At 41.1% G+C, this 57,671-nt stretch carries 46 protein-coding genes (1 of these 46 running past the window's edge); 6 read left to right on the forward strand and 40 right to left on the reverse strand.

Going from position 1 to position 57,671, the window contains the following annotated elements; translation table 11 throughout:
- Positions 1 to 148: 148 nt before the first annotated feature.
- From LKD48_RS08575 to LKD48_RS08630, 12 genes are all read right to left on the reverse strand, one after another.
- Positions 149 to 2,032 (reverse strand): DUF5696 domain-containing protein, encoded by a 1,884-nt coding sequence (locus LKD48_RS08575; RefSeq protein WP_308731774.1) that lies wholly within the window; start codon positions 2,030 to 2,032, stop codon positions 149 to 151.
- A 105-nt stretch (positions 2,033 to 2,137) separates the two neighbouring features.
- Positions 2,138 to 2,932, reverse strand: a complete 795-nt coding sequence (gene proC, locus LKD48_RS08580; protein ID WP_118612775.1) for a pyrroline-5-carboxylate reductase — start codon at positions 2,930 to 2,932, stop codon at positions 2,138 to 2,140.
- A 27-nt stretch (positions 2,933 to 2,959) separates the two neighbouring features.
- The gene (hypD, locus tag LKD48_RS08585; protein WP_308731775.1) at positions 2,960 to 5,335 is read right to left on the reverse strand and encodes a trans-4-hydroxy-L-proline dehydratase; all 2,376 of its coding nucleotides are present in this window, start codon (positions 5,333 to 5,335) and stop codon (positions 2,960 to 2,962) included.
- Positions 5,336 to 5,363: 28 nt separating this feature from the next.
- Positions 5,364 to 6,272 (reverse strand): trans-4-hydroxy-L-proline dehydratase activase, encoded by a 909-nt coding sequence (locus LKD48_RS08590; protein ID WP_308731776.1) that lies wholly within the window; start codon positions 6,270 to 6,272, stop codon positions 5,364 to 5,366.
- Between the two features lie 75 nt (positions 6,273 to 6,347).
- Positions 6,348 to 7,697: an MATE family efflux transporter gene (locus LKD48_RS08595; RefSeq protein ID WP_308731777.1), complete on the reverse strand. Its 1,350-nt coding sequence runs from the start codon at positions 7,695 to 7,697 to the stop codon at positions 6,348 to 6,350.
- A 731-nt stretch (positions 7,698 to 8,428) separates the two neighbouring features.
- Positions 8,429 to 9,874 (reverse strand): M56 family metallopeptidase, encoded by a 1,446-nt coding sequence (locus tag LKD48_RS08600; RefSeq protein WP_308731778.1) that lies wholly within the window; start codon positions 9,872 to 9,874, stop codon positions 8,429 to 8,431.
- Positions 9,858 to 10,238 (reverse strand): BlaI/MecI/CopY family transcriptional regulator, encoded by a 381-nt coding sequence (locus LKD48_RS08605; protein WP_118614165.1) that lies wholly within the window; start codon positions 10,236 to 10,238, stop codon positions 9,858 to 9,860. The genes LKD48_RS08600 and LKD48_RS08605 overlap by 17 nt, the downstream gene beginning before the upstream one ends.
- Positions 10,239 to 10,404: 166 nt before the next feature.
- A complete protein-coding gene (locus LKD48_RS08610) occupies positions 10,405 to 12,588 on the reverse strand; it encodes an alpha-galactosidase (RefSeq protein WP_308731779.1) in 2,184 nt (727 codons plus the stop codon).
- A 159-nt stretch (positions 12,589 to 12,747) separates the two neighbouring features.
- The gene (locus LKD48_RS08615; RefSeq protein WP_308731780.1) at positions 12,748 to 14,097 is read right to left on the reverse strand and encodes a CCA tRNA nucleotidyltransferase; all 1,350 of its coding nucleotides are present in this window, start codon (positions 14,095 to 14,097) and stop codon (positions 12,748 to 12,750) included.
- Between the two features lie 18 nt (positions 14,098 to 14,115).
- Positions 14,116 to 15,723, reverse strand: coding sequence for a glycoside hydrolase family 43 protein (locus LKD48_RS08620; RefSeq protein ID WP_308731781.1), 1,608 nt, complete (start codon positions 15,721 to 15,723; stop codon positions 14,116 to 14,118).
- A gap of 221 nt (positions 15,724 to 15,944) precedes the next feature.
- Positions 15,945 to 17,576 carry a glycoside hydrolase family 43 protein gene (locus tag LKD48_RS08625; RefSeq protein ID WP_308731782.1) on the reverse strand — a complete coding sequence of 544 codons (1,632 nt, stop codon included), beginning with the start codon at positions 17,574 to 17,576 and terminating at the stop codon, positions 15,945 to 15,947.
- Positions 17,577 to 17,651: 75 nt separating this feature from the next.
- On the reverse strand, positions 17,652 to 20,060 hold the full coding sequence (locus LKD48_RS08630; protein ID WP_227102422.1) for a beta-glucosidase: 2,409 nt from the start codon (positions 20,058 to 20,060) through the stop codon (positions 17,652 to 17,654).
- 260 nt (positions 20,061 to 20,320) lie between these two features.
- Here LKD48_RS08630 and LKD48_RS08635 point away from each other — a divergent pair, with 260 nt between their 5' ends.
- Positions 20,321 to 21,574, forward strand: coding sequence for a M28 family metallopeptidase (locus LKD48_RS08635; RefSeq protein WP_227102423.1), 1,254 nt, complete (start codon positions 20,321 to 20,323; stop codon positions 21,572 to 21,574).
- Positions 21,575 to 21,624: 50 nt separating this feature from the next.
- Here LKD48_RS08635 and LKD48_RS08640 read toward each other — a convergent pair whose 3' ends face one another.
- The 5 genes from LKD48_RS08640 to LKD48_RS08660 form a co-directional block, all read right to left on the reverse strand.
- Complete coding sequence (locus LKD48_RS08640) at positions 21,625 to 23,118, reverse strand: sulfatase-like hydrolase/transferase (protein ID WP_227102424.1); 1,494 nt, start codon at positions 23,116 to 23,118, stop codon at positions 21,625 to 21,627.
- A 40-nt stretch (positions 23,119 to 23,158) separates the two neighbouring features.
- Positions 23,159 to 24,286 carry an anaerobic sulfatase maturase gene (locus tag LKD48_RS08645; protein ID WP_308731783.1) on the reverse strand — a complete coding sequence of 376 codons (1,128 nt, stop codon included), beginning with the start codon at positions 24,284 to 24,286 and terminating at the stop codon, positions 23,159 to 23,161.
- A gap of 62 nt (positions 24,287 to 24,348) precedes the next feature.
- Positions 24,349 to 26,634 carry a xanthine dehydrogenase family protein molybdopterin-binding subunit gene (locus LKD48_RS08650; protein ID WP_308731784.1) on the reverse strand — a complete coding sequence of 762 codons (2,286 nt, stop codon included), beginning with the start codon at positions 26,632 to 26,634 and terminating at the stop codon, positions 24,349 to 24,351.
- A 44-nt stretch (positions 26,635 to 26,678) separates the two neighbouring features.
- Positions 26,679 to 27,158 carry a (2Fe-2S)-binding protein gene (locus LKD48_RS08655; RefSeq protein ID WP_308731785.1) on the reverse strand — a complete coding sequence of 160 codons (480 nt, stop codon included), beginning with the start codon at positions 27,156 to 27,158 and terminating at the stop codon, positions 26,679 to 26,681.
- A 30-nt stretch (positions 27,159 to 27,188) separates the two neighbouring features.
- Complete coding sequence (locus tag LKD48_RS08660; protein ID WP_308731786.1) at positions 27,189 to 27,980, reverse strand: FAD binding domain-containing protein; 792 nt, start codon at positions 27,978 to 27,980, stop codon at positions 27,189 to 27,191.
- 203 nt (positions 27,981 to 28,183) lie between these two features.
- Between LKD48_RS08660 and LKD48_RS08665 the strand changes: the two genes are divergently transcribed.
- The gene (locus LKD48_RS08665) at positions 28,184 to 28,756 is read left to right on the forward strand and encodes a nucleotidyltransferase family protein (RefSeq protein WP_308731805.1); all 573 of its coding nucleotides are present in this window, start codon (positions 28,184 to 28,186) and stop codon (positions 28,754 to 28,756) included.
- Positions 28,757 to 28,763: 7 nt separating this feature from the next.
- Here LKD48_RS08665 and LKD48_RS08670 read toward each other — a convergent pair whose 3' ends face one another.
- The 9 genes from LKD48_RS08670 to LKD48_RS08710 all read right to left on the reverse strand — a co-directional run bounded on the left by LKD48_RS08670 (position 28,764) and on the right by LKD48_RS08710 (position 37,647).
- Positions 28,764 to 30,122 (reverse strand): uracil-xanthine permease family protein, encoded by a 1,359-nt coding sequence (locus LKD48_RS08670; RefSeq protein WP_118614173.1) that lies wholly within the window; start codon positions 30,120 to 30,122, stop codon positions 28,764 to 28,766.
- Between the two features lie 181 nt (positions 30,123 to 30,303).
- Positions 30,304 to 30,954 carry a potassium channel family protein gene (locus tag LKD48_RS08675; protein WP_118614155.1) on the reverse strand — a complete coding sequence of 217 codons (651 nt, stop codon included), beginning with the start codon at positions 30,952 to 30,954 and terminating at the stop codon, positions 30,304 to 30,306.
- A gap of 42 nt (positions 30,955 to 30,996) precedes the next feature.
- Positions 30,997 to 32,370 carry a TrkH family potassium uptake protein gene (locus tag LKD48_RS08680; RefSeq protein ID WP_262536961.1) on the reverse strand — a complete coding sequence of 458 codons (1,374 nt, stop codon included), beginning with the start codon at positions 32,368 to 32,370 and terminating at the stop codon, positions 30,997 to 30,999.
- Positions 32,371 to 32,509: 139 nt separating this feature from the next.
- Positions 32,510 to 32,941, reverse strand: coding sequence for a hypothetical protein (locus LKD48_RS08685; protein ID WP_308731787.1), 432 nt, complete (start codon positions 32,939 to 32,941; stop codon positions 32,510 to 32,512).
- Positions 32,942 to 33,166: 225 nt separating this feature from the next.
- Positions 33,167 to 34,264 (reverse strand): sugar kinase, encoded by a 1,098-nt coding sequence (locus tag LKD48_RS08690; protein ID WP_118614149.1) that lies wholly within the window; start codon positions 34,262 to 34,264, stop codon positions 33,167 to 33,169.
- Positions 34,265 to 34,353: 89 nt separating this feature from the next.
- The gene (locus tag LKD48_RS08695) at positions 34,354 to 34,989 is read right to left on the reverse strand and encodes a bifunctional 4-hydroxy-2-oxoglutarate aldolase/2-dehydro-3-deoxy-phosphogluconate aldolase (protein ID WP_066561366.1); all 636 of its coding nucleotides are present in this window, start codon (positions 34,987 to 34,989) and stop codon (positions 34,354 to 34,356) included.
- A 196-nt stretch (positions 34,990 to 35,185) separates the two neighbouring features.
- Positions 35,186 to 36,052 (reverse strand): YitT family protein, encoded by an 867-nt coding sequence (locus tag LKD48_RS08700; protein WP_308731788.1) that lies wholly within the window; start codon positions 36,050 to 36,052, stop codon positions 35,186 to 35,188.
- A gap of 28 nt (positions 36,053 to 36,080) precedes the next feature.
- Positions 36,081 to 36,680: a bifunctional phosphoserine phosphatase/homoserine phosphotransferase ThrH gene (gene thrH / locus LKD48_RS08705; RefSeq protein ID WP_308731789.1), complete on the reverse strand. Its 600-nt coding sequence runs from the start codon at positions 36,678 to 36,680 to the stop codon at positions 36,081 to 36,083.
- A gap of 34 nt (positions 36,681 to 36,714) precedes the next feature.
- The gene (locus tag LKD48_RS08710; RefSeq protein ID WP_308731790.1) at positions 36,715 to 37,647 is read right to left on the reverse strand and encodes a carbohydrate kinase family protein; all 933 of its coding nucleotides are present in this window, start codon (positions 37,645 to 37,647) and stop codon (positions 36,715 to 36,717) included.
- Positions 37,648 to 37,838: 191 nt separating this feature from the next.
- On the opposite strand from LKD48_RS08710, the gene LKD48_RS08715 reads away from it, so the two are divergent.
- The 4 genes from LKD48_RS08715 (at position 37,839) to rfbD (ending at position 43,292) form a co-directional block, all read left to right on the forward strand.
- On the forward strand, positions 37,839 to 39,848 hold the full coding sequence (locus LKD48_RS08715) for a glycoside hydrolase family 31 protein (protein WP_308731791.1): 2,010 nt from the start codon (positions 37,839 to 37,841) through the stop codon (positions 39,846 to 39,848).
- An 18-nt stretch (positions 39,849 to 39,866) separates the two neighbouring features.
- Entirely contained in the window at positions 39,867 to 41,099 is a 1,233-nt protein-coding gene (locus LKD48_RS08720; RefSeq protein ID WP_308731792.1) for a MerR family transcriptional regulator, read from the forward strand.
- Between the two features lie 220 nt (positions 41,100 to 41,319).
- Complete coding sequence (rfbB, locus tag LKD48_RS08725; RefSeq protein ID WP_118614139.1) at positions 41,320 to 42,339, forward strand: dTDP-glucose 4,6-dehydratase; 1,020 nt, start codon at positions 41,320 to 41,322, stop codon at positions 42,337 to 42,339.
- Between the two features lie 11 nt (positions 42,340 to 42,350).
- A complete protein-coding gene (rfbD, locus tag LKD48_RS08730; protein ID WP_308731793.1) occupies positions 42,351 to 43,292 on the forward strand; it encodes a dTDP-4-dehydrorhamnose reductase in 942 nt (313 codons plus the stop codon).
- Positions 43,293 to 43,354: 62 nt separating this feature from the next.
- Here rfbD and LKD48_RS08735 read toward each other — a convergent pair whose 3' ends face one another.
- From LKD48_RS08735 to LKD48_RS08800, 14 genes are all read right to left on the reverse strand, one after another.
- On the reverse strand, positions 43,355 to 44,134 hold the full coding sequence (locus LKD48_RS08735; protein ID WP_118614135.1) for an HAD family hydrolase: 780 nt from the start codon (positions 44,132 to 44,134) through the stop codon (positions 43,355 to 43,357).
- A 79-nt stretch (positions 44,135 to 44,213) separates the two neighbouring features.
- Positions 44,214 to 45,245 (reverse strand): LacI family DNA-binding transcriptional regulator, encoded by a 1,032-nt coding sequence (locus LKD48_RS08740; RefSeq protein ID WP_308731794.1) that lies wholly within the window; start codon positions 45,243 to 45,245, stop codon positions 44,214 to 44,216.
- Between the two features lie 96 nt (positions 45,246 to 45,341).
- Positions 45,342 to 46,427, reverse strand: a complete 1,086-nt coding sequence (locus tag LKD48_RS08745) for a glycoside hydrolase family 130 protein (protein ID WP_308731795.1) — start codon at positions 46,425 to 46,427, stop codon at positions 45,342 to 45,344.
- A 23-nt stretch (positions 46,428 to 46,450) separates the two neighbouring features.
- Entirely contained in the window at positions 46,451 to 47,275 is an 825-nt protein-coding gene (locus tag LKD48_RS08750; protein ID WP_118614129.1) for a carbohydrate ABC transporter permease, read from the reverse strand.
- Between the two features lie 13 nt (positions 47,276 to 47,288).
- Positions 47,289 to 48,188 carry a carbohydrate ABC transporter permease gene (locus LKD48_RS08755; RefSeq protein ID WP_118614127.1) on the reverse strand — a complete coding sequence of 300 codons (900 nt, stop codon included), beginning with the start codon at positions 48,186 to 48,188 and terminating at the stop codon, positions 47,289 to 47,291.
- 99 nt (positions 48,189 to 48,287) lie between these two features.
- The gene (locus LKD48_RS08760; protein ID WP_308731796.1) at positions 48,288 to 49,655 is read right to left on the reverse strand and encodes an ABC transporter substrate-binding protein; all 1,368 of its coding nucleotides are present in this window, start codon (positions 49,653 to 49,655) and stop codon (positions 48,288 to 48,290) included.
- 48 nt (positions 49,656 to 49,703) lie between these two features.
- Positions 49,704 to 50,666, reverse strand: coding sequence for a DUF1861 family protein (locus tag LKD48_RS08765; RefSeq protein WP_308731797.1), 963 nt, complete (start codon positions 50,664 to 50,666; stop codon positions 49,704 to 49,706).
- A 173-nt stretch (positions 50,667 to 50,839) separates the two neighbouring features.
- A complete protein-coding gene (locus LKD48_RS08770) occupies positions 50,840 to 51,652 on the reverse strand; it encodes an SDR family oxidoreductase (RefSeq protein WP_308731798.1) in 813 nt (270 codons plus the stop codon).
- 17 nt (positions 51,653 to 51,669) lie between these two features.
- Entirely contained in the window at positions 51,670 to 52,539 is an 870-nt protein-coding gene (locus tag LKD48_RS08775) for an EamA family transporter (protein ID WP_118614121.1), read from the reverse strand.
- Between the two features lie 362 nt (positions 52,540 to 52,901).
- A complete protein-coding gene (locus LKD48_RS08780; protein WP_308731799.1) occupies positions 52,902 to 55,874 on the reverse strand; it encodes a transporter substrate-binding domain-containing protein in 2,973 nt (990 codons plus the stop codon).
- A 137-nt stretch (positions 55,875 to 56,011) separates the two neighbouring features.
- Entirely contained in the window at positions 56,012 to 56,242 is a 231-nt protein-coding gene (locus LKD48_RS08785) for a cysteine-rich KTR domain-containing protein (RefSeq protein ID WP_118614117.1), read from the reverse strand.
- A 1-nt stretch (position 56,243) separates the two neighbouring features.
- Entirely contained in the window at positions 56,244 to 56,807 is a 564-nt protein-coding gene (locus LKD48_RS08790) for a carcinine hydrolase/isopenicillin-N N-acyltransferase family protein (protein ID WP_308731806.1), read from the reverse strand.
- Positions 56,808 to 56,825: 18 nt separating this feature from the next.
- Entirely contained in the window at positions 56,826 to 57,617 is a 792-nt protein-coding gene (locus LKD48_RS08795) for an ABC transporter permease subunit (protein ID WP_118614113.1), read from the reverse strand.
- Positions 57,618 to 57,671, reverse strand: partial view of an ABC transporter ATP-binding protein gene (locus LKD48_RS08800; RefSeq protein WP_118614111.1) — the final stretch only. Its footprint extends 780 nt past the window's final position; the window shows 54 of its 834 coding nt (coding positions 781-834); its start codon lies off the right edge, out of view — the gene reads right to left on this strand; it ends in the stop codon at positions 57,618 to 57,620.

A 57,671-nucleotide genomic window follows, 5' to 3' on the forward strand; every position in this document is an offset into this window, starting at 1 on the left:
GCCATATAAAATTGCTATTCTGTCTGAATGCAAGCATTCACAGAAAGCAATTTTGCATGGCTCTGAATAGTTACCATAATACCATGATTTTCTGTCAAATTCAATATTCACACGTCATTCACCTTCGGGATTTGCTGTAAGTATTGGCTTATCCGTTAACTGTAATTTTATACGTTCCCTTTGAGAAATCGACTTCTACGCATGTACCATCTGCGAATGTACTCTGCTGGCGAAGACCTGTTTTGTCGAGAATACGGTGGCTGACTAACTCACTATAGGCTACGTGTTCATGAAGTGATGCTACCTGCTCGCAGCGTTTCTTTTGCTCTTCTTCTGTGAAATCGCTGCCTGCTCCAAATGCACCGTCTGTTCCATTGTAAGCACCATTTCTGTCAAAATATGGTGCGCCTCCGTTAATAAGTGCATAGAGCATGTAATCTTCATTTTCATGTTTTTCCATCATCCACGGAATGATTACGCAGTCATGATATACAAGATTAAATAATGGCACTGGGATTCCCTGTTTTGGTTCTTCTGGACGGCGCATCATAAAATCATATGGCGCATAGTGGCAGAAAACAAGATTAGCGACTGACCAGTCTGCTACCTCCTCGGAACTTGACAGAATATTTTGTGACAACAAATATGCAAAGCAGCGGCTTCTAAATTCCAGACATTCCTTTCTTGTCATTTTGTGATGCGGCTCAAAGCATTCATCTGGCTCGTTGCATGTAAATACATCAAGATAAGCGCAGTCAAGCTTTATATCATGAGCTGCCAATTCCAAGAAATTTCTCTTTACATAATAAGGTGCCTGTGTTGCACAAAGATATGTCTGATTGCCGCCCGCCCAGTTTGCATGAGAAGGAATGGAGCCATCTTCAAGATGAATGGCTGATGATTCATCATAAGTACTGGCACGGAAATAATAATCACGATACTGATCATGGGTTCCAAAAACATAACCGCAGTCATGAATTGTATCACAAAGCTCCTTCATGCCTTCCCAGCCGCCTGCTTCAATACATGCCGGAAGATAATCTGGATGCTCGTTGTCATATCCTGGATCTCCCCAGCCATCTAAATGAAGATAAAGCTTCTTAATTCCAAGCTTTTCATAGCAGTGACGAATCTGCTTAGTACGCACTGCAAAAGGTGTTAAATGATTGTTTTTCTCAGGCGCTTCTGGATCAAAAAAGCGGGACTCTGGCTGAACACGTGTCTTAATACCTGCATGAACAAACATGCTTCCTACTAATTTCTCGACATCTGCGCGCGCTGCCTTTTCACGAAGAGTGTGAAAGGTTCCCTGTTCCTTTGTATAATTTCTATAAAACTTACACATGGTATTGTAATCACAGTCTTTTTCAAAATGATACAATAAGGTTCTGCGATAGCGCATTGAACCAAGTGATTTATAAAGTACCATACCCACACTTGTCTGTGCTTCGCCTGATTCATGAGCAGCACGGTAGCCTGCATCCTCTGGCTGCTCACATATTGCAATATAGCCGTTTCTATCTTTAATCTGGGAAAACCATGGCATATATGAGCCTTCCGTACACATACGGCCATCAAATGGCACTTTTCCCAGCGTTGTTTCCCAGCCATTTGGAATAAGTAAACCTTGTCCCCAGTTTAAGAGCGTATACCAATCTTCACTATCACACATAAAATCCATTGCACCCGGCCACACAACTTCATCCATGCCAGATGCCGGCTCTGTGATCGGAATCCACTCAAAATGAACATCACCTGTCGATAATTCAATCCAGATATATGTCTCAAAACAAAGCTCTGGCACTTGCTCAAAATTTTCATAATGGCTCACAAGTCCGAAACCTATTCCTGTATCATATCTTTTATGTGAGACGTTTTTAGCCTCTGAAAAAAGCACATCTTTTCCATTATACTTAAAATAAGGCTGATAATTATGCTGCCAAGTCCATTTCGTGCCATCTGCGTAAATATCGCAGTGCAGCGTCTCCTCATGAAAATCAAGTTTTATTATGTTATCTTTTATTGTAATCATAAATTCTCCCCTATCTAATCTCAAATATAGTTTTTGTGACAACAAGGCAGATGCCGTTTTGCACCTGCCTTGCATTTTTTGAATTTAAAACAATTTAGATATTTCTTACATTCCCTTTGCTGCATCCACACATGCGTCCATGGCCTCGATCACAGCACTTCTAAGACCTTCCTTTTCTAATACACGGACTGCTTTAATTGTAGTTCCTGCCGGTGAGCATACCATATCCTTTAACTCACCCGGATGTTTTCCAGTCTCTAAAACCATCTTTGCGCTGCCCATAACTGCCTGTGCAGCAAATTTATAAGCCTGCGCACGCGGCATGCCCTGCTCTACTGCTGCGTCTGCCATAGCTTCAATAAACATAAATACATATGCCGGAGAACTTCCGCTTACTGCAACAACTGTATCCATCAACTTTTCGCTGATAACCTCTACCTTGCTAAAGCCGCTTAAAATTTCACATACATACTTAAGTTCGGCCTCTGTCACAAATTCATTTGGTGTTGCGCCTGTCATGCCCTCACCAACAAGTGCCGGTGTATTCGGCATAGTACGGACAATCTTTACGTCCTTGCCAAACTTTTCTGCCAGCCATGAAAGTGTCTTTCCCGGTGCAATTGTGATGATTAACTGATCTGCTCTGACATGATCCTTTATCTGTGTAATCACAGACTCATAGTACTGTGGCTTTACAGCAAGTACAAGCACATCAACAGCGTCCACTACATCAACATTGTTATCTGAAACATGAATGCCATACATGTTCTTTACGCGCTCTCTGCTTGGCTCAAACACGTCAGAACCATACACATCCTCTGATTTGAAAATATTGTTTTTGATGATGCCGCCCATCATTGCGCCTGCCATGTTGCCGCATCCGATAAATCCTAACTTCATAGTGTTTTCCTCCTGCATTATGTGTTTTTAGTTGAAGCTTTGCTCAGTACGATTAATGATCTCATCCTGAAGTGCCTTGCTTAAGTTTCTGAAATGATCACTGTAGCCTGCTACACGAACAATCAGATCCTTATATTCCTCTGGATATTTCTGTGCATTAAGCAATGTCTGTCTGTCTATGACATTAAACTGAATATGATGACCATCCATATTGAAATAGGAACGAATAAGACTTGCCATCTGGTTAAGTCCTTCCTCTCCTGCAACAACACTTGGTGTAAACTTCTGATTCAAAAGTGTACCGCCTGTCATTAAATGATCCATCTTTGCACAAGACTTGATAACAGCTGTAGGACCATTTACGTCTGCACCCTTTTCTGGTGAAATACCCTCGGAAACAGGTACATGTGCCAGACGTCCATTTGCACTTGCCATCATGACTTCTCCAAAGTAAACGTGGCATGTTGTCGGAAGCATATTTACGCGATACATTCCTCCAAGCATATTTGGTCTTCCTGTAACTTCTCCTTGATAATATTCAAATACCTGCTTCATGATCTCATCTGCATACTCATCATCATTTCCATACTTTGGACTATGATTTTTTACCAGATTCAAGATTCGCTCATGACCGATGAAATTATCATCAAGCGCTGCCATCAACTCATCCATCGTGAAGTTTTTCTTATCATATACATTATATTTTACAGCAGCAAGGCAGTCTGTAATCGTTCCGATTCCAACACCCTGCAGATATTTTGTATTGTATCTTGCACCGCCGGCATTATAATCCTTGCCCTTTGCGATACAATCATTTGTAAGAATAGATAAAAATGGTGCCGGCATGCAGTCTGCAAAAATCTTTTCAATTATGTTGCTTCCCTGAATCTTAACATCAATGAAGTATTTCATCTGCTTCTTAAAAGCATCAAAAAGCTCATCATATGTCTTAAAATCAGCTGCATATCCAAGCTGTAAACCAAGCTGCTTTTTGCTTACCTTATCATATCCATTATTTAATGTAAGCTCAAATACCTTTGGAATATTAAAATATCCTGTCAGAATATAAGCTTCATTTCCAAATGCACCGGTCTCTACACAACCGCTCGTTCCGCCGCGTCTTGCATCAGCAAGTGTCTTTCCTGCATTCATAAGTTCCTGAACAATTGCTTCTGTATTATAGAATGCCGGCTGTCCCCATCCCTTACGTGCAATCTCACATGCTCTCTTTAAAAATTTCTGCGGTGTCTTTCTGCTGATCTGTACATTAGAGCTTGGCTGCAGCAGCTTCATCTCGTCCATGCAATCAAGAATCAGATAAGAAACATCATTAACTCCGTTTTGTCCGTCTGGAGTGATACCGCCTGTATTTAAGTTTGCAAAATCGGTGTAGGTGCTGCTCTCCTTTAACGTGATACCAACCTTTGGCGGTGCCGGCTGATTGTTAAATTTCACCCAAAGGCACTCAAGAAGCTCTAACGCCTTCTTCTCATCAAGAATGCCTTCCTCTACATCCTTCTGATAAAATGGATTTAAATGCTGGTCAAAACGACCTGGTGAATAAGCATCCCATGGATTAAGCTCCGTTGTAACGCCAAGGTGAACAAACCAATACATCTGAATTGCCTGCCAGAAGGTCTGCGGCTTATGAGCTGGAACAACATCACAGTTTGCTGCAATCTGAAGAAGCTCTGCCTTTCTTGTATCACATTTTTCTTTTTGGGCAAGCTCTCTTGCATAATCAGCATATCTTGCACCAAGAAGCATGATAGCATCACATGCCTTTGCCATACCGCGAAGCTGATTTCTCTTTTCAAATGCCTCTGTATCATGGAAGTAATCAAGAGAATCTATTGATGCCTGAATATCTGCCTTGTAATCTAAAAATCCTTTTTCATACAGCTTAAAGGAACCAACAGTATGACCTGGACCTCTTTGCTCCATAAATTCAGTAAAGATACCTGCAGCATAGCAGTCTTTCCACTGATCAGACATATTTGCCAGAATCTTTGAACGTGTGGAACGCTTTTCCCAGAATGGGATGATCTCTCTTTCCTGATATCCGTAATCTTCTTCCTTTACAGAAAAGCTGATAAGCTCACGGTCGTTCATAACGTGCATATCCTCAAGAGTATGACAGCATAGCTCTGGGAATGTCGGTGCACCATGTGGAGAATCTCCCTTTTCTCCTACAATCAGCTCTCCATCTCCGATGTAAAGTGTCTTTGCTGCAAAATAGTCATATAAAACCTGTGCACGAAGCTCTGGCACAGACAGCTGACCTTCATATTTCTTGTAGGTTGCAGTTTCACTTTTTGCTCTTTCCATGTCGATGTGCGGCTGAGTCGTAACACTTAGTTCACGCAGCGCCTGCACACGCTCATTCATTCCTCTTTTCTCCATTACAGCTAAAATCCTTTTCCTTTCTGGTTTATCCACCAATCTTAACTTTCAAAAATCCTGCCTCTGTAAAAAGTGATGACAGTTGCTTCATTTTTTCATCTGACGGTACCAAAAACGCTTCGCCGTCATAAATACACTCAAGACGGCTGTATTTGCTGCTTCCTGTATTGTGATACGGCAAAAGGTTGACCTGTGCCACCTTAATTTTTTCATCAGTAAGCCATTTAATTACAGCCTTCATGCTCTCTTCATCTGCATTGACCCCTTCAATTGTTGGGATTCTAATATAGATTCTTGCACCATCTGCACTTAACTTTTTCAAATTTTCCAGAATGATAGTATTCTCTGTTCCAACCCATTTTTTATGAACTTCATTGTCCATGGCCTTGATGTCATAAAGGAAGGTATCAATATATGTAAGAATCCGTTTAAAATTTTCATACGGTGCATATCCACTTGTATCGATGTTCACTGAGATTCCCTGACGATGCAGCTGCTTTACAAGCTCCTCTATGTAATCCATATCCATGCACATGACCTCGCCACCGGAAAGTGTAACACCGCCGCCCGATTCCTCGTAGAACATTTCATCCTTTTTGAGTTCCTTTAACAGCTCTTTTACCGTGTACTCTTTTCCTGCAACTTCGCGGATATTCAAAAGACAAGCTGTCACACATTCTCCACAGCCAGTACATTTTTCATGATCTGTTACAGCTTTGCCATTTTCTATGCGCACTGCTCCATTTGGACAGACACGCTCACATTCCATGCATCCGGTACATTTTTCCTGATTCGTTAAAATCTGGCGTTTCCATTCTTGTGTTTCCGGATTATGGCACCATGCACAGCGAAGCGGACAGCCTTTAAAAAATACAGTTGTACGAATTCCATCTCCGTCATGGATTGAATACTTCTGAATATTTGTTACAAGACACATTTTTGCATCCCCTTTTCTTTTATTTTTCCCCGAAGCTAAATCTTAGACTCATAATAGCACCACGCCTTATAATTGTCAATGAGTCAAATCTTTGACCCATTTATACTTGCGAAAATGATGCAAAACCCACGGCAGCTTTCCTACTTCATCTATACATGTACACGCATATACAAGCACTACTGGCCAGTGGAAAAAATATGTTCCGGCAGCAGCGAGCGGAATCGCGAGACACCACATACACACGGCAAGACTATACATATCAAACAGAGTATCACCGCCGGCGCCGAAAATACCATTTATTGTAACATCGTTGACGGCACGTCCTATCATATAAAATGCTATAACGGCAAACATGCCCTTTAAATACTCCTGTGCCTGCGGTGTAAGCTTTACAAAGTGCAAAATAATTGGTGCAGATATGCACATTAAAAGAGAAGCAAAAATACCGCATGCAAATGATATCTTTAACAGACGTATACCATAGCGCTTTCCTTTCTCTAAGTTTCCTGCTCCAAGCTCATTGCCAATCATAATTCCTGCTGCGCTAGAAATACCTGCGCTAAAGCAGCATATGATATCTCTTACAACAGCTGCTACTGAATTGGCTGCCGCTGCATCAGTTCCAAGATGACCCATAAATGATGAATAAGATGTGAACCCAATTCCCCAGAACAGACAGGCTCCTAAAAGTGGAAGTCCGCACTTCCAAAAATCTTTTGAAAGCTGTTTATTTCTCCTTAATAAATCATGCATGGACGGATGGAGATAATTTGGCTTATATGAAATAAGTACAGAACAGCAAAGCTCAATAATTCGCGCGATAAGTGTTGCAAGAGCTGCTCCGCGCACACCCATCGGTGCAATGCCAAAGCCTCCAAAAATAAAAATGGCATTTAAAATAATATTGACACAGACTGTCATTGAACTTATGACTGCCGTTGTCTTTGCGTGCTCGCTTGTCTTCATTATAACAAGATAACATTGAGAAATACCTGTAAGCAAATATGAAAATCCTGCAATTTTTAAGTAGCTTATGCCATAATTGATCAATACCTCTTCGTTTGTAAAAAGAAGCATCAGATAGCGTCCGAAGAAAGCACAGCCAACAAAGAATATAGCTGATACGAGTCCGCAAAGGCGAAGTGCCATGCAAAAGATCTCATCTAATGTCTTTTTGTCTCCCTTTCCCCAATACTGCGCACCTAAAATACCAAGACTGGCTGTCGCTGCTGCTAAAAACATGTTTTGGATAAACTGAATCTGTGTTGCAAGTGATACAGCCGACATATAATTTTGATCCATGCCGCCAAGCATAAATGCATCGGCTACTGCCACCATCGCTAACATCAGATTTTGAAGCACAATCGGAACCATCAGGCTCCAGAGCTTTTTATAAAATGCTTCATCTTTTTGTAGCTTGCCCATTTTCCATCCCTCTCTTTTGATTTTTTGTAACTATTCAGAGCCATGCAAAATTGCTTTCTGTGAATGCTCGCATTCAGACAGAATAGCAATTTTATATGGCGAGGTAACCACATTCGCAAAATAGAAGCATCGAAGATGCGATTTTGCGAATGGGGTTCTGAATAGTTACGATTTTCTTCATAGTTCACAAATCCGTGAACAGTATCATCTTATCATTTACGGGCAGCTCTGTACATGTATTTATTCGGCTTTTTTCAAAGAATCCTTACGTTTTCATAACGGCGGTTCGACGATTCAGATCACGATTCATGCATTGTAATTTTTCACAGACGCAGTCAGTTCTCTTATTCTGAGTTCAAAAAAACAGCCACCCGATACCATTTTGATACCAGATGGCTGTTTTGCTTTATTATATGATACCAGGGTCAAAAGGTCAGAAAGCCGATGCAAGCTTGCTTGCAAGAGGCTTTTTGAACTCTTGACTCGCCAAAAATATGAGTAAGTAGCCATTTTTCAAAGAAAAATGAGCGGATTACGAATGTTTTTGAAGATTGCGAGAGTGCAAAGCACGTAGCAATCTGGTATCAAAGGGGTCAAAATACTTTTTGACCCCAACATCATTATATTTTATCCCGCAGCTTTTATGCTGTCACGTTGCCTTCTGTCTAAACTTCACCGTCTTTGCTGCGCTCCCCCTGCTTGTATGCTCTTTTGACTCTGCGAAGGTTAAGTTAATATGTAGCATAAACGCCTGTCAGGTTTACTACTTCGCTGTTGTCGTTGATGGCGTAGACACAGTAAAAACCTATCTTATCGAGTGGAAAATTATAGGAAAAGTTTCCTGTCGCATAAATGCATCTGCGGATTCCGCCTGGCTCTATGATACCGACGCGAAGAATTTTTCCCGTTGGTGTAATTGTTCCACTTACTGCAATATGATTTGAACTAGTTGCCCAAAAGTCCTTTGTTGTTCTCATAAAATCACTTGGCAAAGACCAGTCTAAATTAGCTGATGCTGCTAACTCAGTATCACTTTGATCCTTCTCAGAGGTATACCCATCAATTGGAAGCACATCAATAAATTCAATGCCTGTATTTACATAATCTTCTGGGTTGATATTGCCGTTATCCTGAGGAACTGTATTATCTGCAGTTGCATTTATATCTCCAAGTACCTGAATACCAGCTTCATCTTCTTCCACATCTGTCAATTCATACAGCGCACGATATCCGCCTGTTAAGATACCAGTTGAAGCGAGTGCAGAACCTGCTGAGGTAAAGGAAACAGCGACTGCTGCGAGTACGCCAAAGATTTTTGGTTTTTTCATTGCATTTTTCATATTGATCATTTTTTCCATCCTCCCGATTAACTTCATAGGCTGTGTTCCTATTGAAGAATACATGTCTGTCTTATCTTCCTGTCCCTGCATAGAGACACGATACAATACCTCTAAATATGCTTTAATATTTCCCAGGTATTTATTACAGACCTTCCAGTCACAGGCATATTCATTCCATTGACTCATCTGTGCTGCCAGACCTCTTGTCCATGGATTGAACCAGTGGATAGCCTCAACGACCTTTGCTGCCGTCAAAAACCAAATATCTTTGCGTGTGTAGTGGACAAGCTCGTGAATCATTGTAACACGCTCCACGAATTCATCCGTTTTGCCTTCTGGCAGCACAATCCTTGGATGGATAACGCCAACGGTGATTCCGCCGCAGCGAATTCCTGCCTTCTCGCATAATATAACGCGTCCAGAACGCATTTTTGTCTGTCTGCAGATTTCCTGAAAGCGCAGCTGCCGCTCCCTTGATGCCGGAAGCGCATCGCTAAAGCAGTGCCTTGTCATATCCCATTTTTCCTGCAGCGATTCAAAATTTGCGAAAAAGCCTAAAATCCAAAGCATAAATAGCAACTGACAAATCATTGTAATAACAGGCGTAGTCTGCATAAATCGTCCGTCTAACACCAATATCTCATTGATTATCAATACTGCCCCTAGTCCCAGAGGCAAAAGATATGCCACAATTACGGCGCGCAGCAGATAAAATAATAGCCGCGTATATCCTTTGTTCTCTAGTCGTTTTACTGCCTGCAGCCAAACAAATAGCATTAGGCTGCCCCAGACATGTGCTGCCAAAATTGCAAATACTACATCATTGATCCATTTCATCCAACAAGCCTCTTATCTGTTTGATATCTTCTTTAGAAAGAGACTGGTTGTTTGAAAGTGCTGCGATGAACTCGGCCGGCTTGCCGTCGAACCAGAAATTAACCTCGCGCGCTGAGAGCTTTGCCTTGTATTCTTCCTCGCTCTTTTCTGCGTGAATGTAAGAAATTCTGCCTGCACGGCGAGAGCTAATGAAACCCTTTCCGTTTAAGCGGGTAAGGAAGGTTACTACTGTTGTTCTCTTGTAATCTCTCTTGTAACGCTCCTGGATCAAATCAATCAGCTCCGGAACTGAAATATCTCCTTTTTGATCCCAGATTACTTTCATAATCATAGCTTCACAAGCACTTAATGGTTCTCTCTCCATATTCTGACACACCTTTCTACGCGTACCAGATACCTGTCTCCTCCAATAGGAATTTCACACCTAGAATTTACTACACCAGTAATAAAAAGACAAGTGTCACATTTACCACTTGATACTTTTTGTATCATAGTACGCATTCGCAATATTTTTAGTTTCTGTTTTACGTTTAAATCTTTGTAAAGTGCAGCAGTTTGCTGCGAAAATCGCCCCATAATGGACGAATCAGATAGCCGTATTTTTCCAGAATTTCTCCTGTAAAGGTTTCTCCTGTCTCTTCGAGACGATATACGGCCTGTGGCTCAAAGCCTTTTAAATAAAGTTTTCTGCTGTGTGCATTTGGCGTTGAAAGAACTTGAACATAGGTGGCAAGCACTTCGCTCTTATCCTTTGCCGATACAGCCCAACAATCGTACAGATGATTCTCACTGTAGGATGCGATGCGATAATAATCACCCTCACGAACAAGCTCATGATATTTATGGTACATCGCAATTTGCTGTGGAATCTGTTCCCGGTCTTCTTTCGGAATCTTTGTTACATCAAGCTCGTATCCAAAGGTTCCGGCAAGTGCCACGTGACCTCTTGTCTCAAATGGGGTAACTCTTCCGACTGTATGGTTCGGGCAGTCGCTTACATGTGCACCCATTGAGCAAAGCGGATAAATCAGTGAAGTTCCCTCCTGAATAAGCAGACGCTCAATTGCATCTGTATCATCTGAGCACCAGATCTGCGGCGAGTAATACAGCATACCTGGATCAAATCTTGCACCACCTCCAGAACAATTTTCTAAAAGCAGATTTGGAAACTCTGTGACAAGACGCTCCTGCAGCTCGTAAACGCCCAAAACATAGCGGTGGAACAGCTCTTCTTTATGATCTGCTGACAGATAGCTGCTTCCAAGGTCGCTTAACTGACGATTCATGTCCCACTTAACGTAGCGGATATTTGCACTGTGAAGGATAGCAGAAACCTGATCGTAAACATAGTCTCTTACTTCCTTTCGTGATAAGTCTAGCACATACTGGCAACGGCTCTGTGTTGCAGCTCTGCCGTCGATATGGATTGCCCAATCCGGATGCGCACGATACAGATCTGAATCAGGAGAAATCATCTCCGGCTCAAACCAGATACCAAACTCCAGACCAATCTTGTTAACCTCATCAACAAGATATTTCAGGCCGCCCTTGATCTTATCTGTGTTTACCTTCCAGTCGCCAAGTGAACTGTCATCATTATTTCGATGACCAAACCATCCATCATCCATGACGAGCATTTCAATTCCGCACGCCTTTGCTTCCTTTGCAATTGCAAGAAGCTTTTGTGTGTCGAAATTAAAATATGTCGCCTCCCAGTTATTGATCAGGATCGGACGCTTGCTATGGTTATACGGACTGCGAATCATGTGGCTTCGATAAAAATCGTGATAACTTCTGGACATCTTTCCAAGACCCTCTGAGGAGTAAACACAAACTACCTCTGGTGCCTGGAATGATGAACCAGGCGTAAGCTGCCAGCAAAATTCCTCAGCTGAAATTCCCATGACCATACGCACCATGTCAAACTGTGTACGTTCTGTCTGCGCGATAAAGTTTCCAGAATACACAAAATGCATTGCGTAAACCTTACCGTGTTCCTGATCGCACCCCTTTGTGACAAGTGCCTGGAACGGATGCTCCTGATGACTGGATTCTCCCTTTAATGAGGACATCAGCTGCTTTCCGTAAGCGAGCTCACGTCTTTGAATGTGGCGCTCTCTTGCCCATGAGCCATGCAGATTTAAAAGTTCGAAGTTTTCATTGTCCATATCCAGACAAGCGCTGTAAACCTTCTCCAAACGAAGCGTCTGTGAACCTTCATTGGTGACATGTGTACTGCGGACAATTACATCTTCCTTCTCAAAAACAGAATACATTAGATCAACGGACAGACCAAGTACCAAATCCTTACAAGTAATCACAAGTGTCTGTACTTCGTCGTCATTTCCAAATGATGCTGGAAGACCTTCTAAGCGAGGCTTACCATTTGTGATGACGTGGGAGAAATAAAGAATTTCTGCTGCCTTGCTTCCTGCTTCATTTCGCACATCAAGACAGCTCTCTCTGTAATCACCGATCCCGCCAGTCGGATATTCCATTGGAAAGAAATCAAGAAAAGCAGACTTTTCTCTCAAATTTTTCGATGGGGTAAATGGCGGCTCCTCTGTGCGAAGCAGTGTGCTGACTGCTTCACCAAAAAGTCTGTCTCCATAATATACATGACCTACATATCCTTCTTGTGTTAAACCGATTACATAAGTTGTGTTTATTGTGTCCAGCTGAAACAGCTTTTTCTCTTCACAATATCGTATCAACTTACTATTCCTCCTTTCCGCGCTATAAAACTTACACTATCGTTAGTATATCTGACTTCTGTAAGAATGTAAAGTTTCTTCTTATTTTCTGTCTTTTTGCAGTACAATGCCCTTTGCATTTTGTGCATATTGTATAATTTATTATCTCATTTTTAACATTTATACGAGTCTTTGCGCAAATGAAAGTGTTTGGGCTAACGCTTCCTCTTTTGGCACGTTTGAAAGATGAAGATCATGTGAGTATGCAAGAATTTCACTAAATTTTGGTCCCGGCTTTAATCCAGCCTTAATTAAATCAGCTCCCATCACGCATGGCTGCGCCATCGTGTACTGATACCAGTCAAGACGCTCCTTTAAAAAGTCTTCATATTCTGGGATAACTTGTCCTTTTCCCTTTCCCATCTGATCGGCCGTTGAAAAAAGAATCAGATCAGATGGCACTGTTGCACTGTCAAACATCTGATTTGTTGCCTTTTTCCCGGCTTGCTCTCTGGCAAGCTCGTAAGGTCTCATATGAAGTGATGCAAGATTTCTCACATAACGGATCAGCTTTGTCTCATTTGTAATGCGCTCTAAAAATTCTTTTACAAGAGGATCGCCCTTTTTTGCATGACCATAAGAATGAATTTCTCCATTCTCCTCTGTTGTTGATATAATTTTTCCAAAATCGTGTACTACTGCTGTCAGCATAAATCCAAGAGGATTTTCTGCCTTGCTTCGAAGTAAGGCTGCACTGTCAAGTACCTGCATAGTGTGATTCCACACATCTCCCTCAGGGTGATACTTTTTAGGCTGCTTTACTCCAATAAGCTGTGTTAAATGTAAAAACCAGTCGTCAAGCTGATTCATTTTGTGCATCTGTTCAAAGAAAATGGACGGATGCGCAGCCTTTAACAAAGCTTTTTCAAGCTCGCTCATCACACGCTCATGGGCTAATGTCGTCAAGTCCATTTTTCGAGATAATTCAATAGTCTCTGGCGCAATAGAAAATGAAAAGCGTGCGGCAAATTGCGCAGCTCTAAGCACACGAAGCGGATCTTCTGCAAAGGTGTGAGGGTTTACATGACGAAGCACTCCTTTTTTTAGATCCTCCTGACCGCCGAAGTGATCAATGATCTCTCCAGTCAGCACATCTTGCATCATGGCATTGATTGTAAAATCGCGGCGCATTGCGGCTTTATATGTTCCAAGAAATGGATCTACATATATTTTAAAATCTTTATGTCCTCGTCCTGTCGCCTCCTCCTGACGCGGCATGGCAATGTCGATATCGTATCCTCTAAGACCATACACACCAAAGCTTGCACCCATCTCAGTTCTAGAGCCAAGCCCATCAAGAATATTCTCTAGCTCTTTTGGCTGTACACCATGGATTTCAATATCAATATCCTTACTATGCTTTCCCATTAAAAGATCACGCACGTAGCCGCCGACAAGAAATGTTCGTCCTCCTTTATCTGCTACGCATGCGGCAATTTTTTCTGCCATTTTCAGATCACGGTTTTCCATAAATTACTACTCTTTCCTCTATATATTGATGTCTCTTCCCTGAAATTCAAAGAAGTCAAAATCTGCCGGAATGCGGCTTCCGCAGCCACCGTTGTTGGCGTAGATGCCGACTAGTGTTCCGGTGTGGCGCTTTGGATCGTCTGGCACACCCTCATCGCACAGGTAAATGCAATCTTTTAATACGCCTGCCTCGCTCCAATCTTCTCCGTCGCAGCTGTATAAAAAGCGTCTTGTCAGACGATCTACCTCTACTTTTAACCAAATCGGTCCATTTTTTATTTGATCTACTTCTGCAATCAGCTCTTCGCCGTGGTTTCTGTTTATTACAAGCTGCAATTTTCTTCCGCCTTCAAAACAAAGTGAGAAGCGTGCATATGTCACTGTACTATAATAACATGTAAGTCCAGCCTGTTCACCATCTCTTGTCGGATCAAATGAAAGCTTTGTGACTGCAGTGTATGATAGCTCTTCCTCTCTTCGAAGCAGCGTATTTTTTGCGCGAATCTCAAAGAGCTGTCCATCCAAAGTCCAGATTCGCATATGACCTGGGCGTTCTGTCAGTGAATAATTTCCCGGTGCAGGTCTTCTAACGAACTGCCAGTGAACATCTAGTGTGTCGCTGTCAAAGTCATCTCTTTGCCACTTTGGATAAACTACCTCTGGCAGATCTGGCGCAGTCTGCTCATTGCTTGGACCTTTGCCTTCGTTAATAACAAACCAGCCATCGTCTAACCATCTTACTGGATCAAGACCTGTCTCTCTGCCCACTGTCGTATAAGCGCCCGGCACTCGTATCTCTCCCGGCTTTGGTGCTTTGCCATTTGCGACTTCGATGCCGCGGTTTGGTCGTCCCATCAAATAGTAAACCCACCAGTCTCCATTTGCATCTTCGATTAGCTTTCCATGACCTGTTCTCTGAATAGGTGCGTTTGGATCAAGCTGCCTCATTAAAGGATTATATGTTGATGCTTCATACGGGCCAAATAAATTTTTTGAGCGTCCCACATTTATGCCATGACCATATCCAGTGCCGCCCTCTGCAAGAATTGCATAATAATAATCACCATGGCGCAAGATATGAGGTCCTTCTGGGCAGCGCTCCCCTGTTCCAGGCCAAACAGGAATTAAATCGCCTGTCACTCGCGTACAGTCATCAGAGATTGGGACAAGATTTATTCCAGGACTGATAACCATGTAGTGCTTTCCATCGTCATCTACAAAATGAGACGGATCAATGCTGTCTACCTCCAGCCATGATGGCTTGCTGTAAGGACCTTCTGGCCTGTCTGATGAGACAACTACCTGACGGCGCATAACATTATTATCACGCTTTCCATCTGCATTTAAACGAAGAGTTGCCATTATGATAAAGCGACCATTGCTGTAGGAAATATCAGGTGCCCAAATTCCATGTGAATCACGTATATCACTTAAATCTAATTCATCGGGATCTGTAATGGCATGTCCAATTAACTCCCAGTGCACCATATCCTTTGAGTGGCTTATTGCAATTGCCGGAAAGTACTGAAAGGTTGAATTGACCATGTAATAGTCATCTCCCACGCGAACAACTGATGGATCTGGAAAAAAGCCGCGCTGTACGGGATTTTTGTATGTTCTTGTCATTGAAAATCTCCTTGTGTCTTTTTAATCTTGGCTTTACAGATTTTTATGTTACTGTTCATGCGTCATGCTACGAAATCCCTTCGGTGCAATGGTTTCGTCGACGGACCAAACTCAGCAGGCTCCTTTTATGTTCTTTTTTATTATACATTACTTTGAAAGACCTGCTTCAAGTGTCCGTCTCGTGAAATCCATTCACCTTCGGGCTTTGCCGCAATGTTGGCTTATCCATGAACAGTAACATTTTTATAAACTGTCTTTTTTACAAGGCAGCTTCCAACAGCCTCACTATGATGAGCTGCACAATAAACACCACTCTTTACACCAACCCAGCGTCCAGCAGCTGCCATATAGCTTCCGGCCTTCTTGTAATCTGTGCCGTTTGTGCTGTACTCAAAAACAACCTTCTCAAGTGGGAAATTCTTTTCTTTCTCGCTTAAATTCTGTGTTCCAACACGGTGTACACTCATGCGGACTGTTATAGTTTCACTGTCATCTGCAAACACTAGTGCTCCAAGTGATGTACTTGTCTCCTCGGTACTCTCCACAAGAATCTTTCCATATTTTTGCTCTCCATTGATAAATGAAGCTTCAACCATGCCTTCCTCGTTTCTTGCAAATGAAAGAAGCGCATATTTTACACCCATAGAAATCACACCAGCTTCTTCGTTTGCTTTTAATCCCGCAAGGGAAAGTGTTGTGTCACAGATAAATTCTGGTGCTGGCCACTTCTGAAGAAGAAGATTTGGATAATCACCGTGTTTGATTTTTTCCTCTTGCTTCACCGCTTTCAGGCAAAGACCTTCTGATGTAAGTTTATACCAGTCTTCTTTTGGATTTGCATTCCACTGCCACTGAAGACCGAGTGTTTTTTTACTAAAATCATCAGAGGCATCTGGCTCAAAGATTTCAGCCTCTTTCGCAGCCTCACCGACATTTGGCTTACGGTAAGTAAGCACTGGCTCCCCATAATCATTTCCATCCTTTGCGATACCAATAATCGGCCAGTCCTCTTTCCAGCTCATCGGCTGCAAATGAATAATTCTTCCAGCTGCATACACATCCTGAAAATGTAAAAACCAGTCTTCACCTGTCACGGTATCTACCCATGCACCCTGGTGAGGGCCGTTTATAGGAGTATCTCCCTGACGCATAACAACGCGATATTCATAAGGTCCAAAAATATTTTTTGAGCGAAGCACAGTCTGCCATCCTGTTTTTACACCACCTGCCGGTGCAAAGATGTAGTACCATCCATTTCTCTTATACAGCTTTGGTCCCTCAATTGTTTCCTGCTCATTTAAATTTCCATCAAAGACAACTTTTGCTTCTCCTATCAGACCCATTCCATCTGGCTGCATTTCAATCATATGAAGCACACTCTTATATCCGATGCGGCTTTTTGCAACACCTGCCACAAGATATGCTCTGCCATCTTCATCCCAAAACGGACACGGATCAATCCAGCCTGCACCCGGACGAATATTGACTGGCTCTGACCATGTTCCAAACGGATCCTTTGTCGTACTCATGTAAATACCTTCGTCTGGCATTGGAAAACAAGCAAAAAATGTTCCGTCATGGTAACGGATTGCTGGTGCCCATACACCACATCCATGCACTGGCTTATCATAGCGCTCTTCTGGCACCTTTGGCAGAATATAATTAACTACCTTCCAATTTACCAAATCCTTTGAGTGAAGCACTGGCAAACCTGGTGCATTGCAAAAGCTTGACGCGATCATAAAGTAATCCTCGCCCGCACGGCAGGCATCAGGATCTGAATAATCTGCATACAGTATTGGATTTTTATACATTCCATTTCCTAAATCTGCGTTCCACATCGTTGTCTTCATAAAATAGTCCTTCTCTGTATCTTTTTTCTTAGAATGAGGATGCCTGATTACACAGACATCCTCAAATTTACATGTTTAATCAATCTTTAAGAGAACTCCAAGAAGTCTCTTTACGCTGCACTCCATTGTCTCTCTCTTTAACAGACCTTTTTCAAGTGCTTTCAGCAAGTTGTCAGGATTTCCAGCTGCCATCTTAACATCATTTCCGGCATTTACTTCCTTGCAGTGCTCGCCAAATGTCCACCAGTCTGTCATTACAACACCTTCAAATCCCCACTCATCGCGCAGAAGCTTCTCTAACAGATCATGATTTTCGGAAGCTCTATAATCATTTACAATGTTATAGGAAGACATGATGCACCACGGCTTTGCTTCCTTTACAATACGCTCAAATGTCTTTAAATAAATCTGTCTTGCTGCACGCTCTGATACTCTTGAGTTTGAATCCTTACGGTTCGTTTCTTTGTTATTCAGTGCAAAATGCTTTACTGTTGCAGCAATGTGCTGAGACTGAATACCGCGTACCATTGCGCCTGCCTGCTTTGCAACAAGATACGGATCCTCTGAGTAATACTCAAAATTTCTTCCGCACATCGGTGTACGATGAATATTGATTGCCGGTGTAAGCCATACTGCGATATTATTTTCCTTTACTTCCTTTGCACCAGCTGCACCTACCTCGTAGACAATCTCTGGATTCCAGGTGCATGCAAGAAGTGTTGCACATGGCCATGCTGTTGTGCAAACACCGCACTCTGGCAAAATACGAAGTCCTGCCGGTCCATCAGCTGTCATAAAGTTTGGAATACCACACTCTGGCAGATTACCAAAGCCAAATGTATTTGCAACACCTGTATTTGGCTGACCGCCTAAAAGATGAGCTAACTCCTCGTCGCTTAACTGTGCCACAAATTCATCAAGCGTTACGCTACCTTCTGCAACTTGCTCAAACTGCAGGCGGCGCTCGTTATTGTTCCAAAGATGCTCGCCCTTTGAAAAACGTACATCTGGTGCAACACCATCGATTGTTTCCTTTTCCTTCTTTGTAAGAAGTCCTTCGCTGTCCGGATCGTGTGATGGTCTTACAGGAAGTTCTTCAAAGCTTCCATCTGCACGCATGCGCTTTGGAAGTGATGTCGGTGCTAAGCACTCTGTCAGCTGCTCTGCCACTCTTGTAGACTCTTCTGTATGTATAAATCCAAGCTCCTCTGTATTTCTAACTGAATTTCCAAGATAGAAGTGGTACTCTCCCTGCTCCATCACATATGCAGATTTATGCAGAACGCCAAGATCATCATATGAAGCCAGATCATTTACGTTTCCAACTAAAGTTACAAGCTGATTTTCTCCAGGCTGCAGCAGCTTTGTCTTTGCATATGAAAGCAAAATTTTTGACGGTTTATCAAGCACTCCTTTTGGTGCACTGCCGTACAGCTGAAGTACTTCTTTTCCTTCATGATTTCCAGTATTTGTTACCTCTACGCGAACTGTAAGTGTGCCATCCTCTGCCTCGTCTACACGCTCAAGCTCCCACTTGAATGTCGTATAGGAAAGTCCATATCCAAATGGATACACAACCTTTTTGTCTGCGCCTGGAATAGTCTCGAAATAACGATATCCTACATAAATATCATCTGTATAATCTACGTAATCCTGTGACTCATGGAAGTTGTAGGATGATGGATAATCCTCAAGCGTCTTCGCAAAAGTATCCGCCAATTTTCCAGACGGACTTCCAATACCGCAAAGAAGTTCAGCAGCTGCTGCACCGCCTTCGATACCGCCCTGCCATGCCATTAAAACAGACTGAATCTTAGGATCCTCTGCAAACCACATGGAATCTACAACGCCGCCTACATTTAATACAACAACAACCTTAGGGAATGCAGCCTTTACTGTTTCTACCATGCGCTGTTCTGCATCAGACAGATAGAAATCTCCTCGTTCAAATACCTTCTGAGACTCCTTCCACATCGGCTCGCCTGACTCTACGCCATTGTCGTAGCTGCTTGTTCTATCCCATCCCTCGCCTGAAAAACGGCAAATCGTAATAAGTGCTGTATCAGTATAAGCTCTTGCCTTCTTTAAAAGCTCAGCCGGAACTTCTGGCTCAACAGTCATGCCTGGAGCCACGCCTCTTTCATACTGGTCACGCACGTTCTTATTATAAAATGACGATAGACCTTCATATACACTTACATAATCGCTAAGTGCCTTTAAACCTGCATCAAGACTTACCGTATATGAAACGGTAACATCGCCGCTTCCGCCGCCGCCCTTTACATAATCTGCACTTGCCTTTCCGAATACGGCAAGCCTCGTGCCCTTCTCAAATGGAAGAAGACTGTTCTCATTTTTTAATAATACCATACCTTCCTTTGCTGCCTGCTTGGAAAGCTCAGTATGTGCCTTGCTTGCTGTTACCTTCTGGCCGTTTGCACCAAGTGGTGTGTTCGGCTGGTATTTAACTCTTTGCCACTTCATTTTTTTAATCCTTTCACATCTTGTATTTTCAGATTGCTGAATCTGAATTTTGTGCTTTTATTCTACCACACAATGCTTCGACAAAACAACTCTAGTTTTGTTTTTTCTTATACTTTGCAGTATAGCCCTGTTACAGTTCACCTTCGGGCTTTACTGTAAATATTGGCTTATCCGTGAACTGTAACGGCAGTTGCAACCGCTTGACAAAGATATTGATATATTCTATGATGCATTTATAAAAAGGAAAGGAATAAAAAGATATGATGAATACGTTTATTAGTGGAGAGCGTCAGTATGGCTTTGTCTCTAAATTCAATTATGTGCGTGAAGCTGGTACAAGTGGTGAGCAAAGAGCTGCTGAAACGATTTTACAGGAATTAAAAAAAGAAAACAGCGATGCACAGATTCGCACGGAGGAGTTTTCTTTTTTTGCACCACAGATTAAGCGCTCTTTCTTTGAGGTGACAGCACCTTATCATAAGGTATATGAGGCTTGCACTTTTGGTTTTTGTGCCAACACAGATGAAAATGGACTTGAGGCTGATTTTGTTTATCTGGAAAATGCTGATGATATTAATATGAAGCAGGCAAATGGAAAGATTGTTATGCTGAATAATTATATGAGCCGTACAATGCTTGAAAAACTTGTAAAGGCTGGTGCGCTTGGCTTTGTATCTTTCTCTGGTACTCCAATTGACACTGGAAAAAAAAGACTGCCTACATCCAAAAATCTTGGTCAATCTAAAACGCTTGCTGAAATTCCTGGCACTTGCATTCATTTTGTGGATGCAGCAGAGATTGTTGAAAAAGGTGCTTTACGCGTGCGCATGATCTGTGAGCAGACACTTGTTGAAAAAACATCACAAAATATTTGTGCCCGCATTGAAGGAAGCGATAAAAGCGATGATATTTTAACTGTAACTGCTCATTATGACTCTGTTCCACAAGGACCTGGCGCCTACGATAACATGGCAGGCTGTGCAATTGTTATGGAGCTGTTTTTATATTTTTGTGAACATAAGCCACGCCGCACTATTGATTTTGTATTTTTCGGTGCAGAAGAAAAAGGTCTTTTAGGAAGCCGCGCCTATGTTAAGGCACATGATTCTGAATTGTCACATCACCTCTTTAACATGAATATTGACCTTGCCGGACAATCACTTGGCGGCACTGTAATAGGTGTTACGGGCGATTCTTCAATCTGCCGCCAGTTTGAAGCTCTCGCTGAAAAATGCGGTATTGGAATGACGACAAGATCATCTGTCTGGAGCAGTGATTCTAACACATTTGCATGGAAACGAGTTCCTTCTATGACCTTAAACCGTGATGGATACGGCATGCATACAGAGTATGACACTATTGATCTAATCTCTGCCTGGTCACTTCGCCGCAGTGCGCTGCTTCTTTGCACTATAGCAAATTATTTGGCAAATGAAGAAGTATTTCCACTTTGTCGACAAATTCCGCAGGAATTTTTAGCACAACTAGATGCGTCATTTTCCACTGAAAAATAAAAACACTTAAAAAGGCGCTGCGTCAATATGCGCAGCGCCCATTTCATATATCAATACAGAAGTTTATTTCTCACTGCTTTTTCCATAGGAAGTCCAGTGTCATAGTCAAGCTGTCTTGGCTCATATTCTTCGTTTTCTCTCTGTCTTGTATATCCACCATTATTCCAATCTGGTGTGACATTTTTTCTCCATGGTCTCATTTTCCACTGATAGCCGCGGTACAGATCCCTTGTATCATCCATATGCGCCAAAAGCTTATCATGCAGCTCGTTGCGGACAGCTTCATATGCTTCATCATTGATTCTATTTTCGACCTCATATGGATCTGTTTCAAGATCATAAAATTCATCTGTATCAAGCAAATGAATAACTAACTTGTAGCGTTTTGTGGTGATTGCACGCATCATCTGCAGACCGCCAAAACCATCATGATCCACTTCATATCTTGTAAACTCTGTAAACACCGCATCATTTATCTTCACACTTGGATCATAAATCTGTGCCAGCATACTCTTTCCTTCCATTGTTTTTGGAACTGGCAGTTCAAAATAATCCATAATTGTTGGTGCAATATCAATGTGAGATGCCATCTCATGCACTACCTGACCCTTTGCACCGCCCTTAATAATTAAAGGAATATTAGCTACTTCCTTGTATGCTGCTGCATTTTTTGATGTCAGACGATGAGCACCAAGCATATCACCATGGTCTGATGTATAAATTACCATTGCATCTGGTGCAAGCTTTGAAATTGCATCCAATACTCTTCCCATTTCATAATCTGCAAATGAATTACAGCCTAAGAACAATGACAGCCCTTTTGACGCCTTATTTATCTCTGATTCTGGTGCATGTAAATTCTTTCCTGCCCAGAGTTGCTGCAGCATTGGTTTCTTTGACAGATCGTCCTGAAAGCTAGGTGAACTTTCAAAACAGAAGCCATCATACATATGATTAAATGGAGCCGGACAAAGAGATGGTCCATGCGGCTCATCATATGATACAGTCAAAAAGAAATCCTGATCCTTAAATTCATTCAAGTATGCAATAGCCCTGTCGGAGCAACGATGCGCATATGTAAATTCTTCTGAAAAGCCCTCTGTGTATGATGTCTGTGAATCTCTAGAGCGAAGTTTGTCTTCATCGCTCAACTCACTAAGATAAGTTCTCATATCATACCAATATTTTGGGTTCCATCCATCTGGGCATACACCATTTCCAAAATAATCAGATCCATCAAGGTGCCATTTTCCGATATAGCCGCATTCAATCTTGTTATCGTGCAAACGCTGTCCGATTGTCTTTATGTTATCTCCCATTCCGATACTGTTTGTGACAACTCCATTGGTGTGTGGAAATGCTCCAGTAAAAATTGCACCTCTTGCCGGACCACATACAGGCTGACAGGTATAAGCATTCTCATAACGGATGCCCTCCTGTGCCAATCGGTCAAGATTTGGCGTCTTCATCTTTTCATTTCCATAACAGCCAACCATATCTTTTCTTGTTGTGTCTGTCATCAATACTACAATCTGCTTTTTCATTCATGTTCTCCTTTCCATTCCCATGGATAATGTTTATTATTTATCTTTGCACCAGTTTTCCCAACTGCATCAGCGTGTCATACCACCTTCCAAAGAAAATTTTGTATCCCTCACAAAAATTGTTCCTTGTTGGTTCTGTCTGTATCCCATTTCCCCTGTTTCGCCGGCATCCACCTCTGCATAATAAAAAATAATGACAGCTTATGCACGCTTTATCAACTAAAGAAGACTGCTCGATAAATCGAATTTCACTTCGTTTTTGATCCATCTGGTCAAACGAATCTGTATTAAAATTGCCAATCTGGTACTCATCCATCACGTAAAAATCACACGGATAGACGCTTCCATCTGCTTCCACTGCATATTGTACTCCGCAGCATCCCCTTTGCTCACAAGATTCTGCCATATATCCTGCGGCCAATCCCACATAATTTTCAAACTGTCTAATATATGGCTGACTTGCGCTTTGTAAATCATGATACCACAATTCAAACAAATTTGAAAGAAATTTTCCATACTGTTTTGACGACAAAGAGTACGGCTTTGTTCCCGGCTTTTCACCAAATGGCTCCAGGCAGGCAATATATTGCTGATAATTCCATCTGCATTTTTTATAAAACGGATATATCTCTTTAATACGCTCTGCTACCTGTGATGTTACAACAGTGAGTATATTATAATCAACCTGATATTGGTCAAGAAGATCTGCAGCCTGCTTTACTCTAAAAAAACTTTTTGACCCATCCTTTCCCCGTCTAAGCAGATCGTGAATTTCTGGAAAGCCATCTATTGATAACCCGACCAAAAATTGATTTCTTTTGAAAAATTTAGCCCACTGTCTGTCTAGCTCATACCCGTTAGTCTGGAAGGAATTCATTATATGAAGATTGTTTCGCTTATACTGCTTTTTATATTTCTTTTGAAGTGCTACTGCTTTTTCAAAGAAATCTATACCCCGAAGTGTAGGTTCTCCACCCTGCCAAGTAAAGCTTGCTACAGCATCTGCCTCACTTATTGTTTTTTCTATAATGGTTTCAAGTGTTTTTTCATTCATCATCCCATATACATGCTGTGTTCTCTTTTTTGCTTCATCACAATAAAAGCAATACTCACACATCATGTTGCATATTCCTGAAACCGGTTTTATAAGCAAACTTATATTTCTCATCGTAACTATTTCTCCAAGAGCCATTTGGGGACAGGCCGGTACCACCGCCTGTCCCCATTGTCTCATTTAATCGACATAGCAATTTGTTCTGGTGTAATAGGCAATTTTCTGTGCCATACGCCTGTTGCACGGTAAATCGCATGAGCGATGGCCGGTGCCGGCGTATTGATTACGATCTCGCCTATTGACTTAGCACCAAACGGTCCTGTTGGTTCATAACTGTGTTCAAATTCTACCTTCAGCTTGCCCATATCAAGACGTGTCGGAATCTTGTACTGCATAAAGGTAGACTCAATTGGACGGCCAGACTTATCGTAGGTGACATTCTCCATTAAAGTATGACCTATACCCTGCACAATTCCGCCCTCTGCCTGAATTCTTGCCAATGCCGGATTGATCGGAATACCACAGTCCACAACAGCCATAAAGTCAAGCACCTTAACCTCACCTGTCAGCTTATCAAGTTCTATCTCTGCCATTCCAACCATATACGGTGGCGGTGATACAGGTGAAAAATGAGACGCTGTTGCCTCTGCATTGCTGTTGCTTGCCAGCTGTGTCTTATAGGCAATCTCTGACAATGACACTGTCTGTCCAGTTGAAATACAGCGCACGCGACTGCTCTCAAATGCAACATCTTCCTTCTCGCAGTTCATCATCTGTGCTGCAATCTCGCAGATCTTTTTCTTTAAGTCAGCACATGCCTTTTCTACTGCCTTTCCTGTGATATAAGTAGTTGATGATGCATATGAACCAGAATCATACGGTGAAGCATCTGTATCTGCTCCAAATACTGCAATATCATCTACGCTGCAGTCCATGCATTCTGCTGCCATCTGTGCAAGAATAGTATCACATCCAGTACCCATATCAGCAGCGCCTATAAGCAAATTGTAGCCGCCGTCCTCATTTAACTTTAATGTCGCAGAGCCAACATCTAAGTTTGAAATACAGCTTCCCTGCATTGCCATACCAACACCAGCTGCACGCACTTTGCCATTGCCCATATCACGAACAGGATACTTTTCATCCCAGTTAAACATCTTCTTGCAGTGCTCCATACAACGGTCAAGCGCACATGCATTTGCTGTCTCTCCGTAGTAAGCTGGCATAACCATGCCTTCTCTTACCATATTTCTATCACGAAGAATAGTTGGATCCATGCCAAGCTTATCAGCTAACTCATTGACAGCAGATTCTAGCGCAAAGATTCCCTGCGTTGCTCCATAACCACGATATGCACCTGCTGCCTGATGATTTGTGTACACAACATCATACGAAAAACGAAATGCTTCAAGTGATCCTGTATAAAGCGGAATTGATTTGTGTCCGGACAGACCAACTGTTGTCGGACCATGCTCACCGTAGGCTCCTGAGTTTGATAAAGTGTAAAGATCTAAAACACGAATCTTTCCATCCTTGTTTGCACCAAGGCGCACGCGCACTTCCATCTCATGGCGTGGAGAACCAGCAATCTGTGCTTCTGTTCTTGTGTAATTGATCTTTGCCGGACGGCCTGTCTTCATAGTGACAAAAGCTGGATAAACATCACAAACTGCTGTCTGCTTTGCACCAAAACCTCCGCCAATACGAGGCTTCTCCACGCGAATGCGACTCTTTGGAATGCCGAGCGCATTGGAAAGAATACGTCGTGTATGGAATACAATCTGTGTTGAGGATACAACGTGAAGCCTGCCATAACGGTCAAGACTTGTATAGCAGATAAATGGCTCCATCATTGCCTGATTATATGCCTTCATGTGATAAGTATGATCAATGGTGATATCACAGTCTGCCATAATGCCTTCTACATCACCATCAAAGTCACATCCGCTTGCGACAAGATTTCTCTTGTTATCACCTCCGACAGGACACGGCGGAAACCAATCCTCTTCTGGGTGAACAAGCACAGAATTGTCCTTTGCTGTATGGAAATCAAGAACAGGTTCAAGCACCTCATATTTTACTTTGATTAACTTCATTGCCTTAATGGCTGCCTTCTCATTTTCAGCTGCGATAAGCGCCACCGCATCTCCTGAAAAGCGCACATGACGATCCAGAATTAAACGGTCATATGGCGATGGCTCTGGAAAGGTCTGACCTGCAATCGCAAAACGATTCTTCGGCACATCTTCCCAAGTATATATATCGACAACGCCTGGAACTAACTTTGCTGCCTTTGTATTAATCTCCTGCACAATGGCATTTGCATGAGGAGAGCGAAGAATCTTAACCACAAGTGCATCGCTTGGTGTTACATCATCTGTATAAACAGGCTTTCCGGTAAGCAGCTGCATCGCATCCTTTTTCCGGACAGATTTATTTATTGATTTATATTCTTTCTGCATAAAATAGTCCTTTTCTATTTATATGAGCTTTTAGCTCTACTTTGTCAGTTGCTATTTTTCTCGTCTGTACAAGCTTTGCGGCTGTCAAGAAAGTTACGGATTCCGCGAAGCTGGCCTTCGTAGCCAGAACAGCGGCAAAGATTTCCGGCAAGAAATGCGCGGATTTCATCATCCGTTGGATCTTGATTTTCGCGAAGAAGTGCAATTGTATTCATAACAAAACCTGGATTGCAAAAACCACACTGGTCTGCTCCCTGATCTGCGATAAATCCTACAAATTCTAATGCTTCTTCCTGAAGACCTTCAAGTGTCTTAATCTCATGACCATCTGCCTGCACAGCAAGCTTTGAACATGATAAAATCGGCTTATTATCCATAAATACCGTGCACAGACCGCAGTTTGATGTGTCACATCCGCGCTTAACGCTAAGGCATCCCTTTTCACGAAGCCAGTCTAACAGCACTGTATCTGCTTCCACATTGCCGATTACATTTTTTCCATTTAATTTAACCTTGATTTCCATTCATTTCCCTTTCTATTTTGGGCCGTTTATTTATTGCTGATTGTAAAGCTGTGCCACACAGCGTTCTGTCAATACATGAATCAAATGTGTACGGTAAGTACTGCTGCCGCGCAAATTGCTGTCAGTTGGCACCTGTTCTGCGACATATGAAGCAAATGCAGCGGCAACTTCCTTCGTGACACCATTTGCCATTATGCCATTCTCATCACTAACAAGTTTTGCTCTTTTCGGACGAGCGCCAATTACAGCGCGATACGTTCCATCCAGTTTTGATACACAACAAGTCAGCACTGGAAAATCGGTGCTCTGGTTTCTAACAGCCATATATGCAATCTGACAGGCACGCTTTTTTACAATCACACGAATCAAAATATCATTATCCATTTTCATTGAAACAAAATCTGCCATTGAAACAATTCCGCCCTTATAAAGCTCCACATAGCTGTCCATAGCCAGAAAAACAGTCAGCACATCTGAAAATCCAAAGCGTCCCCAGATACTTCCGCCGATTGTCGCCATATTTCTAAACTGGACACCGACAATATCCTTTACTGCATTTTTCACAGCGTCATGCGTATATGTATTCAATCCTACATGCTGCTCTAACTCACGAAGCGTCACGCGTGCGCCAATGGAAAATTCCTCATCTGTCTCTTCAATTGTGTCAAGTCCAAGATCACACAAATCAATCGCTGTACTTATAGTACCATTTCCAAGACGCATCCACAGCATACCGCCAAGAATCCTATTCTTTTTGCCTTGATTAAGCTTCCATGCTTCCTCAAGACTCTGCGCCTTAACATATTTTTGTATCGTTACCATCCTCTCATCTCCTTATGTCGTTTTAACAAACTGCCATTATCATTTGTCACAGCATTTTTCCTATGCTGTAAGCATCACTTTTATTATACCAATCCAATTTGATTTTGAAAAGCAGTTTTGATATACTTTTCATATAACATAACTAAAATGGAGAATATACTATGCAGATTACCCCTACTACCCCACATCTTGGCTGTGTCATTATGGCGTCTGGGCTTGGAAAGCGTTTTGGCGGCAACAAGCTGATGGCTGATTTTGATGGACAGCCCCTGATATGTCGCGCACTTACTGTTACAGATGGTCTTTTTTCACACCGCGTTGTTGTGACACGCCATGCAGATGTTGCTTCGCTGTGCCATGCTCAAAATGTTCCTGTTATTTTGCATGATGAGCCCTTTAGAAATGATACCATACGTATGGGCTTGGACGAGGTTACGCGTAATGGTGATATAAGCGGATGCCTGTTTTGTCCTGGCGATCAGCCGCTTCTTAGCCGCGAAACTATAATTAATCTTATTGATGCTTTTTTAGCTGACAACAAAAAAATTATTCGCCCTGCCTTTCAAAACACTCCTGGTGCCCCTGTTCTTTTTCCAAGCTGGGCATTTTCTGAACTTTTTTCTCTGCCTGAGGGAAGGGGCGGCGGTTTTGTTGCAAAAAAATATCCTGAACGGATACAATTAGTACCCGTTCAGGATGAATATGAACTAAAAGATGTTGATACACAAAAAGATTTGCTTATACTTCTTAATCGCTTCAAATATCAGCTTATGTGATCTTTGCTTACGCTGCTGCATCCTCTTTCTTTTCCTTAGGAAGAAGAATATTTAATACAATAGCAACAAGTGCTGCCGGAACGATTCCTGAACCGCCAAAGATCAGCTGAACTGCCTGTGGTGCCTGATTTAAGATGCTTGCATTGGCACCCATACCATAGCCAACACCAAGAGCAACAGAAACGATAGAAAGATTTCTTGCTGTCAATGGCTCCTTTGTGATCAGCTGAATACCGCTAATTACAATTGAGGAGAACATCATAACTGCTGCACCGCCTAAAACTGACTGCGGCATAATTGAAACGATTGCACCAAGCTTTGGACAGAGTCCGCAAAGAATCAGGAAAATAGCACCTGTTGACAATGCAAAACGGTTTACAATCTTTGTCATGCTTACAAGACCAACGTTCTGTGAGAAGGAGGTATTCGGAAGCACACCAAACAGTGCTGCAAAGGAAGATCCAAGACCATCACACATAACACCGCCTGAAAGCTCTGTATCGGTAGCTTCACGTCCAAGACCACCTTCCATAACGCCAGAGATATCACCAACAGTCTCAACTGCCGTTACGACAAACATAATCAATACTGGGAGGATCGCACGCAGATCAAATACTGGCTTTACCGGCATCAATGTCGGAATTGCAAACCAAGACGCGTCTGCTACCTTCTGCCAATTTAATACCCATGCCTTTGTATACTCAACACCATCTGCCGTAACACCTGTTGTCGGAAGTACAAAACCCATGATAAATGCTGCTACATAACCACAGATAATTCCAAGTAAAATTGCAGAAAAGCTTGCAAAGCCCTTTGTCGCATGCTTGAAAACAAGAATCATTACAAGAACAAACAATGCTAAAAGCAGATTTTCCATGGAACCAAAGTCTTTTGCTGTATTTCCGCCGCCAAAAGAATTGATGCCGACTGAAATCAAGCTAAGACCGATGGACATAACAACTGTACCTGTCACTACGGATGGGAAGAATTTACGAAGTGGCTTTAAGAATAAACCAAGAACAGTCTCAAACAAACCACCGATTATGGATGCTCCCATAATGGCACCATAGGCAAGAACGCCTCCGCCCATAGTTGCGGCAACTGAGTTAAATACTCCGATAAAACCAGAAGATGTACCCATAATAATCGGAACCTTTCCTCCGACCGGTCCGATAGCGAACAGCTGAACTAAAGTAACAATTCCTGCTACCAGCATTGCATTCTGTAAAAGCTGCAGCTGTAAATCTGCAAACTCACCGCCTGCAATTCCACATGCGCCGGTGATGATCAAAAGCGGCGTTAAGTTTCCCACAAACATAGCCAGCACATGCTGTAAGCCAAGCGGGATTGCCTGCTTCAGCGGCATTTTTCCATCAAGGCGGAAAGCTGCCTCTGATAATCTGTATGATGTTTTCACAACAGATACCTCCCTTTTCTTTTTTCAAGAAAAGTATATCATTCGCAGGCTAATCTGTAAATTGAGTAATATATAGAAGTTTTCCGTGTAAAAATAGGAATATCTGTCAAAAGGACAAATCTGTCATGCCTTAACCATTGAAATGCTGCAGATCCTTGTCCTTTCCAATGACATACATCTGCATATCTTTTTGTAGTTTTTCATCTGGTGAAAACTGCAAATTCATGTGGTTATTAATGCGAATACCTGCAATGTTCATTCCATATTTATTTCTAAGATCAAGTTCACGAAGAGTCTTTCCTACCCACGCTGATGGAATTGCCATCTCGACCATACTGTAATCATTTGACAGATTAATCCAGTCTGAAAAATCACGTGCCGTAAGATATTTTCCAACTCGCGCACCCATCTCCACTTCTGGAAATACGACTCTTGTGACACCAAGCTTTTTCAAGACCTTTCCATGCACTTCGTTTTTTCCAGTTGCAATAATTTGTGGAATGTTATACTCCTTACATTTCATTGCAATCACAATGCTTGCTTCCATGTTGCTAGCAACAGCAATGACTGCACCATCCATATGCTCCATTCCAAGACCGCTCATGGCATCCTCATCGGCCACATCAACCTGCACTGCATAGCTGACATCATCAGCGATCTGTGCCACGCGGTCTGCATCCTGATCCACTGCCACTACCTCATTTCCAGCTGCTGCAAGTGTTCTCGCTACACTTGTGCCAAAACGATTTAAACCAAATACAATATACTGCTGTTTTTTCATGACTTTCCCTTCTGCTTTTCAAAGCTCGCATTTAAAATAATCTTATCCTACCATGATATGTTCCTCTGGCAGTCTTCTCTTTTCATTTCTTCTCTTTATACTTCCTGCAATCATAAGAGGAATTGTAATAGGTCCAATTCGACCCATATACATCAGCGCAATAATAATAAATTTTCCAGCAATGTGAAGTTTCGGCGTAAGACCTGCTGTCAGACCTACTGTCGCCGTTGCAGAGACCACCTCATATGTAGCCTGCATAATTGTTGCCTCTGGCTCTGCAACCATTAATGCAAGGGTGCCTACTAGTACCAACAATAAACCTCCAATGCAAACTGACAATGCTGTTCGAACAATATTCATTGGAATACAACGCCTGAAGCACTCTGTATCTTCATGACCTGCCAGAATAGAACCACAGCTAAGCAGCACAACAGCTACTGTAACTGTTTTCACACCTCCTGCTGTTCCTACAGGAGAGCCTCCAATATACATCAAAAAACAGCTAAACAGCCTCGAAACCTCTCTAAGCTGATCCTGCGGCACAGTAAAAAATCCTGCAGTTCTTGTTGTCACTGACTGAAAGAATGATGCCATCAGCTTTTGGAAAAAGCCCATAGATCCTAATGTATTTGGATTATTATATTCTACAATGAAGAAAAATAAAGTTCCGCCCAATAACAAACTGATTGTCATTAAAAGCACTAACTTTGTATGAAGAGATAGCTTTCTCAGACCCTGTCTGATTCCTGTCTCCTTCTTAGCTGCCTTTTTTATAAAAGCAACCAATTCCCTCCATACCATAAAGCCAATTCCGCCTGCTATAATTAAAAAAGCTGTAACTGTATTTATCAGTACATCATCTGCATACATCGCAAAACTAGAATCGCCTAGTAAATCTACTCCTGCATTACAAAAGGCTGATATTGAGTGAAAAACTGCATACCATATGCCGCGAAGCAGTCCAAACTGTGGAATAAAGCGGCATGCATATCCTAACGCACCAATGCCTTCTACCACAAGTGATCCCTTTACGACATACTGCAGTATTCCGACAAGACCACGCATACTGTCGCGGTTAAAATAATTTTGCAGCATCACGCGTTCCTGAATGGTGAGTTTGACTTTCATAAGAACAAGCACATACGTCACACAGACAATAACGCCCCAGCCTCCGACTTGAATTAAAAACAGCATGACCAACTTTCCCAGAAATGTAAACTGAAATGCCGGGACAACAGTTACTAGTCCTGTCACACAGACACAGGTACATGATGTAAACAGTGCATCTGGAAAATTGAGCCACTTTCCATTGGCATTGCATATCGGCAGCATTAAAATGCATGCACCTACAAGTATCAGCGCCAGAAAGCCAAATACCATAACCTGTGTAAATGACCATTTCTTTATACTTTTCATGTCTTCCTCTACTTTCTTTATGTATTTTCCCTCATTATAGCGATTTAGGTGTTGATATGCAACTGGAAAATATTACTCTAATAATTTACGATGATGTGACACGTAAATTTCGCAAGGGCGCATAAGCGCCCTGATTAAATTACAAAAACTCCTTCATCCTTCCCATAAAATCTTCTTCAGTGTGTATCAAACCTTCTGCAATTTGTCTGGCTTCCCGGCTTGCATCACTACACTCATTCTGACACTTTGCAATGCTTTGAATCCCCATGTTGCATCCATTCATCATCAGCTTTGCTACCTGATGACAATCTCCCTTCATCATAAGCCGCATCTCTGTTGTAATCCATGAAGATGCAGATGCCACAGGACTTGGATCCTTCTCTGATACACCCGCCTCCATTAAAAGACGCGATGTTTCCTTCTCTACTCGCTCATGCTCTCTGCGATAATCTTCTACGGCGCGCTCTAGCTCACTGTCCTCAAGATAATCTTCTACCTGTGTCATACTTTGAAGCGCCATCTTGCAGCCTACATTACACTCCTTTAAAAGCTTTTTTGTCTGATCATCCATCAGTTTGTTTTCCTCCTGTAAATAACGGATAGTTTCAAAAAGCTTCGCTAAAAAGCTTCTCTCTTCCACAGTATCTATCAAGAAACAAGATTTTATACACAATCCCTAAGATACAAAAATCCCCCGAAACGATGTTTATACACCATTTCGAGGGGAAAATTTTTACTATTATTTTTCGTAAAATTCACGAGTAGGATCTCATTACTTACCGGATTGAATTATTACTTATCTCTGTACACGAGCTCCAGCTCCGCCCATGATAGCCTCTACTTCCTTCTTGCTTGCCATAGTGGTATCACCAGGAGTTGTCATAGCCAGTGCGCCGTGAGCTGCACCATAGTTAACAGCCATCTCAGCATTCTCAGTAGTCATTAAACCGTAGATCAGGCCAGATGCGAAGGAATCGCCGCCGCCTACACGGTCCATGATCTCAAGACCGTTGTAATCCTTAGCCTTGTAGATCTCACCATCTGCCCAGCAGATTGCGCTCCAATCGTTAACAGTTGCAGTCTTAACCTGACGAAGAGTTGTAGCTACAGCCTTGAAGTTCGGGTAAGTCTTAGCAGCCTCATTGATCATCTTCTTGTATCCGTCAAGATTCAGAGTCTTTAAGTTTGCATCGTTTCCTTCGATCTCGAAGCCAAGGCAAGCGGTGAAGTCTTCCTCGTTACCGATCATAACGTCAACGTACTTAGCGATCTCCTTGTTTACTTCCTGAGCCTTAGCCTGTCCGCCGATAGCGCTCCACATAGATGGACGATAGTTTAAGTCGTAGGATACGATAGTTCCATACTTCTTAGCGGTCTTGATTGCAGCTAAAACAGTCTCGCAAGACTGCTCAGACAGTGCAGCGTAGATACCGCCGGTATGCAGCCAACGAACACCTAATGTTCCGAAGATGTACTCAAAATCAAAATCATCTGGAGTAGCCTTAGAAATAGCAGTGTTTGCACGGTCAGAGCAACCTACAGCACCACGGATTCCAAATCCTCTCTCAGTGAAGTTTAAACCGTTACGGCAGATACGGCCAATACCGTCAGTCTTCATCCACTTGATAAGGGAAGTATCTACACCACCCTGGCAAATGAAATCTTCCATCAGCATACCAACTTCGTTATCAGCAAATGCAGTGATAACAGCGGTATTCATCTTGAAGCACTTTCTTAAACCACGGATAACATTGTACTCTCCGCCGCCTTCCCATGCGCGGAAGGATCTTGCAGTACGGATTCTGCCCTCGCCCGGATCAAGACGAAGCATAACCTCGCCCAGAGATACTGCATCAAATTTGCACTCACTTGCTGGTCTTAAATTTAAATTCATTTTTTCTAAACCATACCTTTCTTTTTTCTACATTATATATATTTAATGCTTACGAATTGCTCCGTTGCTCTGTGACCCTAGCATTACACTTAGCCGCGGATTTCCTTAACCTTTGCAACTGCTTCCTTGGTCATAGCAGTGATCTTATCGAACTCACCAGCCTTGATCATGTCGCCCTTTACCATCCAGCTTCCGCCGCAGCAAAGAATCTTATCACAGCTTAAGTAGTCTGCCAGGTTCTTGGTGTTTATTCCACCAGTCGGCATAAACTTAACCATGGTATACGGAGCTGCCATAGCCTTGATCATAGCAATTCCACCAGCCTGCTCTGCCGGGAAGAACTTAACAACCTTCAGTCCACGCTTAACAGCCTGTGCAACCTCTGATGGAGTGATGCAGCCTGGCAGTACCGGAATGTTGTTCTCTAAACAATAGTCAACGATCTCTGGATCAAATCCCGGGCTAACGATGAACTTAGCACCTGCCTTAACAGCACGGTTTACCTGATCGATTGTCAGAACGGTACCTGCACCAACTAACATCTCCGGATAAGCCTCGCTCATAAGACGAATGGACTCCTCTGCTGCATCAGTACGGAATGTAACCTCTGCACAAGCAAGACCACCCTCTACTAAAGCCTTTGCTAACGGCAGTGCATCCTTTGCATCGTTCAGTACTACAACTGGAACAACACCATACTCTTTAAACTGCTCATTAATTGTCATTTCTTTATTCCTCCTTTTGCCCTATCCCTAAAAAGGGCATACTATGGGCGTGTTTACAGTACATCGTTCTACGTGATGTTACATATCTTTATACTACCATTTTTTTGCGTATTCGCCAATAGTAGACATATATTTCTGCGTTTTGCCCAACTTTACATTAGTAAACGCCTCATATTTTTGTTGAGATTTATTTTTGTCACAGTCGTTTTTCAAAGTTACCTGACATGACAGAAACACCTTCGTCAGCAATTACGAACGCTTTCGGGTCAATACTGTGAATAATTTCGACAAACTCTGCTGTCTCAAATTTATTGATACAGCAAATCATGATTTTTGTCTCTTCCTTTGTGTAGGCACCCACACCATTCCATTCTGTTACACCGCGTCCTGTCTGCTTTAAAATCTTCTGATCAATTCCTTCCTGCTTTGTAAAAATCATCAGTCGAACAGTGATATTTTGATAATGAACCCTATCCATCATAAGTGTGAAGCATACCATATAGATAAGAGAATAAATAACAATTTCAATATCAAACATCAAAAGAAGACTTGCATATACAACCACGTTAACATACAGTGAAATCTTTCCAACAGATGCATTCTTAAATTTTCTAGCTGCCCACACACCAATGATATCTACACCGCCGCCACTTCCGCCTGCAACAAGTAGCAAGCCTACACCAAAACCATTGATAATACCTGCGATTAGAACAGATGCAACAACAGAGTCAACGATTGGCGTTTTCGGAATCGGAATAATGCTTGCAAATATACTGATCGCTGCTGAGCCTATCAGTGTCTTAATAAGAAAGCTCTTTCCAATTCCCTTCCACGCCAAAACAAGAAGCGGAATATTAATCAAAAAGTAAACAATACCATACACATTTTTGCCGCCAAAATCTATAACCTTTCCAAGCAAATATGTAATAACCTGTGCAATTCCAATACCGCCTCCACTGTAAAGACCATACGGAATCAAAAAATAATTCATACCAAAGGTGTATAAAAATGAACCTGCAATAATAACAGCGAGCTTTGACCACCTTGAATTAATCTTTTCCATAATATTCTCCCCGATTATATTTTTTTGCTTAAAGCGCCTTCTTGATCGCTGCCATCAATTCATCATATGTCTCAAATGCCGGCAGATCAGGATTTTCCTTTTTGATTGCATCAGTACTGCAAAATAAAAATCCCACTTTGCTCGCACGAATCATGCCAAGATCATTATAGCTGTCACCACTTGCGATTGTATCAAAGCCAATAGACTGCAGTGCTTTTACTGTTGTCAGCTTAGACTGCTCAATTCTCATCTTAAAGCCTGTAATTTCTCCATCCTCTGCGACCTCAAGAGTGTTGCAGAAGATTGTTGGCCACCCAAGCTTTTTCATAAGCGGTGCTGCAAACTGTGTAAATGTATCACTGATAATGATTACCTGTGTCATGCTTCTTAACTCATCAAGAAATTCCTTAGCACCAGGCATTGGATCAATCTGTGCTATAGTCTGCTGAATCTCCTTTAAGCCAAGACCATGTTCTTTTAAGATGCCCAGTCTCCACTTCATCAGCTTATCATAATCCGGCTCATCCCTTGTTGTTCTTTTCAGTTCTGGGATGTTGCTTGCCTTAGCAAATGCAATCCAGATCTCCGGTACCAATACACCTTCTAAATCCAAACACACAATATTCATTGTTTTCTACTGCCTTTCTCAATTTATTTGTTTGCTACTGCTCTACATCAATGTCAAGTCCAAGCTCCTTCGGCAGAAAACGCGGACATACATTGTCTGTTGTAATGATAACAGATGCAGCAAGACGTGTACCGATTTCAACTGCTTCCTTTAATTCTTTGCCATATGTCATGCCAATGGCAACACCTGCAAAGAAGGCATCTCCTGCTCCTGTTGTATCGCGCACTATTACCTTGCGCGCCGGATAAATACCTTTATTTCCCTTACAGTCTGCATACACGGCACCTTCACCGCCCATCGTAACAACAATTGATGGAATCTGAGCGCTCACAACATTTGCTGAAATAATCTCGCAAAGTTCCTGCGGTGTCTTTCCCTCATAGTCCTCTGCAAAGAAAATGCCTGCCTCAATCTGATTGCATACAAAGCAGTCAAAATGCTTTAAGTAATCACGCCGTTCCACGGCAATGCTCATATTTGTGACAACACCATACACCCTCTTATTATACTTTTGTGCAAGCTGGAATGTCTTTTTTATGATTTCCTTGTCAACGTCCATTTCCAGTACTATGGAATCTGCCTTAGAGATGATCTCATCTCCATTTTCCTCAAGAGTATACAAAATCGGATACAAGTTTGGTCTTTGTGATATAGATCCTGCCAGATCACCCTTGTTGTCAAATACGGCCAGCCATGTTCCCATTCCACCTGGAACACTCTTCACATAGCTTGTATCTACCTTATGTCTTTTTAATTTGCGTACAACATCTTCACCCAGCGCAGATGTATCTACGATGCTTACATATGTAGGCCTAAGCTCAACATTTGCAATGTCCTCCACGACATTTCGCGTTACGCCTCCGTGTATGTATTCAATCCGTCCCGCATTGCGGCCCTCCGGCACATATACATCCTCAGGAAAGCCTTTGATATCTACAAATACGGCGCCGATTACTACAATTCCCATGGTTTGTCCCCCAGTATATTACAATCTTGGAGTCATCGACTTCCCCGGTGACTCCTCTTCTTTATTGTACAAAACATTCCACAAAAAGCAAGCATCATTTTCGTTTTGTACATTGCTTTTTTTGCATAATATAGTAAAATATAACTATCTCAAAAACTTGACAAGAATAAAAAGGAAGGTTGGTATAGCATATGAAATTTTTTGAAATAAAGGATGGTGCACTTTTCTTTAAGCGCCGCCAGGAAATTATGGAAATTTGTCCATGGGGTGCCGGACTTCGTGTTCGCGCTACACAAAATCGAAGTTTTTCTGATAAGGATTGGGCACTCGATGTTCCTGCAAAGGCAGACGGAAAAATTGAGCTTTTTGACGATCATGCAATCGTGAGAAATGGCAGTATCTACGCTGTTGTTACAGACTTTGGCCGTATCAGTTTCTATAATGAAAAGGATGAACTTTTACTAAAGGAATATTATCGCAGTTGGGATTATGGAACAAAGGATTGGAAAGATCTTGATACAATCATTATGCAGCGTGCTGCTGCAAGAACATACCGTGCTGTCGGAGGCGACAACTATGCATTAAGTGTACGTTTTGAGGCAGATGATAACGAAAAACTCTTTGGCATGGGCCAATATCAGCAGCCACAGTTTGATTTAAAGGGCTGTACACTTGAGCTTGCTCAGAAAAATACTCAGGCAAGCGTTCCTTATCTTGTATCTAGCAAGGGCTATGGTCTTTTGTGGAATAATCCTGCAATTGGACGCGCAACGCTTGGTGCTAACGTAACAGAGTTTACTGCTGAATCTACACGCCAGATTGATTACTGGATTAATGCAGCTGATACACCTGCAGCACTTGTAGAGCAATACACAGAGCTGACTGGACGTGTCCCGATGATGCCTGAATGGGCTATGGGCTTTTGGCAGTGTAAGCTTCGCTATCAGACACAAGATGAAGTATTAACTATTGCGCGCAGATATAAGGAATTAAATATTCCGCTGTCTGTTATTGTTATCGACTTCTTCCACTGGACACAGCAGGGCGACTGGCGCTTTGACCCGGAATATTTCCCAGATCCAAAGGCAATGATCGATGAACTTCATGAGATGGGTGTTCGCGTAATGATTTCCATCTGGCCGACTGTTGACCGTACAAGCGTTAACTATGAGGAAATGAGTGAGCGTGATCTTTTAATCCGTACAGACCGCGGCTTAAATGTTACAATGGAATGCTGGGGAATGCAGTGCTTCATTGACCCTACAAATCCTGAAACACGTGAATTTGTATGGCAAAAGGCAATGGAAAATTACCGCTCACACGGTGTTGATCTGTTCTGGTTAGATGAAGCAGAGCCAGAGTATACTGCTCAGGACTTTGATCTTTACCGCTACTATGATGGTCCGGCATTAGAGTGTGCAAATGAATATCCAGTTCGCTACTCTCAGACCTTCTTTGACGGTATGAAGAAGGAAGGAATTGAAAACCCTCTGAATCTTGTTCGTTGTGCATGGGCTGGTTCCCAGCGCTATGGTGCACTTGTCTGGTCAGGTGACGTTCCTTCTACATTTACTTATCTTCGCTATCAGCTGACAGCTGGCTTAAACATGGGTCTTGCCGGAATTGCATGGTGGACTGCTGATATCGGCGGCTTCCATGGCGGAAATGTACACGATCCAGCCTTCCATGAGCTTTTGATGCGCTGGTTCCAGTTTGGTGCATTCTGCCCTGTTATGCGTCTGCACGGCGACCGTGATCCTCACTACAAGCCACTTGGCACAACAGGTGGCGGTAAGGTTGCTTCTGGTGCCGACAATGAAATCTGGAGCTACACACCTGAGATTCAGGATATGATGAGTTACTATATCCTGCTTCGTGAATCCATGAAGGGTTATATGACAACTGTTATGGAAGAAGCTCATGAAAAGGGAACACCTGTTATGAAGCCGCTGTTCTACGATTATCCAGCAGACAAAACTTGCTGGGAGATTGCAGACGAATTTCTCTTTGGTCATGATCTTCTTGTTGCTCCAGTTCTTTATGCTGGTGAGCGCACACGTACTTTGTATCTGCCAGAGGGACGCTGGTGTGAATATGAGACAGGTAAGGTTTATGATGGCGGCTGCACAATTACTGTGGATGCTCCGCTTAACCGCGTTCCATTGTTTGTAAAGGAAGGCAAAACAGTTTTTGTAAAATAAATATATAAGGATTTTTAAATGAAAAAAGAAGGCTACTATTCTTCTGGACAGTTCGCAGGGATGGCTCATGTCACCCTGCGGACCATCCGCTATTATGACAAGCAGGGTATTTTAAAGCCCTCTTTTGTAAATGAATCTGGTGCACGCTTTTACACTGATGAAGATTTTGCGCGTCTCCAGCAAATTTTATTATTAAAATATCTTGGCTTCTCACTTGATGATATTCGTGAAATGATCGTAGACACAAAAGATCTTCACTACATGCAAAATTCCCTCAACATACAATTAAATCTTGTGCGCGACCGCATTGAGCAAATGCAGCTTGTAGAAAAAGCGATCCTTGAAACATCAGATGCCATAAACAAGCAGCACAGCATTGACTGGAGCCGCATGTTAAATTTGATCCATCTGACTGGCATGGAGGAAAGCTTAAAAAAGCAGTATCAAAATGCCTCGAATATCTCTGCCCGCATCAATCTTCACCGCCTTTATTCCCAAAATAAACAGGGATGGTTTCCATGGATTCTGGAAAATTGCCATCTGGCGCCAGGAATGAATATTTTGGAAACTGGCTGCGGTGACGGCACGCTCTGGTGTGAGGCAAAGAAACAGTTTTCCCAGAATAATTGTCCAGATCACACCAAAGCTCATAATCAGCAGCCAGATCTTCTTAAAACTTGCTCAATTATGCTGACTGATATCTCAGAGGGAATGCTTCGTGATGCAAGACGTGCAATAGGCGATGGCGATGAATTTTCATTTCGTGAATGCTTCTGTGAGGCACTTCCGTTTGCAGATGAATCATTTGACCTTGTTTTGGCAAACCATGTTCTTTTTTACTGCAGTGATGTGACACAGGCGTGCCGCGAGGCCGCTAGAGTATTAAAGCCCGGCGGACGATTCTTATGCAGCACATATGGTGCAGACCACATGAAAGAAATCAGTCGTCTCGTGTCTGACTTTGACTCGCGCATTGTACTGTCGGCAGATTGTCTTTACGAGCGATTCGGGCGCGAAAATGGAGCCGAGATTCTAGCGCCATATTTTAATGATGTGAAATGGCTCTCCTACGAGGACTCACTTCTCGTTCCAGATGCCGAACCGCTGATTCTCTATATTCTCTCCTGCCACGGCAACCAGAATCAATATTTGCTTGACCACTTTGCAGAATTTCGAAGCTTCGTCAAGAAAAAAACAGATGCTGGATTCTCGGTCACAAAGGATGCTGGAGTGTTTTGCTGCACGAAATAGCTGCCGTGGAACCACTGACCTTTGTGCACTTTTCACAAACTTTGATTTTCCCACAAAAAGCGCTTGAAGGTGACGTAACGTCACCTTATATACTATGCGTGTCAAAGAAAAAATGTTTTGACACGCGACATCATGTATATACGAAATTTGATTTTATTTTTGAACCACTAGGGACAGATAAAAAGCCATCGCCCCTGTCCCCATTAGAAAGGAGTTTATTATGACCATTATCGTTACCGGCGGAGCCGGATTTATCGGAAGCAACTTTATTTTCCATATGTTAAATACTTACCCGGATTACCGCATTGTATGTTTAGACTGCCTGACCTACGCTGGAAATCTTTCCACTCTGGCACCGGTTATGGACAACCCGAATTTCCGTTTTGTTAAGGAAAGCATCACTGACCGTGAGGCTGTTTACAAACTGTTTGAGGAGGAGCACCCAGACATCGTTGTTAACTTCGCAGCTGAGAGTCATGTTGACCGTTCCATCGAGAATCCAGAAGTTTTCTTAAACACCAACATCCTTGGAACTGCTGTTTTAATGGACGCATGCCGCAAGTATGGTATCAAGCGTTATCATCAGGTTTCCACTGATGAGGTTTACGGTGATCTGCCGCTTGACCGCCCAGACCTGTTCTTCACTGAGGAGACTCCAATCCACACAAGCAGCCCGTACAGCTCTTCTAAGGCTGGCGCTGACTTATTAGTTCTTGCTTATCACAGAACCTATGGTCTGCCTGTTACCATCAGCCGCTGCTCAAATAACTACGGTCCATATCACTTCCCGGAGAAGCTGATTCCGCTTATGATCGCTAACGCATTAAACGACAAGCCGCTTCCAGTTTATGGTACTGGTGAGAATGTTCGTGACTGGCTGTATGTTGAGGATCACTGCCGTGCAATTGATCTGATCATCCACAAGGGACGCGTTGGTGAGGTTTACAACGTTGGTGGACACAACGAGATGAAGAACATCGACATCGTTAAGATCATCTGCAAGGAGCTTGGAAAGCCAGAGAGCTTGATCACTTTCGTTGGTGACCGTAAGGGTCATGACATGCGCTACGCAATCGATCCGACCAAGATCCACAATGAGTTAGGCTGGCTGCCAGAGACTAAGTTTGCTGACGGTATCAAGAAGACCATTCAGTGGTACTTAGACAATAAGGAGTGGTGGGAGACCATCATCTCTGGTGAGTATCAGAACTACTACGAGAAGATGTACGCAAACCGCTAATGGAGGTCGTTATGAAAGTATTTGTTACTGGAGTTGCCGGTCAGCTCGGACATGATGTAATGAATGAACTGGCTAAGCGCGGCTATGAGGGAATCGGAACTGATATTGCACCAGAGTATTCTGGCGTTGCTGACGGTACTGCTGTTGTTTCTATGCCATATGTTTCTTTAGATATCACTGATGCTGATGCTGTTGATCGTGTTATCTGCGAGATGAAGCCGGATGTTGTCGTTCACTGCGCTGCATGGACAGCTGTTGATCTGGCTGAGGATGAGGACAAAAAGGATAAGGTGCACGCAATCAATGCGGATGGTACTGCAAACATCGCAAAGGCCTGCAAGAAGACTGGCAGCAAGATGGTTTACATCAGCACCGACTATGTATTTGACGGTCAGGGTACTACTCCATGGACACCAGATTGCAAGGATTATAAGCCACTTAATGTTTATGGTCAGTCTAAGCTTGACGGTGAGCTTGCTGTTTCTAGTACTCTTGACAACTACTTTATCGTGCGTATCGCATGGGTATTTGGCAAGAACGGAAAGAACTTTATCAAGACAATGTTAAACGTTGCCAAGACACACAGTACCTTAAAGGTAGTTAATGACCAGATCGGTACGCCGACATATACCTTTGATTTAGCAAGACTGCTCGTTGATATGATTGAAACCAACAAATACGGCTACTATCATGTAACAAATGAGGGCGGCTACATCAGCTGGTATGATTTCACAAAGGAAATCTTCCGTCAGGCTACCCTTCTTGGACGCACTGAGTACAGCGAGGATAACGTTACTGTTCTTCCTGTTACTACTGCTGAGTATGGTCTTTCAAAGGCTGCAAGACCATTCAACAGCCGTCTGGATAAGTCCAAGCTTGTTGAAAATGGTTTTACTCCACTTCCGACATGGCAGGATGCAGTTGCAAGATATTTAAAAGAAATTGAATTTTAATAAAGAACAGGAAATGGGATGGAGTTTTGTGGCTCCATCCCATACTTCATATTCAAAGCTCATCAAATCTCTGTGATGAGTTTATTTTCCAAACAATAATAATACACTCCGTCCTCTTCCACTGACTTGCATACGACATCTGCTCTTTCCTTTACTTCATATTTTGCATTTCCCATTGCTACACCAGTACCAACAGCTTCCAGCATTTCAATATCATTTTGACCATCACCAAAAGCAATTGCTTCTTCTTTTGAAAAGCCATAATATTTAAGTACCGCATTTACTGCATTACCTTTTCCGCCATTCGCCGGAATAATATCAACTGCCTTGTCCCACCATGCTGCGACCTGAGCATTCTTTGTACCTTGCAATATTTTCTCATATTCTTCTTTCCTGCCAGCACACATAATCTGATAAATATCGTTTTGTGATAACTTGTCAAAATCATCCGAAATTATCATAGTTTCATTCCCAATTGCAAAGTACTGTGCCAAATCTTCATCTGTACCATTTGTGACAATAAAGTTTTCATTACTAATGGCAATCGCTCTCTTCATATTTTTTAAATTCTGAATAATCTGGTTCTTATCTTCATTGTGTAATGGATTTTTAAAAATAATCTTTTCCCCAGACTTCACATAAGAACCATTAAATGTTAACAGAACATCGAAATCAATCCCTTGAAAATGAGGAATCGTTGGATAACTTCTTCCCGTAGCCATACACAAAAGAACATTATTTTGACGCAGCTTAGTTAACGCTTTCTCTGTTTTATCAGATAACTCTTTTGTTCCCAACTTGATCAAAGTTCCGTCAACATCAAAAAAAGCAATTTTTATCATAGATACCTCCAACTTGTAATTAAAGTTTAATTCGCTATAAAAATTTCAAGCAAACTAAATGGCACGCTACATTCACAACTCACTTCACAGTTGAACCACGTTCGACAATATCAACTCCCATAATCACCTTCTCAATTGGAGCCTTTGGATTTGCAATTCGATATAGAAGACGCTTTGTTACATTCTGCCCCATTAACTTTCTTTTAACATGAACAGTTGTTAAACTCGGTGTCACCATTTTTGCTGGTTCTATATCATCAAATCCTGCAATTGCAACGTCTTCTGGAACCATATATCCGTGTTCCTGCAGTACTTTCATCAATAAAATTGCCAATTCATCATTTGAACAAATCAGCGCATCTGGTTTTTCTGGTATCTCCATAAACTTTGTATATAGATTTTCTTTATTTTGATGAATTACCATATCTTCTATTTCTGTAAGAATTGAATATTTTTGAATATACTCTATACTTTCGTTAATCATACTTAACCCAAAGCAGTTCTGTATTGCTTCCTGATATCCATAAAAACGTTCTCTCGTACTAGGTGAATATGACAGATCTCCCACATACCCTATTTTTCTAAACCCTTTTTTATATAGATAGGACGCCATTTTATAACTACCTAATTTATTATCAGACATTAAGCAATCTACTGTCTCCTCAAGTGAGTTGTAATCTGCTAACACAATCGGAACGCCATATTCTTTCAAACGTTGGAGAAATGAATCTCCTATTTTTCCAACCGCAATGATTCCAGCAACTTTTCGACTTTCCACGCATGTCGGAATATCTTCCGTTTCAAACGAACTGAAAAAGACATCATACCCCGCCTTCTTTGCTTCTTCTTCTATTCCCAACAAGACTCTCCCGTAAAATCTAAAATCTCTGAAAAAACGATTTTTTAAAAGAACACAAATATTTTTATTAGAATAGTTTTGCATATACTTTACAGACTGATCCAGATATCCCATTTCTTCTGCAGTATTTAAAATCAAACGTTTTGTTTCTTCTCCAACTCCCGTTTTATCGTTCAAAGCCAACGATACTGCATTTATAGAAAGATTAAGTTTATCTGCAATATCTTTCATGGTTACGCGTTTTCTTGTCATTTATTCACCTGCCTTATATGCATATTTCTTAGTTCTCTTATTATAACATACCAAGATGCCCGGGTCAAAATTTTTTGATCCGGGCTTCATTTTTTTTCAAATATCAATATATTCCATTGCTGCAAACAGATCATCCAACTCAAAATCTGCTCTACAGATCTTATCATCTGCTGCACCATAATATATAATTACCTTGTTATCATTTACTAAGCAACCACATGTAAAAACAACATTTCCAAAAAATCCATTAGTTTCATATTTCTCCTGTGGTTCAAGAATAGGATCTTTTGTCTTTGCTAATACAATTGATGGATCTTTTTCGTCAAGAAGAAATGCGCCTAAACAATATCTGTCATTTCGATCTGCTGCATGGTAAATCTTCACCCAGCCCTTATCTGTTAAGAACGGTACTGCTCCGCCTCCAATTCTGCCATCATCCCAGCTTTCTGTATCAGACGAAATTCCACAAAAATGTCTTTGCTCCCCCCAATGAATTAAATCTGGTGATTTCGCTATCCACATTTGAGGATTACCAATTCCACCTGGCACTGGTCTATTGAATGCAACATACTTTCCGTTTATTTTCTGTGGAAAAATTGTTACATCCTTATTTTCCGGTGCAAAAATAATTCCGTGGCGTTCAAACGTACAAAAATCTTTTGTACTGATCAGCGATGTTCCTGCTCCATTCTCCGTGACAGACGTATAATTGATATAATATATATCATCAATTTTTGTAATTCGAGGATCCTCCATCCCCCAACTTTCCTCTTCTGCTAATGGAAAAATTGCTGGATGCTCATCTATTTCAAAATGAATTCCATCTTTACTTCTTGCAATTCTCAAGTGCGATAGAGATGTCAAATTTAAAATATCAGATTTTTTTTCTCCTCGCTTAGATACATGACGTGTATCTGAAAAGTCAAGTTGCGGACATTCTGATTTTCGATACGTAATTACCTGAATTTCGTCTTTACCATCCACTTTTTTCACTACCGGAATACATACCTCATCTTCATTTTTACAAATTACAGATTCTGCTACTCTGCATAGCAGAATAACTTCACCCTTATACTCTGTTACTCCACAGTTAAATACACCATCAATTTTAAAATCCTGACGACTTGGTTTTACATCTGCTGGTGTAAGTAATGGATTATAGACACAGCGTTCTATCTTCATATGTTACCTCACTTCACTGATTTTTATTTCAGCATAAAGCTGATTCCTTCCTTAAAATACTTTGAAAAACAAAGAAACAGAATTATAATTGGCAATGTTAAAATTACCGATGCGGCATACATTGGACCTGGAAATGCTCCCATTGGTTTAAATTGAGTAGAAATCAATACATTTAATGTCTGCATTTCTATACTTGGTGATATTAACATATCCCACATTAATTCACTCCATCGCTGCATAAATATTGACAGAAAAACAATTGTTGTTACAGATTTCGTTATAGGGAAAGCAATCGTCGCAATAATTCTCAAATTACTAGCTCCATCAATTCTTGCTGCTTCAAAAACTGCATCTGGAAGCGTTCTAAAATAATTAATGTACATAAAAATCGCCCATACTGAAATACTAAGTGGAATAATCATTCCAACATACTTATTGGCCATAGGCTTTGCTATCATATATCTAGGCACCAGTAAAATAATTGCTGGAAAAAACATTTGAAACAGCAATGTATTCATAATAAATTTTTTACCGCCAAATCTAAGCTTAGTAACCGAATATCCAATTCCTAATCCAACTGCAACAGAAATTAATGCTGTTGGTAATGATACAATAAAAGAATTTACCAATGCCCTAACCCACATCATTGAATTAGAAGCTCCGCCTTTACTAATCAAATATTCATAGCTACGTAGTGTAAAACCCTGCGGTATTAACACTTTATCCACCATATCCCACTGAGTAAATGATTGTACCACCATATAATAGAAAGGAAACAGTGATACACCAAGAAGGAGCAACGTTATGACGGTTAATATTCTTGTTTTTATCCGTAACTTCCTTTTCATAGTTCTTCCTCCTCTAAAATCCAAAACGTTTATTCAACTTATCAGTACCGAAATTAATCACTCGTAGAGTTATAAATATCTGAACTGCTGCAGCAATCGCCATTGCAGCACCATAACCTGATTGGAATCGTGTAAATGACGTATTATAAATTTCAAGCTGCCATGACGTTGTCGAAAGATTAGGTCCGCCTCCTGTAAGCAAAAATGGCTCTGTAAATATTCCAAATGCAAGACCGGTTGCCAACACAATTACTGTCGACAGCGTAGGCATGATCATAGGGAGTGTCACATGAATTAACTTATGGAATCCATGAGATCCATCTAACGCACATGCCTCATTTACATCAGCGCCAATGCTTTCAATTCCAGAGAGAATAAATAATGCATAATAACCAGACATCTTCCATACTACAATTCCCACCATAATAGAAAATGCAAAACGTTGATCTGTCAACCAATTTATATTTAACTGAAAATGATCTCTTAGAAAAACATTCAATACGGAATTATAATTAAATAAATATTTTACAAAAACCGATGTTGCAACACCAGAAGTTAAATAGGGTATAAAAAAAAGGACTGCTACAAAACCTTTTATTTTTTCTGGCAGCTGTGATACCAATAACGCAACAATTAAACCACATATGAAGCAAATGATAACAATTGGAACCAGATAACGATATGAATTAATAAATGCTGCTTTTACCTTGCGATCAGTAAGTAGCTTAGCAAAATTATCAATTCCAACAAAATTCTTTTGTTTTGACATCAAATTCCATTCCATTGTTGACAACCAAGCCGCCCATATCAATGGAATTAAAAAAAACACAAGTGAATACACGAGATATGGTGCATTTAGAAGCCACCCAACAACACCTCTTTTTCTTGCTGCTGGAGTTAATTTTTTCTTCATACCCCAATACCCTCCTTTCTCCATTCTACCCTACTATTTTTTCATAACCTTCCTAAAAACAGGCCACGTGCCTATTTGTCACGTGGCCTTAACAGTTCATTACTTAAGACCTGCTGCTTCCTCCATTGCGTCCATTGCATCTTCAATGTAACTCGTTGCATCTGGCGCATTGCATGGCTCTGCTGCTGTTACTTCATTCATGTATGGTGCCATTCCAACTTCTGTAAATGCAGTCCAAATATCAGCATCCTTATCTGTTGCTAATCCTGGAATTGCATATGGTACCCATTCTGCAAGCGCTGCAAGTGCTGGATTTTCTTTCATTGAGTCCGCAAATACTTCGTTATCATTTAAATCTCCTCTTACAGGAAGCATCGTTGTTGCATTCAACCAATCTAAATCGCTCTGTGCAGAATTGTCCTTATTATAAACCCACTTTACGAATTCAACAGCACCTTCATGCTGATCCTCAGAAACATTATCTGTTTTGTAGAATGTCAGTCCCTTTGAATCCGCATAATTATAAGGAATATCGCCTTCTTCTTTTACAAGCGATGGTCCATATACATAATCCTCACCATAGACCTTATTATTTTCCTCATATAATGAAATTTCCCACGGTGCATTAATTGATACAAGAATTGATGGCTGTTCCTCAATCCATATACTAGATAACTCTCCTTGTTGGATTGAATTTCCAAATGTTCCAATTACTTCCATTGCTTCAATTGCGCTATCTTTATCCATTACCAATTCATCATTTTCCAGAATCGGCATTCCCTGTGATAATCCATTATAAATCATCATAAAGTCAAACCAACGATCCCAATACTGGTCTGGTCTAGTTAATGATGGACGATAAAAAGTATGAGTTACTCCAATCTCTTTTAATTCATCCTTCTTCTCTGAAAAAGCGGCAATAACAGCATTAAATTCATCTACTGTTTCAGGGGCTTTTTCAAATCCAAGAACATCAAGAGCTGGTTTATTCCATTGCCATACCATTGGATTTACATAAACAGGCAATACATACTGTTTTTCATCAATTGCCCAATTTTCCATTGCATCACCCATTGCTCTGGCTTCAATAACATCTTGGAACCAATCTTCTTCAGATAAGTCATATACCACTTCAGATGCTGCTAAAGTTGCGGCAAAACCTCTATTAATATTCTCTGAAACTGCTGGCGCAGTTCCTGTAGCAATCGCATTTTGAATACCAGCCTCTGAGGATGGTGTTTCTGGCATCTGCTGTACCTTCACCTCTACAATTTTTCCATTTACCTCAGTTTTGGTTTCATTAAATGCCTGAGCCTTTTCTTCCCAGTAATTATACTGCACCTGCTGCGGTGCGGTCCAAAAATCGACGGTAATAACATCATCTGCCATCGCTGGTACCGCGGAAAACAATGTTGCAGCAGTCATTAAACCTGCCATTGCCAATGCATTTTTCTGTGTTCTTTTCATTATAAAACCCTCCTTAAAAATTTATGTGTTTGTTTGTAATTACTTTTACTATTCAAATGGATCATCAATTTCAATTCGATGTCCTTGTGCATCACTTACTCCACAATAAAGCATTGCCTTTTTATTCTTATTTCGCTCTAAACCTCCACTAAAAATTACATCTGTCAAATCTGGTCTTTTTGCATCTCCTAATGCAAAATTGTCTCTTACTGCAATTAGTTTCATAGGTGTATGTTCACCTGTCCGTGGATTCATACAAAATGCTGATGAATAATAATGTCTATTTCCTGCCTCATCAAATCTAGCAATATGAGATAAGATTCCAACATTTCCATCATCTAACATAAATAGCTGATTGCAGCCACCCCATTCTTCCGAAATGAACTGATCATCAAAAATTGTTGCATCAAGAATTGCTTCGGGTGTCAATTCATCTAAAGAATGTATAATCATGTAACCTATTTTCCCGCGGCCAGCTTCATAACGTTTACCATTTGCAAAAATACTTCCTTGCGGTCTTGTCATGACAAGAATCTGATTTTTTTCTAATTGCAGCAGTCTGATATCTTTCATTCGATCTGGTCCCTTTGCAAACAGCGTCAAGCTTCGCAAAGAATTTCCTCGATAAAAGTTCGTTCTGTAGTTTAACATTCCTGGCTTTTCAACATCATCAAATACTTCCACACCACCAACAATAAATTCACCATTCACTTGTGTTACAAATGGATCTTGAAGTGGTAATGACGGAATTGAATTATCTGCAATCCACTTTTCATTTTCCTCCATAAAGAAAACAACGCGAGACCATTCCTCTGTTCGTTTCTCCACTCTTCCCGCCAAATATCGTTTTCCTTCAAATAGAAATGGTGCAGTAATATTATAAACATCCTCATTTTCTATTCCATCAAACAACAATTTACTTGAAATATCTCTTTTTTTCAAGTTTTTAAATTCAAGTAACATCTCTTTGCATGTTCGAACATTACTCTTTGTTTTATCCATTTCTAACATTTACTTCCTCCTTTTCATTCTATTTTTTTGTATTATTTCTTTTGATAGCTACACTATATCACTGTAGTTACTTGAATAAAAGTGTTTTTTACTTGAATTTCAAAGTTTTCTTATAAAATTTTAATGCAACACGCAATAGAGACAGGGTAAACATTCTCCCTGTCCCTAATATTTCAAACTATTCTTTTATTTAATTCATAATCCCTTGCGCATCTTTCTAACCCGTCAATTACGCTGCTAAATTCCACGCCATACTTTCTTGCTTTGCTGCAGTCCATCCACAAATTGTGTCTTGCTGGTGCGTCCTTGACGATAAGCCTTTTTCCAAGCATATCAACAAACTTGTTTGTCACCTCATATATTGACTGTGTTGTTTCGCTGCCAAAATTATACGCACCGCCTGGAAGTAAAATTACCTTGTCCATATTTTCAGCAACTTCCTTTAAATAAGTAATGCCACGAAATTGCTTTGAGCTGAAAGAAACACTATCTTGTGTATGAATTGCATTTAATATCATCATCAAATAGTTGGATCTTTTTTCATAATAATCGTACATCCATTCTGCTCTTAACATGACTGCCGACGGCAGAATATCAAGCACACGTTTTTCCATCTCAAGCTTATGAACAGCGTATGTATTTCCTGGCTTCACATTTTCTTCTGTATATGGTCCATCATCCTCACACGCACTATACACCTGATCTGAGCTGAAGCATATCAGCTTTCTATTACTATCTTTACACGCATTCGCCAGATACATAGGAATCTGCACATTTGCAAAATACGACGCTTCTGGATCTTCCTCGCAAGTGCCTATATCAGAAATTGCTGCTGTGTGGACAACAACATCGGCATTGCTTTCTTCAATCATACGATTCACAATTTCCTGTGTCACGTTCCGAAGAGACGATGACGCTGCTGTATCCTTGCATAGCTCCATGAGCTTATGCCCAACAAATCCATTTGCCCCTGTAATTAAAATCATTTTCCCCTCCCTGATATTTAAGCTGTAACTGCTAAAAGCAGCGTTCCTGCCGTAATAAGTAAAACACCGACTGCCGATTTCTTTGTCAGTTTTTCATGAAATACAATCCATGAGAATGCAATCGTTACCAACATACTAAGCTTATCAATCGGCACTACTACACTTGCTGGTCCTTCTTGTAACGCCCGATAATAAAAGAGCCACGACGCTCCAGTTGCCAGCCCTGACAAACAAATAAAGCATAATTCTTTCTTTTCTATCTTATTTATTTCTTTCTGTTTTTGTGTAACAAACACCATGAGCCATGCCATAAGCAGCACTACTGTGGTGCGGATTGCTGTGCCGAGATTAGAATCAATACCTTCAATTCCAATCTTCCCCAAAATAGAAGTCAGACTTGCAAATACTGCTGACAGCACCGCATAGATCAGCCATCCTCCACTCTTTTTTTCAGAATCTGTTTTTATGTCTTTTTTGGTAATCATCATCATGGTTCCTATTCCAATAAGCAGCACAAATATTATCTTTTTCCCAGAAATACCTTCATGAAGGAAAATGAATGCCAGAAGAATAGACAACACGGTACTTGATTTATCAATGGGAACAACCTTGTTAATATCCCCTTTTTGAAGGGCATGAAAATAGCATAACCACGATGCACCTGTAGCTAATCCTGATAAAATCAGAAATAGAAGCGTCCTGCCGTCAATCTGTCTTATTCCTCCCCATGTTCCTGTAATCAATACCATGAGCCATGAAAACAACAATACAACTACAGTTCGTATTGCTGTTGCCACATTCGAATCTGTCTTTTTAATTCCGCATTTTGCAAGGATCGCTGTTATTCCTGCAAAAAATGAAGATCCTATTGCATAAAATATCCACATTTCCTTAATCCCCCTTCTGCTAAGGTTATTGGAGTTAAAAGCCACTCTTTATTTGCCTCATTATACTGTTTTTCACCACGCATGTCCACCAGTTTTTGTAAAGCCAACGGGGAAAGGAAAAAGCCACATTCCCTGTCCCCACTGGTTCACGCCGAAAGTGTGAAGCTTTTTGTGTTCCAAAAAGCGAAACTGTCTTCGGCAGAGAAAAAGTCTCCTTATCTGAATTTTTCTTGCTTGACATTTTGATTATACTTCATAGTCAAACATATAAAAATTCAAAATAAGGAAACTATTGATTCTGGTTACGACTTAAAGCCTATTTATTGCATTCACTGCCAGTGTATATCTTTCTACTTTTTTCACTATCTGATGTTTTCCACTAATATCGCCATCAATTCATTCACGTCGATTGGCTTTGCTATATGACCATTCATCCCAGCTGCAATAGCCTCTCTCTTATCTTCTTCAAAGGCACTTGCTGTCATTGCAATGATAGGTATACATGCCTTATCCTTATCTGGCAGGTGTCTAATTTCTTGTGTTGCTTTATAGCCATCCATTTTAGGCATCTGAATATCCATTAGTATCATATCGTATGTGCCCACTGGCATTTTCGCTACTTTGTTTACACACTGGACTCCATCCTCAACACGTTCTATTTTTAGACCAACACGCTCAAGTATTGCTTCTGCAATCTCAGCATTTAAATCATTGTCCTCTGCTAGAAGGATATGTCTGCCATTAAGAATTTCGCTGCCTGTCCCCAGCTCTTCATCGTGCTTTTTTGCATAGCAGCTTTCATCCACTATCCTATGCTTTAATATAACTGAAAAAGTGCTGCCCTTTCCTAGCTCACTCTCTACATTTATTGTTCCACCAAGCAGCTCAACATATTTCTTTACTATCGACATTCCAAGTCCGGTTCCTGCTATTTTGCTCTTTGTGGTGTTCTGCTCACGTGTGAATGCATCGAAAATTTTTGTCAAATATTCCTGACTCATGCCTATTCCCGTATCGCTAACACTAGTCCTCACCATCATATATCCAGGCTCATTGCATGGCAATTCATCTACATTTACCATAACAGAACCGCCGGCTGGAGTATATTTTATAGCATTACTAAGGATATTTACAAAGATTTCTTTTACCTTGGTAATATCTATCAGTACATGATCATGCTCTACATTCATCTTGTAATTAAATGCAATATTCTTTTTCTTTGCTTCATCATCAAATATTTCAAACAAATCTTGCAGAATATATTCAATCTGAGTATAGCTCTCATCAATCTCCATCCTTCCACTCTCAATCCGAGCCATATCAAGTACATTATTTATGATTGACAAAAGAAGGTTTCCAGATTGCTGCAGTTTTTCCAGATGTTCTAATGTTTCAGGCATTCCTTTTCCTTTTAGTTCATCCTTCATGAGCTGTGCATAGCCTAGAACTGCATTCATAGGTGTACGGATGTCATGCGACATATTGTGAAGGAAACTTGTCTTTGAAAGACTTGCATCCTCTGCTTTTTTCAGAGCAACTTCCAGCTTGTCATTGAGTTTTTGTGTATCTTTTGCCGCAACCTTTGCAGCTGCCTCTGCTTTCCTTGCCTTTCTTAAAAGTACAAGAATAATGCCAATTATTCCAAGTGCAAAAAGACTTGTCGTGACAAAAACAGTAAGCAAATTATCTTTTATAAAGTCCAAAAAAGTCACTTTATCTGCCGTGCTGTCATAAATAGCAAGTGCGCTGGTAAGCATATCAGACGGCATGGTCTTCAAAGTTTTATTCAGTATTGACAAAAGATTTCCCTCTCCGCGTCTTACTGCAAAGCACGCCTCCATTGTTTTTGTAAGTGGAATACTCTTGAAATCTTTATTATTATCATATTTTATCACCTGACTTGTTCCCATGATAAAACAGTCTGCATTTTCTTTAATGACCATATCTTCTGCATCATTAAATGAGTCATAATCTACAAGCTTCCATTGTGGATAATTGAAAGCAATATGCTGTTTTAAGGCTTCTTTTTCCTTTGGCACAGCTACTGTATATACTTCATTCTCATTAAAATACTTCTCATCAGTTACCGCCATCAAGCTATATGTCCAAGCCGTATTTGTAAGTGCGTAGCCGTTTTCTTCTGCAAAATTAGGATTTCTTGCGGCATAAAAAATCATGTCAATTTCACAATCCTGCAATGCCTGAATCATTTCGTCATAGTCATCATATGACTGAATATTGAATTTCAGTATCTGATTTCCTAGACAGTCTTTAGCATAGGCGATATACTCTGCCATCATACCAGTAAGTTTTCCAGTCTCTTCGTCCATGAAAAAGACAGCAGGATCATCATTCAAAAAACCTATCCGGATAGTTTCCTTTTCTTCCATCCATGACTTTTCTTGACCTGTAAGAATCTGACTATAATCAAGAGTAAAATATTTCTTATACAGATCTGCCTTAAAAAACGGACTGTCTTTGTCCAACTGGCGCATAGCAAAGTCTAGCTCCTCTTTGATATCGCTGCGCTCTTTGTTTATTGCAAAATATATACCTGATTTACCAATACTGGTAACAGATGATATTCCCCATTCAGACCAGATAGCTTCCTCCAGAGATACAAAACAGTCTATCTCATTATCAGCTAATTTCTTTTTGACATCGTCATTATCATATACATTTACATGCTCTGTATGTATGCCATTCTTCTTCTCCCATTCTGTCAGCATACTTTCAGGCTCTGTACCTAGAAGCACACCTACACGTTTCCCGTCCATAGACTTAAAATCAGACGTCCCTATGTCCGTATTCGACATATCTGCATAAAGAATATATTTTTCCTCACCCATCGGTTCCTCTGAAAAAAGCATCTCTTGTGTGCGCTCGTCTGTGTAAGAGATGTCACCAATGACATCAATCTCACCGTTTTCAAGCTTATCAAAGCAGTTGGACCAGTCACATTTTACGTACTCGAATTTCCATCCTGCATAGCCGGCAAGAGCCTGCATGAGTTCGTAGCCAAATCCTCGTCTGACACCATTTTCATCGACATAATTGAAAGTATCCTCAAAAGAACCGACACGAATGACCTTACATTCATTCGTCTGCGTGCCTGACTTTTTTGTTTCCTGTTTTGTTGAATCATTTGATATGTTATCTGTCATAACAATATCATCATCTATTGTCTCTGCATTCACTGGAACACAAAATGATAACGGCTGGCATAGTATAAACATGCTCAGACATAAACAGCTAATTATCTTTATGATATGATTCGTCTTGTTGAATGCCTTCTGAGATATACCTTTTAGTTCTCGATCAGCTTTTGTTTTCATATGTATTTACCCCCAACTACGAAAACTTTATTTTTAAGTTTCCCGTTTTATCGAGACATTAAACAAACTCTCATGCATTATGATCATCCGACTCCTGACTCAAACAAATTATAACATATTTTCTTTTGAATGTGTAGTCAAAAAAAGCCAGCGGGGACAGGTAAAATGGCTTTTTTACGGCTCTGCGTCTTTGCGTCTGGCTCTTTAATGACTGTTATCTGCAAATTCTTTGCTTCAATCAAGGTTTCCTGCTTGCATTTCGGACAGTAGAGTGAATAGTTTTTTAAAATTGTATCCTCTCTTATCCTGTTACGAGTTTTATTGCCACAAACAGAACATAAAATCCATTGGGAATTTATACTCAGCATATTACCCTCGCCTTATAAGGTCATGTAACCGATTATCTGTAACAAATTTCTTTTTTCTGGGGTCCCCCTCTGCACGATAGATTACTAAGCTGTCTAAATCAAATATTGAACTCCAAACTGTTTCAAAATCTGGCTCATCATCATATTGGCACATAAACCCATAATCACCTTTTAAGAGATGTTCGGTAGTTTCAATGTATTCATCTTTTATGCGTTCCGAAGAAAAGCTGTCTATTACTGTCCTGTAACGCTTGTGTGAGTCATAATCATTCCCGTTTGCATCATCATATGCTTTCATCTCATTAGATGTAAAACTATTTACAGTACAAACAATACTGCCATTCACAAAGGCTTCTGCTGCCCGAACTTTTTTGAGAATTGGTGTACATTCAACCACCACCATATTGCCTTTTTTATCCGCAAGTAAAATATTGCAATTGGAAGCTACTGGCAAGTCCATAAGAAGGGAAACCGCCTGTTCGGTATTATGTAATGGTTGTCTGGAAAGAACTGTTCTTTTTCTTTCTTGCCTTTGGCATAATCCCTCCTCGGATTCCCGCGCCAGATTCCTAAAATCTAATCATTATGAAGCGAGATCCCTTTTTGCGTAAATCATACCAGCTCCCACAGTCATAATCACAATCATTATCGTCCCTAAAATCAAAGCAACACAATCCTTTGATTCTCCAGCAAAAATTGATGTCGCATTTGAATAGGAAAACGGAGAAATAAAGATAGCGTCCTTTAAATCAGGAACAACTCTTGCCATCAAATCATACACATACAGCAGCATGGCAACTGAAATTCCAATTCCTAACCTGTTCTTTTTGCTTACCGCAGAGATCACAAAGCAAATAGCCGCAATTTCGATATTCATAATTAACTGAAAAAACATATACTCTGTGAATATGCTTCCAAAATCCGTTTCTCCAAGAAAAACAAACCCGACTTCATAAAGCATGCCACAAATCAATGTAAAACAAATAAGGTTTAGTAGCACTGCAAAAAACTTCATTGCTATTACCTTGCCCCGTGAAACCGGAAGTGTAAACGTATATTCCGCAGTATGCCCATCCTCTTCCTTTGAAAGAATTACTGTGGCGATGGAAGCTGCAAACATACTGCTTCCAAGTGCATGAATCGTTCCGATTTCTGTGGCAAAATATCCTTTTAATGTTGCTATACTGAGTGTACTCATTCCAAAAGCATCAGAAAACGTGCCCATTGTTGCAAAACTCTCTGCCATATCTGCCATGCTATCTTCCATGCCCTTATATAAAATGATGCAGATGAGCCCCATTCCACCCACTGAAAGCGCCCATATCAAAAGACTTTTCCAACCTGATTTCCATTCGTTTTTTAATATTACCGGCATTTATTTTTCCTCCTTCAAATAATAGTGCATAAATACTTCTTCAATGGACGGTTC

Origin of the sequence: Anthropogastromicrobium aceti (assembly GCF_020687335.1) — a bacterium.
Taxonomy (GTDB): domain Bacteria; phylum Bacillota; class Clostridia; order Lachnospirales; family Lachnospiraceae; genus Anthropogastromicrobium; species Anthropogastromicrobium aceti.

Excerpts from the sequence above, each read along its gene's own strand:
- LKD48_RS08645 (WP_308731783.1), bottom strand. The coding sequence starts at position 24,286 with ATGAGAAATATAAGTTTGCTTATAAAACCGGTTTCAGGAATATGCAAC.
- LKD48_RS08770 (WP_308731798.1), bottom strand. The coding sequence starts at position 51,652 with ATGATTTTAATTACAGGGGCAAATGGATTTGTTGGGCATAAGCTCATG.
- LKD48_RS08745 (WP_308731795.1), bottom strand. The coding sequence starts at position 46,427 with ATGAAGATAGAACGCTGTGTCTATAATCCATTACTTACACCAGCAGAT.
- LKD48_RS08760 (WP_308731796.1), bottom strand. The coding sequence starts at position 49,655 with ATGAAAAGAACACAGAAAAATGCATTGGCAATGGCAGGTTTAATGACT.
- LKD48_RS08635 (WP_227102423.1), top strand. The coding sequence starts at position 20,321 with ATGATGAATACGTTTATTAGTGGAGAGCGTCAGTATGGCTTTGTCTCT.
- thrH (WP_308731789.1), bottom strand. The coding sequence starts at position 36,680 with ATGAATATTGTGTGTTTGGATTTAGAAGGTGTATTGGTACCGGAGATC.
- LKD48_RS08590 (WP_308731776.1), bottom strand. The coding sequence starts at position 6,272 with ATGTGTCTTGTAACAAATATTCAGAAGTATTCAATCCATGACGGAGAT.
- LKD48_RS08795 (WP_118614113.1), bottom strand. The coding sequence starts at position 57,617 with ATGCCGGTAATATTAAAAAACGAATGGAAATCAGGTTGGAAAAGTCTT.
- LKD48_RS08710 (WP_308731790.1), bottom strand. The coding sequence starts at position 37,647 with ATGGGAATTGTAGTAATCGGCGCCGTATTTGTAGATATCAAAGGCTTT.
- LKD48_RS08735 (WP_118614135.1), bottom strand. The coding sequence starts at position 44,134 with ATGATAAAAATTGCTTTTTTTGATGTTGACGGAACTTTGATCAAGTTG.
- LKD48_RS08680 (WP_262536961.1), bottom strand. The coding sequence starts at position 32,370 with ATGAAAAGTATAAAGAAATGGTCATTTACACAGGTTATGGTATTTGGC.
- LKD48_RS08640 (WP_227102424.1), bottom strand. The coding sequence starts at position 23,118 with ATGAAAAAGCAGATTGTAGTATTGATGACAGACACAACAAGAAAAGAT.
- LKD48_RS08620 (WP_308731781.1), bottom strand. The coding sequence starts at position 15,723 with ATGACAAGAACATACAAAAATCCCGTACAGCGCGGCTTTTTTCCAGAT.
- LKD48_RS08780 (WP_308731799.1), bottom strand. The coding sequence starts at position 55,874 with ATGAAAACAAAAGCTGATCGAGAACTAAAAGGTATATCTCAGAAGGCA.
- LKD48_RS08690 (WP_118614149.1), bottom strand. The coding sequence starts at position 34,264 with ATGAATTTAAATTTAAGACCAGCAAGTGAGTGCAAATTTGATGCAGTA.
- LKD48_RS08605 (WP_118614165.1), bottom strand. The coding sequence starts at position 10,238 with ATGGAGAGAGAACCATTAAGTGCTTGTGAAGCTATGATTATGAAAGTA.
- LKD48_RS08675 (WP_118614155.1), bottom strand. The coding sequence starts at position 30,954 with ATGAAAAAACAGCAGTATATTGTATTTGGTTTAAATCGTTTTGGCACA.
- LKD48_RS08750 (WP_118614129.1), bottom strand. The coding sequence starts at position 47,275 with ATGAAAAGGAAGTTACGGATAAAAACAAGAATATTAACCGTCATAACG.
- LKD48_RS08740 (WP_308731794.1), bottom strand. The coding sequence starts at position 45,245 with ATGACAAGAAAACGCGTAACCATGAAAGATATTGCAGATAAACTTAAT.
- LKD48_RS08695 (WP_066561366.1), bottom strand. The coding sequence starts at position 34,989 with ATGACAATTAATGAGCAGTTTAAAGAGTATGGTGTTGTTCCAGTTGTA.
- LKD48_RS08785 (WP_118614117.1), bottom strand. The coding sequence starts at position 56,242 with ATGCTGAGTATAAATTCCCAATGGATTTTATGTTCTGTTTGTGGCAAT.
- proC (WP_118612775.1), bottom strand. The coding sequence starts at position 2,932 with ATGAAGTTAGGATTTATCGGATGCGGCAACATGGCAGGCGCAATGATG.
- LKD48_RS08700 (WP_308731788.1), bottom strand. The coding sequence starts at position 36,052 with ATGGAAAAGATTAATTCAAGGTGGTCAAAGCTCGCTGTTATTATTGCA.
- LKD48_RS08595 (WP_308731777.1), bottom strand. The coding sequence starts at position 7,697 with ATGGGCAAGCTACAAAAAGATGAAGCATTTTATAAAAAGCTCTGGAGC.
- LKD48_RS08650 (WP_308731784.1), bottom strand. The coding sequence starts at position 26,634 with ATGCAGAAAGAATATAAATCAATAAATAAATCTGTCCGGAAAAAGGAT.
- LKD48_RS08600 (WP_308731778.1), bottom strand. The coding sequence starts at position 9,874 with ATGAAATGGATCAATGATGTAGTATTTGCAATTTTGGCAGCACATGTC.
- LKD48_RS08755 (WP_118614127.1), bottom strand. The coding sequence starts at position 48,188 with ATGAAGAAAAAATTAACTCCAGCAGCAAGAAAAAGAGGTGTTGTTGGG.
- LKD48_RS08655 (WP_308731785.1), bottom strand. The coding sequence starts at position 27,158 with ATGGAAATCAAGGTTAAATTAAATGGAAAAAATGTAATCGGCAATGTG.
- LKD48_RS08630 (WP_227102422.1), bottom strand. The coding sequence starts at position 20,060 with ATGAAGTGGCAAAGAGTTAAATACCAGCCGAACACACCACTTGGTGCA.
- LKD48_RS08615 (WP_308731780.1), bottom strand. The coding sequence starts at position 14,097 with ATGGAAAACCGTGATCTGAAAATGGCAGAAAAAATTGCCGCATGCGTA.
- hypD (WP_308731775.1), bottom strand. The coding sequence starts at position 5,335 with ATGGAGAAAAGAGGAATGAATGAGCGTGTGCAGGCGCTGCGTGAACTA.
- LKD48_RS08670 (WP_118614173.1), bottom strand. The coding sequence starts at position 30,122 with ATGCCGCTGAAGCAGGCAATCCCGCTTGGCTTACAGCATGTGCTGGCT.
- LKD48_RS08685 (WP_308731787.1), bottom strand. The coding sequence starts at position 32,941 with ATGGATGATCAGACAAAAAAGCTTTTAAAGGAGTGTAATGTAGGCTGC.
- LKD48_RS08715 (WP_308731791.1), top strand. The coding sequence starts at position 37,839 with ATGAAATTTTTTGAAATAAAGGATGGTGCACTTTTCTTTAAGCGCCGC.
- LKD48_RS08575 (WP_308731774.1), bottom strand. The coding sequence starts at position 2,032 with ATGATTACAATAAAAGATAACATAATAAAACTTGATTTTCATGAGGAG.
- LKD48_RS08775 (WP_118614121.1), bottom strand. The coding sequence starts at position 52,539 with ATGTGGATATTTTATGCAATAGGATCTTCATTTTTTGCAGGAATAACA.
- LKD48_RS08660 (WP_308731786.1), bottom strand. The coding sequence starts at position 27,980 with ATGGTAACGATACAAAAATATGTTAAGGCGCAGAGTCTTGAGGAAGCA.
- LKD48_RS08625 (WP_308731782.1), bottom strand. The coding sequence starts at position 17,576 with ATGAAGACAACGATGTGGAACGCAGATTTAGGAAATGGAATGTATAAA.
- LKD48_RS08765 (WP_308731797.1), bottom strand. The coding sequence starts at position 50,666 with ATGTTAGAAATGGATAAAACAAAGAGTAATGTTCGAACATGCAAAGAG.
- LKD48_RS08665 (WP_308731805.1), top strand. The coding sequence starts at position 28,184 with ATGGCGTCTGGGCTTGGAAAGCGTTTTGGCGGCAACAAGCTGATGGCT.
- LKD48_RS08720 (WP_308731792.1), top strand. The coding sequence starts at position 39,867 with ATGAAAAAAGAAGGCTACTATTCTTCTGGACAGTTCGCAGGGATGGCT.
- rfbB (WP_118614139.1), top strand. The coding sequence starts at position 41,320 with ATGACCATTATCGTTACCGGCGGAGCCGGATTTATCGGAAGCAACTTT.
- rfbD (WP_308731793.1), top strand. The coding sequence starts at position 42,351 with ATGAAAGTATTTGTTACTGGAGTTGCCGGTCAGCTCGGACATGATGTA.